At 38.8% G+C, this 57,671-nt stretch carries 47 protein-coding genes and 4 pseudogenes (2 of these 51 running past the window's edge); 8 read left to right on the top strand and 43 right to left on the bottom strand.

Going from position 1 to position 57,671, the window contains the following annotated elements:
* On the bottom strand, window positions 1-328 hold the 5' end (the start) of the coding sequence (locus HZ311_RS01105; protein WP_178946407.1) for a DeoR/GlpR family DNA-binding transcription regulator. It extends 425 nt beyond the left edge of the window; 328 of the gene's 753 nt are visible here — the first part of the coding sequence; its start codon is at window positions 326-328; its stop codon lies off the left edge, out of view.
* 254 nt (window positions 329-582) lie between these two features.
* The gene (locus HZ311_RS01110) at window positions 583-1,908 is read right to left on the bottom strand and encodes a hypothetical protein (RefSeq protein ID WP_023519801.1); all 1,326 of its coding nucleotides are present in this window, start codon (window positions 1,906-1,908) and stop codon (window positions 583-585) included.
* A gap of 126 nt (window positions 1,909-2,034) precedes the next feature.
* Between HZ311_RS01110 and HZ311_RS01115 the strand changes: the two genes are divergently transcribed.
* Entirely contained in the window at window positions 2,035-2,184 is a 150-nt protein-coding gene (locus tag HZ311_RS01115; RefSeq protein WP_010735255.1) for an SPJ_0845 family protein, read from the top strand.
* Between the two features lie 67 nt (window positions 2,185-2,251).
* Here HZ311_RS01115 and yihA read toward each other — a convergent pair whose 3' ends face one another.
* The 7 genes from yihA to HZ311_RS01150 all read right to left on the bottom strand — a co-directional run bounded on the left by yihA (window position 2,252) and on the right by HZ311_RS01150 (window position 9,045).
* A complete protein-coding gene (gene yihA, locus HZ311_RS01120; RefSeq protein WP_041684435.1) occupies window positions 2,252-2,839 on the bottom strand; it encodes a ribosome biogenesis GTP-binding protein YihA/YsxC in 588 nt (195 codons plus the stop codon).
* A 115-nt stretch (window positions 2,840-2,954) separates the two neighbouring features.
* Window positions 2,955-4,202 (bottom strand): ATP-dependent Clp protease ATP-binding subunit ClpX, encoded by a 1,248-nt coding sequence (clpX, locus tag HZ311_RS01125; protein ID WP_178946408.1) that lies wholly within the window; start codon window positions 4,200-4,202, stop codon window positions 2,955-2,957.
* A 187-nt stretch (window positions 4,203-4,389) separates the two neighbouring features.
* Window positions 4,390-5,676 carry a trigger factor gene (gene tig / locus HZ311_RS01130; protein ID WP_010735252.1) on the bottom strand — a complete coding sequence of 429 codons (1,287 nt, stop codon included), beginning with the start codon at window positions 5,674-5,676 and terminating at the stop codon, window positions 4,390-4,392.
* 151 nt (window positions 5,677-5,827) lie between these two features.
* Window positions 5,828-6,763, bottom strand: coding sequence for a hypothetical protein (locus HZ311_RS01135; protein WP_010735251.1), 936 nt, complete (start codon window positions 6,761-6,763; stop codon window positions 5,828-5,830).
* An 88-nt stretch (window positions 6,764-6,851) separates the two neighbouring features.
* The gene (locus tag HZ311_RS01140; protein ID WP_137073084.1) at window positions 6,852-7,529 is read right to left on the bottom strand and encodes an RDD family protein; all 678 of its coding nucleotides are present in this window, start codon (window positions 7,527-7,529) and stop codon (window positions 6,852-6,854) included.
* Between the two features lie 188 nt (window positions 7,530-7,717).
* The gene (sppA, locus tag HZ311_RS01145) at window positions 7,718-8,743 is read right to left on the bottom strand and encodes a signal peptide peptidase SppA (RefSeq protein ID WP_023519806.1); all 1,026 of its coding nucleotides are present in this window, start codon (window positions 8,741-8,743) and stop codon (window positions 7,718-7,720) included.
* Between the two features lie 11 nt (window positions 8,744-8,754).
* Window positions 8,755-9,045 (bottom strand): hypothetical protein, encoded by a 291-nt coding sequence (locus tag HZ311_RS01150; protein ID WP_010735248.1) that lies wholly within the window; start codon window positions 9,043-9,045, stop codon window positions 8,755-8,757.
* A gap of 391 nt (window positions 9,046-9,436) precedes the next feature.
* On the opposite strand from HZ311_RS01150, the gene glmS reads away from it, so the two are divergent.
* Window positions 9,437-11,245 (top strand): glutamine--fructose-6-phosphate transaminase (isomerizing), encoded by a 1,809-nt coding sequence (glmS, locus tag HZ311_RS01155; RefSeq protein ID WP_137072519.1) that lies wholly within the window; start codon window positions 9,437-9,439, stop codon window positions 11,243-11,245.
* A gap of 97 nt (window positions 11,246-11,342) precedes the next feature.
* On the opposite strand, the gene HZ311_RS01160 is transcribed toward glmS, so the two are convergent.
* On the bottom strand, window positions 11,343-12,101 hold the full coding sequence (locus HZ311_RS01160) for an ABC transporter permease (protein ID WP_023519808.1): 759 nt from the start codon (window positions 12,099-12,101) through the stop codon (window positions 11,343-11,345).
* Complete coding sequence (locus HZ311_RS01165; protein ID WP_137072521.1) at window positions 12,102-13,031, bottom strand: ATP-binding cassette domain-containing protein; 930 nt, start codon at window positions 13,029-13,031, stop codon at window positions 12,102-12,104.
* Window positions 13,032-13,125: 94 nt separating this feature from the next.
* Here HZ311_RS01165 and HZ311_RS01170 point away from each other — a divergent pair, with 94 nt between their 5' ends.
* Window positions 13,126-14,085, top strand: a complete 960-nt coding sequence (locus HZ311_RS01170) for an Rgg/GadR/MutR family transcriptional regulator (RefSeq protein ID WP_023519811.1) — start codon at window positions 13,126-13,128, stop codon at window positions 14,083-14,085.
* Between the two features lie 73 nt (window positions 14,086-14,158).
* On the opposite strand, the gene glmM is transcribed toward HZ311_RS01170, so the two are convergent.
* The 4 genes from glmM to nifJ all read right to left on the bottom strand — a co-directional run bounded on the left by glmM (window position 14,159) and on the right by nifJ (window position 21,442).
* Entirely contained in the window at window positions 14,159-15,514 is a 1,356-nt protein-coding gene (gene glmM / locus HZ311_RS01175) for a phosphoglucosamine mutase (protein WP_010735243.1), read from the bottom strand.
* Window positions 15,515-15,537: 23 nt separating this feature from the next.
* A complete protein-coding gene (locus tag HZ311_RS01180) occupies window positions 15,538-16,713 on the bottom strand; it encodes a CdaR family protein (RefSeq protein WP_137072525.1) in 1,176 nt (391 codons plus the stop codon).
* Complete coding sequence (gene cdaA / locus HZ311_RS01185; protein WP_010735241.1) at window positions 16,710-17,594, bottom strand: diadenylate cyclase CdaA; 885 nt, start codon at window positions 17,592-17,594, stop codon at window positions 16,710-16,712. Before cdaA ends, HZ311_RS01180 begins: the two co-directional genes overlap by 4 nt.
* Window positions 17,595-17,764: 170 nt before the next feature.
* The gene (gene nifJ, locus HZ311_RS01190; RefSeq protein WP_023519813.1) at window positions 17,765-21,442 is read right to left on the bottom strand and encodes a pyruvate:ferredoxin (flavodoxin) oxidoreductase; all 3,678 of its coding nucleotides are present in this window, start codon (window positions 21,440-21,442) and stop codon (window positions 17,765-17,767) included.
* A 291-nt stretch (window positions 21,443-21,733) separates the two neighbouring features.
* Between nifJ and HZ311_RS01195 the strand changes: the two genes are divergently transcribed.
* The gene (locus HZ311_RS01195) at window positions 21,734-22,249 is read left to right on the top strand and encodes a DsbA family protein (RefSeq protein ID WP_023519814.1); all 516 of its coding nucleotides are present in this window, start codon (window positions 21,734-21,736) and stop codon (window positions 22,247-22,249) included.
* Window positions 22,250-22,324: 75 nt separating this feature from the next.
* Here the strand turns inward: HZ311_RS01195 and HZ311_RS01200 are convergent, their stop codons facing one another.
* The 13 genes from HZ311_RS01200 to uvrB form a co-directional block, all read right to left on the bottom strand.
* Complete coding sequence (locus tag HZ311_RS01200; protein WP_153829763.1) at window positions 22,325-22,498, bottom strand: hypothetical protein; 174 nt, start codon at window positions 22,496-22,498, stop codon at window positions 22,325-22,327.
* A gap of 123 nt (window positions 22,499-22,621) precedes the next feature.
* Window positions 22,622-23,821: a hypothetical protein gene (locus tag HZ311_RS01205; RefSeq protein WP_148294492.1), complete on the bottom strand. Its 1,200-nt coding sequence runs from the start codon at window positions 23,819-23,821 to the stop codon at window positions 22,622-22,624.
* A 380-nt stretch (window positions 23,822-24,201) separates the two neighbouring features.
* Window positions 24,202-24,507, bottom strand: a complete 306-nt coding sequence (locus HZ311_RS01210) for a hypothetical protein (protein WP_023519816.1) — start codon at window positions 24,505-24,507, stop codon at window positions 24,202-24,204.
* Between the two features lie 15 nt (window positions 24,508-24,522).
* Complete coding sequence (locus HZ311_RS01215) at window positions 24,523-25,014, bottom strand: hypothetical protein (protein ID WP_137072529.1); 492 nt, start codon at window positions 25,012-25,014, stop codon at window positions 24,523-24,525.
* Between the two features lie 126 nt (window positions 25,015-25,140).
* Window positions 25,141-25,425 carry a helix-turn-helix domain-containing protein gene (locus tag HZ311_RS01220; protein WP_023519818.1) on the bottom strand — a complete coding sequence of 95 codons (285 nt, stop codon included), beginning with the start codon at window positions 25,423-25,425 and terminating at the stop codon, window positions 25,141-25,143.
* A 37-nt stretch (window positions 25,426-25,462) separates the two neighbouring features.
* Window positions 25,463-25,882 carry a hypothetical protein gene (locus HZ311_RS01225; protein ID WP_010735235.1) on the bottom strand — a complete coding sequence of 140 codons (420 nt, stop codon included), beginning with the start codon at window positions 25,880-25,882 and terminating at the stop codon, window positions 25,463-25,465.
* 202 nt (window positions 25,883-26,084) lie between these two features.
* On the bottom strand, window positions 26,085-27,020 hold the full coding sequence (gene whiA, locus HZ311_RS01230) for a DNA-binding protein WhiA (protein WP_010735234.1): 936 nt from the start codon (window positions 27,018-27,020) through the stop codon (window positions 26,085-26,087).
* Between the two features lie 36 nt (window positions 27,021-27,056).
* Complete coding sequence (locus HZ311_RS01235) at window positions 27,057-28,052, bottom strand: gluconeogenesis factor YvcK family protein (protein WP_010735233.1); 996 nt, start codon at window positions 28,050-28,052, stop codon at window positions 27,057-27,059.
* Window positions 28,049-28,933 carry an RNase adapter RapZ gene (gene rapZ, locus HZ311_RS01240; RefSeq protein WP_010735232.1) on the bottom strand — a complete coding sequence of 295 codons (885 nt, stop codon included), beginning with the start codon at window positions 28,931-28,933 and terminating at the stop codon, window positions 28,049-28,051. Before rapZ ends, HZ311_RS01235 begins: the two co-directional genes overlap by 4 nt.
* 375 nt (window positions 28,934-29,308) lie before the next feature.
* A complete protein-coding gene (locus tag HZ311_RS01245; RefSeq protein WP_010735231.1) occupies window positions 29,309-30,013 on the bottom strand; it encodes an amino acid racemase in 705 nt (234 codons plus the stop codon).
* Window positions 30,014-30,016: 3 nt separating this feature from the next.
* The gene (locus tag HZ311_RS01250; RefSeq protein ID WP_041684221.1) at window positions 30,017-31,282 is read right to left on the bottom strand and encodes a D-aspartate ligase; all 1,266 of its coding nucleotides are present in this window, start codon (window positions 31,280-31,282) and stop codon (window positions 30,017-30,019) included.
* Between the two features lie 262 nt (window positions 31,283-31,544).
* Window positions 31,545-34,364, bottom strand: a complete 2,820-nt coding sequence (gene uvrA / locus HZ311_RS01255; RefSeq protein WP_178946409.1) for an excinuclease ABC subunit UvrA — start codon at window positions 34,362-34,364, stop codon at window positions 31,545-31,547.
* A gap of 9 nt (window positions 34,365-34,373) precedes the next feature.
* Complete coding sequence (gene uvrB, locus HZ311_RS01260; RefSeq protein WP_178946410.1) at window positions 34,374-36,368, bottom strand: excinuclease ABC subunit UvrB; 1,995 nt, start codon at window positions 36,366-36,368, stop codon at window positions 34,374-34,376.
* Window positions 36,369-36,566: 198 nt separating this feature from the next.
* Between uvrB and HZ311_RS01265 the strand changes: the two genes are divergently transcribed.
* Both HZ311_RS01265 and HZ311_RS01270 read left to right on the top strand, forming a co-directional pair.
* Entirely contained in the window at window positions 36,567-38,156 is a 1,590-nt protein-coding gene (locus HZ311_RS01265; protein WP_309296177.1) for an amino acid ABC transporter substrate-binding protein/permease, read from the top strand.
* Window position 38,157: 1 nt separating this feature from the next.
* Window positions 38,158-38,895 carry an amino acid ABC transporter ATP-binding protein gene (locus HZ311_RS01270; protein ID WP_019723724.1) on the top strand — a complete coding sequence of 246 codons (738 nt, stop codon included), beginning with the start codon at window positions 38,158-38,160 and terminating at the stop codon, window positions 38,893-38,895.
* Window positions 38,896-38,955: 60 nt separating this feature from the next.
* On the opposite strand, the pseudogene HZ311_RS01275 reads toward HZ311_RS01270, so the two are convergent.
* From HZ311_RS01275 to lacG, 5 genes and pseudogenes are all read right to left on the bottom strand, one after another.
* Window positions 38,956-40,586 (bottom strand): annotated as a pseudogene (locus tag HZ311_RS01275) (glycosyl hydrolase 53 family protein).
* 20 nt (window positions 40,587-40,606) lie between these two features.
* Window positions 40,607-40,927: pseudogene (locus tag HZ311_RS16015) on the bottom strand (lactose/cellobiose PTS transporter subunit IIB); the annotation flags it as partial.
* Window positions 40,928-41,004: 77 nt separating this feature from the next.
* A pseudogene (locus tag HZ311_RS01280) lies at window positions 41,005-42,289 on the bottom strand (PTS transporter subunit EIIC); the annotation flags it as partial.
* 18 nt (window positions 42,290-42,307) lie between these two features.
* Window positions 42,308-42,619, bottom strand: coding sequence for a PTS lactose/cellobiose transporter subunit IIA (locus tag HZ311_RS01285; protein ID WP_010735223.1), 312 nt, complete (start codon window positions 42,617-42,619; stop codon window positions 42,308-42,310).
* 16 nt (window positions 42,620-42,635) lie between these two features.
* Window positions 42,636-44,036, bottom strand: coding sequence for a 6-phospho-beta-galactosidase (gene lacG / locus HZ311_RS01290; RefSeq protein ID WP_137072532.1), 1,401 nt, complete (start codon window positions 44,034-44,036; stop codon window positions 42,636-42,638).
* Window positions 44,037-44,262: 226 nt separating this feature from the next.
* On the opposite strand from lacG, the gene HZ311_RS01295 reads away from it, so the two are divergent.
* Together HZ311_RS01295 and HZ311_RS01300 are read left to right on the top strand one after the other, a co-directional pair.
* Complete coding sequence (locus HZ311_RS01295) at window positions 44,263-45,039, top strand: DeoR/GlpR family DNA-binding transcription regulator (RefSeq protein WP_023519826.1); 777 nt, start codon at window positions 44,263-44,265, stop codon at window positions 45,037-45,039.
* Between the two features lie 10 nt (window positions 45,040-45,049).
* Window positions 45,050-45,748, top strand: coding sequence for an HAD family hydrolase (locus HZ311_RS01300; protein WP_023519827.1), 699 nt, complete (start codon window positions 45,050-45,052; stop codon window positions 45,746-45,748).
* A 28-nt stretch (window positions 45,749-45,776) separates the two neighbouring features.
* Here the strand turns inward: HZ311_RS01300 and dnaJ are convergent, their stop codons facing one another.
* The 10 genes and pseudogenes from dnaJ to HZ311_RS01350 all read right to left on the bottom strand — a co-directional run.
* Entirely contained in the window at window positions 45,777-46,943 is a 1,167-nt protein-coding gene (dnaJ, locus tag HZ311_RS01305) for a molecular chaperone DnaJ (RefSeq protein WP_010735219.1), read from the bottom strand.
* A 354-nt stretch (window positions 46,944-47,297) separates the two neighbouring features.
* Window positions 47,298-49,127 carry a molecular chaperone DnaK gene (dnaK, locus tag HZ311_RS01310; RefSeq protein WP_023519828.1) on the bottom strand — a complete coding sequence of 610 codons (1,830 nt, stop codon included), beginning with the start codon at window positions 49,125-49,127 and terminating at the stop codon, window positions 47,298-47,300.
* Window positions 49,128-49,182: 55 nt separating this feature from the next.
* Window positions 49,183-49,731, bottom strand: coding sequence for a nucleotide exchange factor GrpE (gene grpE / locus HZ311_RS01315; protein ID WP_023519829.1), 549 nt, complete (start codon window positions 49,729-49,731; stop codon window positions 49,183-49,185).
* A gap of 79 nt (window positions 49,732-49,810) precedes the next feature.
* Entirely contained in the window at window positions 49,811-50,854 is a 1,044-nt protein-coding gene (gene hrcA, locus HZ311_RS01320; RefSeq protein ID WP_023519830.1) for a heat-inducible transcriptional repressor HrcA, read from the bottom strand.
* Window positions 50,855-51,086: 232 nt separating this feature from the next.
* Window positions 51,087-52,268 carry a radical SAM family heme chaperone HemW gene (gene hemW / locus HZ311_RS01325; protein ID WP_178946411.1) on the bottom strand — a complete coding sequence of 394 codons (1,182 nt, stop codon included), beginning with the start codon at window positions 52,266-52,268 and terminating at the stop codon, window positions 51,087-51,089.
* A gap of 89 nt (window positions 52,269-52,357) precedes the next feature.
* On the bottom strand, window positions 52,358-53,740 hold the full coding sequence (locus tag HZ311_RS01330) for a tyrosine-type recombinase/integrase (RefSeq protein ID WP_178946412.1): 1,383 nt from the start codon (window positions 53,738-53,740) through the stop codon (window positions 52,358-52,360).
* A 119-nt stretch (window positions 53,741-53,859) separates the two neighbouring features.
* Complete coding sequence (locus HZ311_RS01335) at window positions 53,860-55,857, bottom strand: hypothetical protein (RefSeq protein WP_178946413.1); 1,998 nt, start codon at window positions 55,855-55,857, stop codon at window positions 53,860-53,862.
* Between the two features lie 146 nt (window positions 55,858-56,003).
* Window positions 56,004-56,555: an EF0163 family protein gene (locus HZ311_RS01340; protein ID WP_178946414.1), complete on the bottom strand. Its 552-nt coding sequence runs from the start codon at window positions 56,553-56,555 to the stop codon at window positions 56,004-56,006.
* 14 nt (window positions 56,556-56,569) lie between these two features.
* Window positions 56,570-57,601, bottom strand: a pseudogene (locus HZ311_RS01345) (phage tail tip lysozyme).
* 35 nt (window positions 57,602-57,636) lie between these two features.
* Window positions 57,637-57,671: the final stretch of a hypothetical protein gene (locus HZ311_RS01350; RefSeq protein ID WP_178946415.1), read on the bottom strand. It continues 1,996 nt past the right edge of the window; only the last 35 of its 2,031 coding nucleotides appear in the window; the start codon falls outside the window, past its right edge — the gene reads right to left on this strand; the stop codon is at window positions 57,637-57,639.

Below are 57,671 nucleotides of genomic sequence, written 5' to 3' on the forward strand. Positions count from 1 at the left end.
AAGGAATCATCTCTAACGTGGTTGATCCTGCATCAAGATAAATGACTTCCTCATTGTTCACCAGTTCTGCTGCTAATTGTGCAATCATTTGCTTTTCATGAACGTTTTTGAGCGTTTTTTCACTCATGTTTTGTTCAAAACCTAAAAGATCCTCTTTTTTTGCTCCTCCATGGATACGTTGCAATAAACCTTCATCTTCTAACTCTTGGAGATCCCGTCTAATCGTTGATTCAGAAGCATCTAACAAGACTACTAACTCTTGGGATTTGACAATATTATGTTGTTCCAATAGTTGTAGGATTTTCTGTTTACGTTCTTCTGTAAGCATTTCCACGATCACCTCACGATAGATTCTAGCATATTTTTATTTAACATTCAACAATATTCATTCAAAAACATTCAAAAACGATAAAAATCTTGAATACACACGTAACTTCAATTACAAGTAAGAAAGCATCCACAAAATCATACTTCAATTTTTATGGATGCCTTCTGATATTTTAGATTTTAAACTACTTTACCATTTCACTTTTCCGATCATCTCAGTATGATCCGGCTTTTCTTGCAAATTATTGAAATCAGCTAATTTTTCTGCATCAATAGATTCCCAGACAATTCCGCTTGATCTAACAAGACGACCCGAAGACGTTTTTTTCCTTGAACTGCATCAAAGCTTAAACGTCCTCTTCTCTTGCGTATTCGTTTGAATTGGATCTCTGATAATCGATCGCGGATCTCCTCGATGGGAAAATCAGCTAAAAACTTGGTCGGCAAGTAAATGCGCAATGAGGTCAAATAGTCTTGGTACATTTCATCGGGGGCTTCAACATTCAAGTATTCATTAATATAATAACTATAAGCATCGATTCCCTTATCTAACATGAATGTTGGATCGATCACTTTATAACAGATCAACTGGCTATGGCTTTCATCGACCCAAGGAAAAAATGCTTGACGATTCAGGACACCTCTCGCTCTTTTTTCTTTGTAATCGTAAGTAGCAAAATCATAGCTTCTTGTTACGAAAAATGTTGCTTTCTTCTTTTCTGTTGGTTGCATCAAATGATTTTGATACTGGACCGCTTGCAAGGAGTCCTGAGTATAGGCATACTCGACAAATGGCTCTTTCAGTAAACCAACGCCGTTGTCCCACGACAAATGATCAAAGCCTAATTGATCTCGATAGTATTGTTGAAATTTTAAATTCGCTTCACTTTGCCAACGATATGGCTCGCGATACAACTGGATACCAATGACTTGATTCTCGTATTGGGTGATTTCCTCCACCTGTTGCATTTCCAAAAAAATCTCTTTAGGGATCAGTCGATAATAATATTGACTATAATACATTTCCCAACAAGAAGTAAAACAACGCCCTTCTACGATTAGATCATAACCGGGAAACTGGTTACAATCTACCTCAATCTGCCCATTTCGACCTTTGATTTTAGGCAACTTCTCGATGTTCTCGGCAGATTCAAAGGATAAACGCTTTTCGATTTCTTTCGTATTATGATATAAATATTCTTCGACACTTCTCATATAAGCAAAAATACCATTTTTTTGCATTTTTGTTTGAAGATAGTTTCGAATCACCGATTCATTTTTTTGAAATACCTGCCACAAAAACTGATAATCAATTTGGAGATGATGATAGCCAAATTCGAAACGGCAAGTGAGATCATTCTGATAAATTTCAAACCAACCGATCTCTTCATCAGAGATTTCTTCTAAGGCTTTTTTTAGTGCAATTAAGGTATATGATTCTTTCGAATGACGAGAGGATTGGAAAAAGTCAGGAGTAAGCAAGATACGAGTCAGCATGGACCAATCATAGGCTTCTTCTTTTTCGTTCGTACGATCTCTGGTCAACACGAGACGGAACATCATTTTTTCTTTCGACACCATATTTCTCACCTCTCTCAAATCTATTTATAATCAAATTATAACGAATAATAAAAAAAAACTAAAACTTTTCGTCTTATGCCACCGATTGAGGGGTAGCATGTTAAAATAAAGAAAGAGGTGATAAACATGGGATTGAAATTTGAGCGTACAGATAATTTCGACAAACTATTTGAATCTTTTGGCGTTGATCCGGAAAAGACCGTTGCTCCAAAAGAAGACATTGACCGCTTTTTAAAACCAAAAAGCGACCCAAAAAAAGACAAAAAAAAGAAATAAACAAAAAAGACTTGATATTTAGCTTTTGAAAGTTTGCCTTTCAACCTAAGTATCAAGTCTTTTTTGTTTACTCGCTGATCGCGTCTTCGATCGCTTTCCACGCTTCTTCTTTTCCTTGTTTAGTTACAGAAGAAAATAAAATGAATGTGTCATTGCGATCGAAATTCAATGCTTTTTTAATTTCGCTTTCGTGTTTGTTCCATTTTCCACGAGGGATCTTATCTGCTTTTGTCGCAACAACGATCACTGGGATATCATAGTATTTTAAGAATTCATACATTTGGATATCTTCTTGCGATGGTTTATGGCGAACATCCACCAGTGACACCACAGCTTTTAATTGTTCTCTCGATGTCAAATAAGTTTCGATCATCTGTCCCCATTTCGCACGCTCAGTTTTAGAAACTTTCGCGTAACCATAACCTGGAACATCGACAAAATGCAGCGCATTTTCGATCAGATAAAAATTCAGGGTTTGTGTTTTCCCTGGTTTACCTGATGTACGTGCGAGATTCTTTCGATCGATCAGCGTATTGATAAAGGAAGATTTCCCGACATTTGAGCGACCTGCTAAGGCAATCTCTGGTAGATCTGTTTCTGGATATTGTTTCGGTGCAACAGCACTGATCACAATATCCGCATGATGGATTTTCATATGCTCTCTCTCCTTCAAAGCGGCAAAGTGGCTCAATCCCTCTCCACTTTCTTCGACAGAATGAAAAGGAGTAGTCGAAAAAGCTGCTAAAACTTTCACGACTGCTCCTTTCATTTTATCCCGCTTTTTTTTCTGAGTCTTTGTAAATAACTATTGGTTTGCCGGTAAGTTCGGCAGCTTCTTTTGTAATGATCACTTTTTCGATCGTTTCATCAGAAGGAATATCAAACATGACATCCATCATGATTTCTTCGATAATCGAACGCAAACCACGTGCACCAGTATTACGCTCAATTGCTTTTTTCGCAATGGCTTTTAGTGCTTCTGGTTCAAATTCTAAAGCAGTGTCATCTAGTGAAAGTAATTTTTGGTATTGTTTCACTAACGCATTTTTCGGTTCCGTCAAGATACGAACTAAATCGTCGGTTGTTAGTTTTTCTAACGCAGCCATTACAGGTAAGCGTCCGATAAACTCTGGGATCAAGCCGAACTTCAATAAATCTTCAGGAATGATATGTTGCATGACACTTTCATTTTCTGAGAGTTTTTGGTTTTGCGTACCGAAACCAATCGTTTTCTCGCCCATACGATTTTTTACGATTGTTTCGATGCCATCAAACGCACCACCGACAATGAACAACACATTCGTCGTATCGATTTGGATGAATTCTTGATGAGGATGTTTGCGTCCACCTTGTGGCGGCACACTGGCAACTGTTCCTTCCAAGATTTTCAGTAAGGCTTGTTGTACACCTTCCCCTGATACATCGCGTGTGATCGATACATTTTCGCTTTTACGTGCAATTTTGTCGATCTCATCAATGTAGATGATTCCTTTTTCCGCACGTTCAACATTGTAATCAGCAGATTGCAAAAGTTTCAATAAGATATTTTCGACATCTTCACCTACATAACCCGCTTCTGTCAAACTTGTTGCATCAGCAATGGCAAATGGTACATTCAATGTTTTTGCTAATGTTTGCGCTAAGAATGTTTTACCTGAACCAGTTGGACCGATCAGGCAGATATTGCTTTTTTGCAATTCGACATCATCGCTGTCTTTTGCTTCTTGATTGACACGCTTATAGTGATTGTAAACAGCTACAGCCAATGAACGTTTTGCACGTTCTTGTCCAATCACATAATTATCCAATACTTCAAGAATCTCAGAAGGTTTCGGTACTTCAGTAAACTCTCGTACTGCTTCTTCATAGAATTCTTCATCAATGATTTCTTTACATAGGTCGATACATTCGTTACAGATGTAGACCCCCGGACCTGCTACGATTTTCTTTACTTCTTCTTGTGTTTTACCACAAAAAGAACAGCGTACAGTCTCATTACCACTTGGATTATCATACATGGTCTTCACCCCTTAACTTGCGTTGATTCGCAAGAAACTATCAAAGACTTTACAGTCTTTCCCTATCATACCATAATTTAAAAAAAAGCAAAAGTATCAAAGAAGTTTAAAACAAAACGAAAGAGTCTAGGCTTCATCTAAGCGCCTGGACTCTTTCATATAGATGCAGATCAACAATTCTATTCGCTTATTCTGCTTCTTTTGCTGTACTTGTAATCAATTCGATTGCTTTTTTCATGATCACATCATGTTTTAGCATATCTTCTGTCAATACACGTTTGATTTGGTCAATTGGCATATTGTAAGTTTCTGCTAATTCTTGGATCTCTGCAGTGATTTCTTCTTCTGTTGCATCTAAGTTTTCAGCAGCTGCTACAGCTTCGATCACAAGGTTTGTTTTTGTACGCATTTCTGCTTCTTCTTCAAACTGTTTGTGCAAGTCTTCTTCTGTTGAACCAGTTAATTGGTAGTACATTTCTGGTGAGATTCCTTGACGTTGCATGTTGTTTAAGAATTCGTCCATTGAACGGTGAACTTCATCATGGACCATAACATGTGGAAGATCAACGATTTCCGCATTTTCGACTGCCAATTTGATTGCTGCTTCATCTTTTGCATCTTCTGCAGCTTTTTCTTTCGTTTCAGTCAATTCTTTCATGTATTTTTCTTTTAATTCTGCTAATGTAGATACTTCATCGTCTACATCTTTTGCGAACTCATCATCTAGTTCAGGTACTTCTTTTGTTTTCACTTCGTGGATCGTTACTTTGAAGACTGCTTCTTTACCCGCAAGATCTTCTGCTTGATAATCTTCTGGGAATGTCACAGTAACATCTAAGTTTTCGCCTGATTTGTGGCCAACTAATTGGTCTTCAAAACCAGGAATGAATGAACCTGATCCTAATTCAAGTGAATGGTTTTCGCCTTTTCCGCCTTCGAATGCTTCATCGTTGATGAAACCTTCAAAATCGATGACAACAGTGTCGCCATTTTCAGCTGCAGCATCTTCTTTGATGACTAATTCAGCTTGCGCTTCTTGTTCACGTTTAATACGTTCTTCAACGTCTGCTTCTGTTACTTCGCGGTCTTGTTTTTCAACCACTAAGTCTTTGTAATCACCTAATTTTACTTCAGGTTTTACAGTTACTTCTGCTGTGATTGTCCAGTCTTGACCTTTTTCCATGCTTGCTACATCGATCTTAGGTTGAGAAACTGGATCGATTGCTGCTTCTTTAACAGCTGCTTCATATGCTTCAGGTAAGACAGCGTTCAATGCATCTTCGTACAATGCTTCTTCTCCGTACATACGGTTGAATACTTGACGAGATACTTTTCCTTTACGGAATCCAGGAACGTTCAAGTTTCCTTTTACTTTATTAAAGGCAGTTGTCAATCCTTTTTGGATTTGATCTTGCCCGATCGTAAATGTTAAAACACCATCATTTGTGCCTTTTTTTTCGAATGTTGCAGTCATTTATTTCCCTCCGAGTTTAGAAATTCATTTGATACATCAAAAACGTTTCATGCATACCTTTAAATAGTACACTAACCCTTCCAAATTGTAAACATATTGAACGAGGGGAATCCACGTTTTTCATGACTTTTTTATCTTTTCCTCTGTTTTTTTACGTATTGAATAATAATAGTTCTGTCATTATTTTATTTCTTTTTTCAGTGAATTCGTGTTGTTCAGATGCCAAAAGATCCTCACACGGCTGATTCGTATAGGTTGCTACTGTTTGTTTGAACCATTTGTCAAGATTTCCAATGTAGCTATCATAGATCGGATAAACGATCGCCGATTGCATCGCAAACTCTTCTTTCAAGTTCTCACTCATTAAGGCGTCTTCTCGTTCATATGCTTCCGCCATTTGTTTGATTCGTCGATAGGAAGTTTGCTCTTCTGGACGCACCATTTTCTTTGGTATCACTTCGATCAACTCTTCCTCGATCGTCAAGTATGCAACTGGTGCTGCTTCTTCGACTTGAACGAGCGACTCAAGCAACTTAGCCCTTACAAGAACATGGACCGTTTTTAAAACGATCAACTTTCTAGCGGTCTGGATAAATTCGTGGTAAGGCAGTTGCTCGATTTCTTGAATATAACTCAACTGGGTAGTTGGTTTTTCAAAAGGTAATTTTTCTACCAGTTGATAGATTTCACGAATCTTCTGTCTTCGCATCTGTCCGACTAATTCTTCTGATTGTTGGATTTTCAACAAAACTGCTTGCTCAAAATCATCGGGAAAATCAGCACTTGCAATCAATTTTCGTGCATATAAAAAATCTTTTGCTGTAATCAGTAGATCAAAGTAAAAAGTAGCCAATTCTTCATTCATCAAATACTGTTTTTCATGCAAAAGTGCTTGATGAAGTGCTTCTTCCCACATATCCAATTCTGATAGTGCCAACACGTATAACGTATTTGCTTCAAATGTTGCTTCAAGTTCATATGCACGTTCAAACAGCTCTTTTGCTTGACTGTATTGATGATCTGTTAATGCCTGTTGGCCAATACGCATCAAATTGTCGTATTTATCAGGAAAATCGATCGGTCTCACTTAGGTTCTTCCCTTCACTGTTTTATCATTTGTCTGACACGACTTATTGAATAATAACCATATTCAGCCATTTTCTCTACCTAAAGCATCAAGCATTCATCTCTTGATTAAATGCTTTGATCATATTGATGGTTACTACACTCGTATTTGAGAAATAATCACCGATGTGTTGTTTTTTCTTACTAAAGATAACTGGGAGATAGCCGATAAAAAGTAACGGAAATCTCAAAATGAAGCGACAAGCGCCCTCACGGACTAATACTGTACTCCATGAAAGTTCCTCTTCATCAAAACTGATCACTCGAATACCAAAAATCATTTTTCCAATCGTCTGTCCGTGATTCCATTTCGTCAATAAAATAAAATAAGCTAAATAGGCGATCAACGACAAACTACCATAGATACTCAAATAAGAATCAGAAACTTGAAGCCATCCTAGGTTCACTGCGATACCTAACGTTAAGCGAGTGATTGACCCAATACAAATCAAATCAACCAAAAACGCAGCAAAACGAACCCAAAAACCGGCAAAGAAATAATAAGGAAAACGATTGATACTTGGTTCCTCGGTTTTTTGTTCTGTATATTTTTTCCATTTTTTCTGATTTTCTTTGATCTTAGTTTCTGACAGTGGTTTTTCTTCAAAGGAACTTAGCACCTTTTGAGAAAATCCCGCATCTGGTCCTACAGCCGGTTGGTCATTTTTTGCTTGTGCTGCAAACTCAAGTTCTTCCGACGAGCTACTTGTGTTTTTGTCAGCTGTAATTTCGTCTTTAGGAGCAACTAAAGCGTCTACTGTATCCTGGTTTCTACTAGTAGGATCTACTAATTTATTTTCTTCTACCTTAAAAACTTGTTTAGATGATCCCTCTGTACGTTCAGCTACTTTCGGTTCCTCATTGGTTTTTGAGCGTTCTTCGGGTGTTGACGCGTTCGTTGATTTCTCATTCATGCTTACTCACCTCCATATAGATACATTGCTCTTGGAGATTCTGCTGTTCCTAGACTTTCAAGTAATGACAAGATCTGACTTGTTTCAGAAGCTTGCAACCCTTGTAATTCTGCTAATTTTGCACCAAACCAAGTATTGCCAAATCCAGTAGAACTAGTTGAGTATTCGACTAACTCAGCATCTTGTAGATCAAGATCTTCTCTCATCGCAGCTAAAGCATCTGTTGGATAGCCGATTTCGTCCACCAAACCTGCTTCTTTCGCTTGTACACCGTCGTAAATACGACCATCTGCGACTTTTTTCACTTCATCTTCTGATTTGTTTCTTCCTTCACTAACAACTTTAACAAAACGATTATAGGCGTTATCGATGTAAGCTTGCAACACTGCATGATCTTGCTCAGTTTCAGGTCGAGTAGCCGATCCCATATCTTTTAGTGCGCCACTTTTTACTGTTGTATCTTCGACACCGATTTTTTCAAGTAAGCCCGAATAGTTGAGTCCGGACATAATGACACCGATTGAACCAGTTACTGTTTCTTCCGTTGCAAAGATTTTATCTGCTTGTGCGGAAATATAGTAACCACCACTGGCAGCCATATTTTTCATGCTGACATACATCGGTAGATCACGTTCTGTTCGGACCTCGTTGAGTAAGTTGGCAATTTCTGCACTTTCATAAACTCCGCCACCCGGAGAATTGACTTCCAATAAAATCCCACTGACGCGTTCATCGGCTTCGATCGCTTCAATTTGTTTCAAGAAGTCTTCATGATTATAACTATCAGTAGCAAATAAACCAGAAGAGCCTCCACTAGCTATGGCACCATCAACGGACAATTTTGCAATCCTTCCCATGCCACTGCCTTCTTCAAGTACCACCGGTGACATTTCATCGTCCCCATATAACCAACTATTGATGTTCCCCATCTGCATCTCTTCTTGCGGTTGCGTCAAACTTGATGATACCAACGAAACAACCAATAAGCCGGCAGCAATCAGTACTGCTATCCAACGTTTCTTATTCATTTTACACGCTCCTAATATAGATTTCTAATCACGATCACCGTTTCAGAACCAGGTTTCGCATTCATCTTTTCTGCTTTTTCTTCAAGGGTGTAACCAGTAAACTGTTCGTGGGTCAATTCATCTTCAACGACAAACTGTTGCGCATGTTCGATTTCGAACGCATCAGGGGCGATTTCTTGGATACTGTCCCATCCGGTATCCAAAAAGATTTTAGTGTCATCCGTCACGTGTTCTGTTTTTTCAAATGCTGCAATTTGTTTTTTTAACATCCCCAACGTCATGATTTCTATCTTCTCTTCCATCTTTCATCCTCCTTCTATCTATAATTATTGTACCGAACTACAAGAAAAGATGATAGTCGAATTTGATATTTTTCTTTCGTCCATCCCAATTAGATATATACCAATTTATTTTTTTGTCTTTTTTATTGACAAACCTCACACATTAACGTTATGATTTTAGATGTTTCCAAACAAAATAATAACAGGAGGATAATTAGACCAATACGGAATAGCGCCAGGTCTGTTTTAACAGATGACGAGGAAAGGGTTGATCGAAGGATTCGGCGGATGGCCCTAGGGACTGCATCCTAAAAAGAAACATAAAAACTATCTGTGAAGGTAGAACAAAAAGTTTCTTACGCAGTTGGAAACGCTAATATCAAGTTTATAACAGAAAGTAGGATGTTTTTTTATGTGCGGAATTGTTGGAATGATTGGATTAGAGAACGTGACACCAGGGTTGATCAATGGTTTAGAAAAATTAGAATATCGCGGGTATGATTCGGCGGGTATCTTTGTCTCAAATGGAAAACAGGACCATTTAGTCAAAGCACGCGGTAGAATCCAAAACCTTAAAGATAAATTATCTCCAGAAACAACTGGTACAGCAGGTATCGGTCATACAAGATGGGCAACTCATGGGGAACCCGCTGAGAAAAATGCGCACCCCCACCACTCACAAAGCGGACGTTTTGTTTTAGTCCACAATGGGGTGATTGAAAATTTTGAAGAATTGAAACAACAATACGTAGCCACTGATGACTTCATCGGCGAAACAGATACGGAAATCGTTGTTCATTTGATTGAAAAATTCGTGGAAGAAACGCAAGATACACAAGAAGGATTTAGAAAAGCGCTAGAAGTCATCGAAGGTTCTTACGCTTTTGCCTTGATGGATCGCACAGCTCCTGAAACAATTTTCGTTGCCAAAAACAAAAGCCCTTTATTGATCGGTAAAGGCCAAGGATTCAATGTGATCGCAAGTGACGCGATGGCGATGCTTGCTTACACTAAAGAATTTATTGAAATCGAAGACCAAGAAATGGTGATCGTTCAAGCAGATGATATCACGATCCAAACAATGACTGGTACGATCATAGAACGTGATTCTTATGAAGCACAAGTAGATGCTTCTGACATTGAAAAAGGAACATACCCTTACTATATGTTGAAAGAAATCGACGAGCAGCCGATCATCATGCGTAAAATCGCGCAAACCTATGTGAATGAGGACAATGAAATTCCTTTAGATCACAAATTGATGGATGAACTGTTAGCAAGTGACCGTATTTACATCGTGGCATGCGGCACAAGTTATCATGCAGGATTAGCGAGCAAGCATTCATTCGAACAAATGACTGACATTCCAGTAGAAGTCCATTTGGCCAGTGAGTTTGGTTATACCATGCCTTTATTATCGAAAAAACCATTCTTTATCTTTTTAAGTCAAAGTGGCGAAACCGCTGATAGTCGTCAGGTGTTAGTCAAGATCAATCAATTAGGTCATCCTTCATTGACGATCACGAACGTTGCTGGTTCTACGTTATCAAGAGAAGCTGGCTTCACTCTGTTGCTACATGCAGGTCCGGAGATCGCTGTTGCTTCAACTAAAGCATATACTGCTCAAATCGCTGTACTAGCTTTACTTGCAAAAGCAGTCGGTGATCAAAAAGGCAATAAACGTTCATTGACATTTGATGTAGCGCATGAATTGAGTATGGTAGCGAATGCGATGGAAACAGTAATTACCCAAAAAGATGAACTCCAAGAACTAGCTGCGGAATTCTTGAATGACACGCGCAACGCTTTTTATATCGGTCGTAGCAACGATCACGATGTCGCTTTAGAAGCTGCTTTGAAACTAAAAGAAATCAGCTATATCCAAGCAGAAGGTTTTGCTGCCGGTGAATTGAAACACGGTACCATTGCACTGATTGAAGAAGGCACACCAGTAATTGGGATTATTAGTGAGGAAATCACAGGGGCTCATACACGTGGCAACTTAAAAGAAGTTGAAAGTCGTGGTGCAAAAACCTTAGTGATCGCGGCACATGGATTAGAAAAAGAAACGGATCAATTAGTGATTCCTGCTGTCCATCCATACCTTTCTCCTCTTGCCATGGTCATCCCGACGCAATTGCTTGCTTATTACGCTACCCTATTGCGTGGATTCGATGTAGACAAACCAAGAAACTTAGCTAAATCAGTCACGGTTGAATAATTGTCCGATTAAAAAATAAGTAATCAATAGCAAAAAATCCAGTGAGAAAAACGAAAAGTTTGTTTTCTCACTGGTTTTTTTATTGTAGTTCGATAAGTTATTTCCACCTCACACACTTATTAAAAGCCAATAATGCTAAGAAACTAAAAATCAAAATCAAACTAATACTCCATAAAAATGCTTGCTTTAATGTTGGATTTGGAAGACCTAGTAGCAACCCTCGAAGTGCTTGGATGATTGGTGTCATCGGTTGGTACTCAGCAAATAGTCTGATCGCTGTAGGCATATTTTCAGTCGGTGCGAATCCTGAACTTAAATAAGGTAAGATGGTAGTCAGGAGAGTAAATAAGCTTGCCATTTCTGATGATTTCGCTAATAACCCAAACAAGGCCGAAATCCAAGTAAAGGCAAGGATAAAACAAAGAATGAGCAACCAAACAAGTAGCCATTTTGCAAAGGTGGCGTTTGGATGAAAACCGATGAGCAATGCCACGGCTAATACGACAAAACTGCTCATCACACTTCTAAAGGCAGCTGCAAATACATGTCCATTTAGAAATGCTCCCCTTGAAAGATTTAGTGTTAGGAGTCGTTCAACCATACCAGAACGGACATCTTGGTTAATGACTAACCCGACGACAGAAGCACTTTGAGCAATACATTGGACTAACACTCCGGGCAAAACAAAATCAACATAAGATAGCTCACCTACTTCCATCGCTCCTCCAAGTACATAAACAAAAAGCAACATCAATATCACTGGGGTTAGTAGTCCACCGATAAATGTTTCCAGGCTACGAAAAGATAATTTAATATTAAGTTTAAATAATGTATTTGTTTCTATGATTGCTTTCAATTAGACCACTCCTTGTACTAATTTTAAAAAGATGTCTTCTAAAGATGCATTTTTCTGCTGGAAATTTGTGATCCTGATCGGTAATCGTTTTAACTCGTTCAGAAGATCAACTGAATCATTGAAATGATCCCCTACATTGACAGTCACAGAAAGTTTTTCTTCATTTTTTGTCAGTAGTCGTCGTTTAAAATGTGCAGAAAGTAGATTAAAATCCTCTATGGTCAATACATTGATCTCCATTTTCTGTTTGTCATATGTGCTTTTGATCATTTGTGGCGTAGCATTCACAATGATTTTACCTTCATGTAATATAGCCACTTTATCTGCAAGATACTCTGCTTCTTCCAAATATTGCGTAGTCAAAAAAATAGTCCGCCCTGATATTGCGGTTTCTTTGATCAATTGCCACGTTGCGATTCGGTTCTGGGGGTCCAAGCCTGTTGTCGGTTCATCGAGAAAAATCACTTGCGGATCACCGATAAAACTCATCGCTATATCTAAACGTCTTCGCATTCCACCTGAATAATTTTTAACTAGTTCTTGGCTGTATATTTGCAAATCAAACCGTTTCAATAAGTCACTGACAACCTTGTGCTTATCTTTCACATGACGAAGAGCTGCAATCATTTTCATATTCTCGTAACCTGTCAACATCTCATCAACTGCGGCAAACTGTCCAGTCAGACTAATAGCTTCTCGCACTTTAACTCCGTCTTTCAGTAGATCATGTTCATTGATTCGAACTTGCCCTCCATCAAAAGGAAGAATCGTAGTCAAAATTTTACAAAGTGTTGACTTTCCAGCCCCATTAGAGCCTAAAAGAACAAAAATTTCACCACGTTTAACCGTAAAATCTACGCCTTTTAATACTTGTTTTTTACCAAAATCTTTTTTTAGATCAATACTTTCGATTATTTTTTCTTTTTGCATGGCTTCTTCCTCGTTTCTATAAGATAATTCAACTATATATAAAATTAGAAGTATTATTTATTTTAGTTCAATATATTGAAAAGAAGGTGCGCGTATGAAAAGTTACGGAAAAACAATTAAAGAAATTCGCTTAAGTAAAGGGATTTTACTTAAAGGACTGGCGGATAAACAGCTATCGATGTCTCTTCTTTCTCAGTTTGAAAATGAGAAATCAACGATCTCATGCGAGAGATTCCATCACTTATTGTCAAAGTTAGAAGTAACATTTGATGAATTTATATTGATGCAAACTGAGAATACTTTTTCTGCTTCACAATTGGCGATTATCGAATATATGGAATATATGTATATCGAAACAATCCAAGACTGGATAAAGTTAGAAGAACAGTATGAAAAATTGTATATTTATTATCAAGAAAATTATTCTTTAGAATTGGATCATGTGTTACAATTATTTCGTTTTGATTTGGCAATGAAAAAGGAGATTATTCAAGATACGCCTGTCCTTGAAGCATATAAAAAACATAATCATTACTTAGAACCTGCCAAACACTATTTATTGAATACTGATACTTGGGGTATCTACGAGTTAAAATTATTCGCCCGTATCTCTATAGCAATTGAACCTTCTCTATTATTTCGTTGCTTGAAAATTGCGGTCAAGAAAAGTCAGCGTTTATCCAAAATACCGGGAAATAAAGATATTCTCTATCAAACCTTTACAACAATATTTTCGGTCTTTTGTTTCTTCGAAGAAGTAGCTTACGCTAAAGAAACATTCAAACTATGGAAAACATGGGTCTTTAAAGAAGAGCACATCGAACAAGCCATTTTTATTCCTTTTTATGAAGGTTGGATTGCTTTTTTAGAAAACGATGTGTCTCTTGCTGATCGAATGATGGAACAATCACTCCATCATTTAGAAACATTAGGCATGTCAAAGTCGTTAAAAGGTTACCGAATTTTCAAACAACTCATTCTAACCAATGAATTCCCCGGAATCATTGTAAATGATCCCCTATTTGGCGATTTTTTAGATATCAAAAATTACTAAAGAACGTGCATTTGATCAAAAGAAAAGAGAATCAACATCCTCTACTTGAGGGTTGATTCTCTCATCGTACGTTTTAATCGATTCCAATCTCAGCTTTGACAACTGCTGCGATTTTGTCAACATAATAGTTTACTTTTTCATCAGATGGTGCTTCTGCCATCACGCGTAGTAATGGTTCTGTTCCGGAAGGGCGAACTAAGATACGTCCTTCACCGGCCATTTCAGCTTCTGCTTCTTCAATGACTTGTTTGATTGCAGGAACTTCCATTGCACCGTTTTTGTTACTTACACGGATATTGACTAATTTTTGCGGATAGATCGTTACTTCTGCTGCTAATTCTGATAATTTTTTACCAGTTTGTTTCATGATATTCAACAATTGGATCCCAGAAAGCATACCATCTCCAGTTGTATTGAAATCTAAGAAGATCATATGACCAGACTGTTCGCCACCGAAGTTGTAGTCATTTTTACGCATTTCTTCGACCACATAGCGGTCGCCCACTTGTGTCACAACATCTTTCAAACCGATTTCTTCGACCGCTTTATGGAAGCCGAGGTTACTCATGACCGTTGTAACGATCGTATCTTTTTTCAGACGATTTTTAGCTGACAAATATTTCGCACAGATAAACATGATCTTATCGCCATCTACGATATTTCCTAATTCATCCACCGCAATGATACGGTCGCCGTCGCCGTCAAAGGCAAGACCGACGTCTGCTCCTTTTTCTACTACCATTTCTGCTAGACGCTCAGGATGCGTTGATCCGACACCGTCATTGATGTTCAAGCCATTCGGATTTGTTCCCATCGTGTAGAAATCAGTTTCCAAATCAGCAAACAAGCGATTGACAGATGTTGCTGTTGCACCATTTGCCGCATCTACACAGACCGTTAAGCCCGAAAGATCGCCGTTGATCGTCTGTACTAAGAATTGTGAATATTTCAGCAACCCTTCTGGGAACTCTTCGACTGTACCTAATCCCTCAGCAGAAGGTCGTGGTAATTCATCGACTTCCGCATCTAACAATGCTTCGATTTCTAATTCTTGGTCATCATCTAATTTAAATCCATCTGCACCAAAAAACTTGATGCCGTTATCTTGAGCTGGATTGTGTGAAGCAGAAATCATGACACCTGCGCTTGCTTTTTGCAAACGTGTCAAGTAAGCCACTCCTGGTGTAGAGATCACACCTAATTGAAAAACTTCGATCCCGACAGATAACAGACCAGAAACTAACGCTTCTTCAAGCATTTGACCTGAAATTCTTGTGTCACGTCCAACCAATACACGTGGACGTTTTCCATCTTTCTCATGTTGGCTCAGTACATAACCGCCGCAACGTCCTAATTTGAAGGCCAATTCCGGTGTTAGTTCTTTATTCGCTTCTCCACGGACACCGTCCGTTCCAAAATATTTACCCATAGCTGTAAATTTGCTCCTTTAACTTAATTTTCCGATGAATCCTCTTGACTATTCGGTTGACTACTTGATTGTGTTGTCTCACTTGATGATTCATTCGACCCTTCACTCGATGTTGACTGCGTCTCTTCAGACTGACGTGTCGTCGATGACGAAGAGTTCGCAGGTGTCGACCCTGCACCAGAAGTTGTACTTCCTCCCGAATTTCCGGAATTTCCCGAATTAGAACGGCTAGTGTTTTCCGTGCTTGTTTTCAGGACCGGTGTAATCTCAACATCGATTGAAGGTGGTGTGATACTAAGTCCACTCTCTACCGGAATATCAATATTTCTTGTCGTCCGGTGGACGATCCCAGAAATATCGATTGGTATCGTGATGCTATTTCCTAGTTGAGCCAGTTGACTCTCTGAACCAGTGACTTCTGCTTCAATGTCAGAGAAACTGAAATCGTAACTCTCCACATTATCTGCGGGGGTCCCTTGTGCTGTTCCATAAAGTCGAATCGTTTTCGTAGGCTTTGTTACCGTTGCTTTTGCAGTGACTTGCACTGGATCTGAAACAATACTTAAAGGTTCTCCTGCACTATTCAATGCTTGAACAGTGACTCTCGTATCGACCCCATCGTCCGTGATCATCGCAGGTTCGATCCTCGCTACGACCTGTTGGATCTCTTCCAGTGTCTGATCGCCAGTCGTGACCGTCACTTTTTTTGGTGATAATTCAAGGTCATTCAATTCGAATCCAGCTGGAGTTGATTCTGTTGTGAGTAAAGGCGTGACCTCAAATTCTTTTGTCACTTTTTTCTCGATAGTCACTGTGATCGTATCCGGCTCTAGTTTTGCTTTGACTGCACTGCTCAGATTTCTGATTTTCAATGGTACTTCATGTGTTCCTTCACCTAAACCAGTGAGATCTGCTGTCACCCGAAACATTCTTGTATCTTCAATTGCTTCGGCATTCAACTGAACACGATTGGCACTGGACAACTTCGCTGTGACCGTACTCTCATATCCATGGATATAATATTGATCCGTATCGTATAAAAGTTGTACTGACACATCAGAAACGTTTTGCGTATAGGCTTCATTTCCTGACAGCGTGTCTTGGACAGATTGTCCATTTGCATTAAAATACAGCACAATACTGAATAATAACGCAACAAACGCATATAAGATACTTTTACGCCTCTCTTTTGAGATCATTTGTGATCCCCTCCTTTAGTCATCACGTCTAAGAAGGTTTGGAGCGTATTTTTATTTTTGTTTTTTTCTTCGACGATCAAATTTTTACGCAAGATCGTCAAATATTCTTCTTGAGATAAGCCAGGCATCAATTGGTTATCCAACGTAATGCTGACATCTCCTGTTTCTTCTGAGACAACGATCGTAATCGCATCGCTCGCCTCACTGACTCCGACAGCCGCTCGGTGACGGGTTCCGAATTCTTTCGGAATCAACATACTTTCAGATAAAGGCAAGTAGGCACTGGCTACTGCAATTTTTCCATCTTTTACGATCACTGCACCATCATGCAGCGGTGTATTCGGAATAAAAATATTGATCAGTAATTCGCCAGTGATATCGGCATCTAAAGCAATCCCTGTTTCGATATATTCATCCAACCCGGTGTGGCGTTCGATCGTGATCAAGGCACCGATTTTACGTTTGGACATATATTGGATCGCTTTGTCGAAAGAAAGGATCATCTGTTCATCTTCTTGCTTCTCACTCTTCGATTGTTTGAAAAGTGAGCTACGACCGAGGTGTTCTAATCCACGCCGTATCTCTGGTTGAAAAATGACGATAGCCGCAATCACACCATACGTGATCACTTGATTCATCAACCAAGATAAGGTATGTAGACCAATAATCTCGGCTAAGATCCGAATAACAACAAAAATCCCTACCCCTTTTAGCAATTGGATTGCTTTTGTTCCTCGCAATAGTTGAATGAGTTTATAAACTAAATACCAAACAACCAATACATCGAGTATGTTCACCAAAAAATTCTGAGAAAACAAGTCACCGGAAAACATTTGTCGCCAATAGTCTAAATTAAAAAGTTCTCCGATTTGAAATGACATAGACAGCCTCTCTTCTCTTTTGAGATTTCCTCTTTAGTATATCATATGTTTCCTCAGAAGAGACTTATCTGCTTGGAATTTCCTAACAAAAACCAATTTTTTTCAAGAAATTTACATTTTCCATTTATTCACCAATAAGTTATTCTATTTCCTTGGATCGTTTCGTTTTATCATTCTTTGGTTTTTCTTCGTTCCGCTCTAGCGGCACGTCTGGCAGCACGTCTAGCTTCTGCTTCCGGATCAACCGTTCGTCCTTTTTTGACTCTCGGTTTTTCGATCTCTGGACTTTCAGTACCTTCTGTCGGTTCGATCTTCGCTTTGATTTTTTCTAATTGACCAGTCATCGCCGCATAGTTGTAAAACCGTTTTTTCGCATCTTGGATCGTTTTATTGAATAACTGCTCCGCTGCCTGCGGATGAATCGTTTCAAGCGATGAAAAACGGACTTGCTTGCGCATGAAGTCAGCCATCATGGTAAAATCAGGCTTTTTATAGTCTAGCGTCATCGGCGTTTTCTTCTTTTCGATCAATTCAGGATTATAGCGATACAACGACCAATAGCCTGAAGCTACTGCTTCTTTTGCTTCTTTGATCGATTCTTTCATTCCACCTAGTAACCCATGAGCAATACATGGCGTATACGCAATGATCAACGATGGTCCAGGGAATTTTTCTGCTTCTTCAAATGCTTTGATCGTTTGCATTTGATTCGCGCCTGAAGCGATCTGTGCTACATACACATTCCCATATGTCATCGCCATCATACCTAAATCTTTCTTCGAAGCATATTTCCCATTTGCTGAGAATTTAGCGATTGCTGAAGCAGGTGTAGCTTTCGAGACTTGTCCACCTGTATTGGAATAGACTTCGTTATCCATGACTAAAATGTTTACATCTGCGCCACTTGCCAAGACGTGATCGATTCCGCCAAAACCGATATCATACGCCCAGCCATCACCACCAATCATCCATTGACTATTTTTGACAAATAGATCTTTTTCTTGGTAGATCGTTTGTAATTCAGGAACAGCTTCAAGCTCATTTTCGATTGCCCCACGTAATTTAGCTGCCCGTTGTTGGGTTCCTTCGCTTTCAAACATATGCGCCAACCAATCTTCCATCAATTCACGTAGTTTTAAGGAGACTTTAGACATCACTTTTTTCATCGTTTCTGCTAAAGCTTCTCTTCTTGTTTGTGCGGCTAAAAGCATCCCATAACCAAATTCAGCATTGTCTTCTAATAATGAATTTGACCACGCAGGTCCTTGCCCACAATCATTTGTGGTAAATGGTGAAGCCGGCACTGCTCCGCCCCAAATAGATGAACAACCTGTCGCGTTGGCGATCATCATACGGTCACCGAACATCTGTGTCAATAGCTTCACGTAAGGCGTTTCCCCACAACCGGAACATGCCCCGGAAAATTCTAATAAAGGTTGATTGAACTGTGTTGATAGCACTGTATTTTTGCCTTTGATCGGATTTTCTTTTTGTCGCAAGGTCATCGCAAATGCCCAGTTGATTGCTTGTTTCTTTTGTTCTTCATAGGGCTTCATCACTAGTGCTTTACCTTTTGCTGGACAAGCTTCAACACATAGGCCACAACCAGTACAGTCTTCGACAGACACTTGGATGCGATACTTCAAACCATCTGGCCCACGCATTTCTCGAACAATGAACCCTTCCGGTGCTTCTTCTAGTTCTTCCTCATCGGCTAAGAATGGTCGAATCGCTGCATGAGGACAAACGAACGAACATTCATTACACATCGTACAGCGCTCACTGATCCATTCAGGTACTTCAAGTGCTACTCCGCGTTTTTCGTAAGCAGTGGTTCCTAAAGGCATATCGCCTCGTGTCATTCCGTTTTCTGCTAAGGTCCTCACTGAGAGCTGATTTCCTTCTTGAGCGTTGATTGGTTCAAGGATGTCTCTGATATAGCGATTTTGAGTATTTTTCTCCTTATCAGGAAGCGCCAATGTTGCCCATTCAGCCGGCACTTCGACTTTATGCAACAATTCCACTGTACGATCGATCGCCTTGATATTTTTTTCAACGATCGCTATTGATTTATGACCATAACTCTTCAAGGCTTCCTCTTTCAAAATCGGTAGGACTTCTTCGAAAGGTATGATATTCGCCAACTTGAAAAATGCTGTTTCCATCGCCGTATTGATCCGCCGACCTAGACCTACTTCTTGCGCCAAACGCATCGCATTGATCGTATAAAATTGGATCTCATTTTCAGCTAAATATCGTTTTAAATGGGTCGGTAGATGCGTAGCTAGTTGTTCGTCTGACCAAAGTGTATTCAATAAGAAAGTCCCCTTAGGTTTCAACCCTTTGACTAAATCATAGCTGTGAAGATAAGCAGGGGTATGACAAGCTACAAAATCGGCATGTTCGACTAAATAGGTCGAACGGATCGGTGTATCGCCAAAACGCAAATGTGAAACAGTCAGACCACCTGATTTTTTTGAATCATAGTAAAAATAGCCTTGTGCGTATTTGTTTGTATGGTCACCAATGATTTTGATCGCTGATTTATTTGCTCCAACTGTTCCATCAGATCCAAATCCCCAGAATTTCGCTTGGAAAGTATTCGCTTCAGTCAAATCAAGTGATGGGCCAACCTCCAAAGAACAGTAAGTTAAATCATCAATGATCCCGATCGTGAAACGTTTCTTCATATCCGTTTTTTCTTTTTTCAATTCATCATATACCGCTACAATCTGATCAGGGGTGACATCTTTTGAACCAATGCCATAACGTCCGCCGATCACTTTCAGATGACGTTCTGCATCATATAACGCACTTTGAACGTCTAATAATAAAGGTTCTCCCCCTGCTCCCGGCTCTTTACTGCGATCTAGAACAGCAATTGCCTTTACGGCATTCGGTAGTTTTTCAATCAATGTTTCAATTGGAAACGGACGATATAAGTGGATATTCAAGAAGCCGACTTTACGACCGTTTTGGTTCAAGTAATCAACTGTTTGTTGGATCGTTTGCGCAACTGATCCCATTGAAATAATGACTTCTTCTGCGTCAGCCGCTCCATAATAAGTGACCAGATCATAAGAAGTTCCTCGAAGTTCATTGATTTTATCCATATACTTTTTCACGATTTGGGGCAAACGATCATAGTATCGGTTGATCGTTTCTCGTTGTTGAAAGTGGATATCAGGGTTTTGATTCGTCCCACTGGTCTTCGGCCGATTAGGATTCATTCCACGTTCACGAAAGGCCTCCAATTTTTCTTGAGGAATCAAAGGAGCTAATTCATCATATTCCAACACTTCGATTTTTTGGATTTCATGACTCGTTCGAAAACCATCAAAAAAGTTGACAAAAGGGATTTCTCCTTCTAAGGAAGCTAGATGCGCAACTGGCGCTAAATCCATCACTTCTTGGACGCTGCTTTCCGCAAGCATCGCAAATCCTGTTTGGCGAGCGGCCATCACATCGCCATGATCACCAAAAATATTCAACGCATTCGTCGTCACTGCTCGACTAGCTACGTGAAAAACACTAGGTAAAAGTTCACCGGCTATCTTATACATATTTGGGATCATCAATAATAATCCTTGTGAAGCAGTGTACGTTGTTGTCAATGCTCCGGTTTTTAATGACCCATGTACGACACCAGCAGCACCAGCTTCTGATTGCATCTCTACGACTTTCACTGGTTGTCCGAAAATATTTTTTTTACCTGAAGCTGCCCATTGATCAACCAGTTCAGCCATTGTTGAACTAGGCGTAATTGGATAGATCGCTGCTAATTCTGTAAAGGCATATGAAATATATGCCGCAGCAGTATTCCCATCCATCGTCTTCATTTTCCGCATGTTTCATCACCTTTGCTCAATTTATCTAAATAATCTTTATTATTATACCGTAAACGAACAAAGAAAACCTCCTAATTTTGAAAGAAAAATCACATGCTAAAGATATGACAGAAATGCTTCGACCAGAATCGACAGGTAAAAAATAAAAAAATAGCTTTTCCCTTCTTACAACTTTTAGCTTTTTAATCTAGGAAATGAGAGATTAACGATTCACACACATTTATTTCTTTGAACAAATCATTGTCTTTTTTAGGGCAAAGTTATTACAATAGAATAAAGAGGTGTTAAAAAATGGATATTTCAATTATTGATGCAACAAAAACAAACAAAACTACTGGAATCATGTACGGAAACGAAGATGCACCAAAACAAATGATCGAATTTGTTAATCTTGCTTGTCCTTATTGTCGACAATGGTTTATCGAATCTTATGACATTTTAGAAGAGGCGGTTCAATCTGGAAGACTCTTACGAATCATCAAATTGTTCGACAAAGAAAAACCTAGTTTACAAAAAGGAAATGTGATGCATCATCATATCACTACGACGGATGGAAAAGTCGCATTAAAACAAATCAAAGCGATTTTCGATGCGCAAGATGAATGGAAACAACTTGATTTAGCCGGCATTGCCGAATATGCAACAGAAACACTTGGTTTAACCGAACAAGAAGACCAAGCAACTACTCAAGCAATCATCGATGAAGCAAATGCTGCTCACATCCAATTCGTCCCTACTGTAATCATCGATGAACATATCTTTGATGAATCGATTACACCAGAAGAATTGAGTGAATTGGTTAAATAATTCATCATTTGATCATTCCTTGATGTTCAAAATCAAAAATAGACCGAAAAGCGATTGGCTTTTTCGGTCTATTTTTTATCGTTGTAGTAACGAAGTATGCTTGGTTGAACGAAACTGTTGCGGCTTTTCTTGGAGGACCCGCTTGATATTCTCTACTTTTGCTTGTCGTTTGATTTCTTTTTCTATTTCCTTGAATTTTTTTAGTTTCTCCACATCATTTTTACGTTCACTGATTTTTTTTATGCTCATTTTATTATTGCGCTTCGAGATGACTCGAACTGACTCTATGCTTACCCCATGTTTCATGGCATTAGTGACCTTATCGAGATACCTAGCATCTGCAAGGATCGCTGATTTTTGTTCATCTGTAATTCAATACTTTTTGTTAGATAATCTTGTCAGTCTTTTCAATGATCGCCTTTTACTGATGACTAATGATTTTTTTACCGAAAGTAGCTGCGCAATTTGGCTGTTTGTTTTTCCTTCCCCAATCATCCGCTTAACATCTTGCGTTTGCTCCTCTGTCAAATAACTATTTGTCCGTTTTTTGATATTGGGATAGTTTACTAGATCCGCTTGAAACGTGATTTGATAGATATTGGTCAAATTAGTATTGAATTGCTTTGCGACAGCTTCTGTTTTCTCCCCGTTATTAAGCTTCGTTAAAAGCAGGTGATTTCTAATTGCACAAGTTTTATGGTGATCCAAGTTAAGAGAGAGACCAATTTCGGCCATTGATTTCCTTTTTTTTAATTCCTCCATAAATTTGGCACATGCTTCAACTGAAAACAACGTCAGTGGCTCAGTTTTATTCTCTTTCTTATCTTTTTTCATGGGCTGTTTTACTGCTCGATTATGATAAACGACTTTCCGAAGTGCAGTAGTTTTCATATTGAACTTTCTAGCTAAGATCCTTGCTTTGATTCCACCCTCGCGATAATACAAAATTCGCTGATTCCTAAGTTTTCTTAGTTCATCCACAGGTGTATAAAATCGCTTGCTGATTTCTACTAGTGGCTGCCTTTGCTCGAATGCTTGTTCAATATGACGCGTGCGTGTCCGAATCACAAATTTTTGGTTGATATTCAATTGCTGGGCAATGATTCTTGTTGGCTTTCCTTGTTCTAAGCTCGCGACAATTGCTTGTTCTTGTCGATTGATATTTTTTAGCCATTTCTTACTTTCTTTTGTGACATGACCTTGCAAGGCAAGTGGTTGGCTAATTTTCTGACGAATACGTAAAACATCTTCAACTGATAATCGAAAAGTAGTGGCAACATCTTCTGGATGAGTCATTTGTAATCGTCTTAAAATGGCTTGTTCTCGTATCTTTTCTACACTACTCTCTGCCAATCTCCACCTGTGTGCAACTTCTTTGATGGTCAATTTTTGAACTAACTTTTTCTCGATCATATGATTTCGAATAGTAAGTATCTGTTGATGCTCCATATGTAGCTTTTTAGCGAGATCATTCTTTGAAGCACCGTTTATTAGATGATGTTTGATATAGTTATTGCGTACCTCTCGAATTTGATCTAGCGACATATTCAATCGGTGAGCGATTATTTCCATACGCGTACCTTTTTTGATCTGTCGTATAATTTCTCTTTTTATAACGAATCTGACCTGCCAAAGAGTAAGGTGATGTTTTTTTATGATATATGCGTTCGTTTTGCGATGTCTTATTTCCGCTAATACGTCTTGTTTTTTTCGATTGCTTGCGTACGTATTTGAAATCTTCTTTTGGATGTCACTACCTGTTTTTCATAATCACTCATTTACAGTTTCCTCCTAACTTGTTTGTTTCATTCTCTCGTTATAGGAGTATTTCTTTGATCGATCTTTCTTTTTTTCAACATATGCTAAAAAGAGATCAAGGGAATGATTCTACTTCGTCTTGATCAAAAAGAGTGCTAATGCTCTTTAGAATACTGTCCATTACTCGTATCTATTTATTCACGTTGTGTCATCAATTTCGTTTTTGGCATTTTTTCTTTTTGAATAATTTGCTGGATATTGCGGATTTTCGCTTCTTCTTTCACCTTAGTAAGTAGTTCATCCATCTTTTGTAGTGCCTTCATTTTTGCTGTTTTTCGTCTTTCTTGGATTTCTCTCCCCTTGATTTCTTCAAACCTAGTAGCCAAAACGCGGATGGTCGACTCACTAACCCCTGATTTCGAAGAATTCACAAAAGGAGTCATGTAGTTTAGGTCTTGCATGATCTGCTTTTTTTGTTCTTTTGTGACTCGATGCTTCATCTTGATTGTTCCTTTTTATGATTTCATTTTTGTTTGCACACATCTGACCAGCGAGTCTTTGATTCCTAGTACTTCAGAGATTTCTCTGAGCGTCATCTTGCGATTGAGGCAGTTTCTAACTGTTTGCACTTGTTCAGGTGTCAAATAATCTAAAGTACGTCGTTTGATATTTGGAAATTCTGCCAGATTTGCTCGGAAAATAACTTCACGAACATTTTTGATATCCATTTTGAATTCTTCTGCGACCGCTTGAGTGGATTCTCCACTGTTCAATTTTGTTAATATCCCATGATTTCTCACTTTATAGATCAGGGGGACGATTACTCCTAATTCTTTTCCCAAAGCCTTCGTTATTTTTGTTTCTTTGATTCGTTTCAGAATTTCTTGTCTTGTCTCATCAGACACTACTGAAATATCAAATGTTTTTCGAGAGCTTGCTGTAGTATGATCAAGCTTACTAGAAGCATTATTCCGACACAAAATCGATCCAACTCTGGATAATGACACATTAAATCTTTTTGAAAGAAGACTACTCGTTTTCCCTTGATCGCTTTGTATCAATAGACGAACATCTCTTAGTCGATAGAGTTCCTCGATTCCAATGTGGAATCGCTGACTGATTTCTTGGCCAGTCTATCCAGCTTCGAATGATTTTTCGATTTCCCGATTACGGATATCAATGACTGCTCGTTGACTGATCATTAATTCTTGTGCTACAGCTTTTGTTGTTTTGCTTTCTTCAAGTAAACTTAGCATCTTCGCTTTGCGTTCCTCTAATTGATCCAAGAGATTTTTGTTCGCGGAAGACAACTCTTTTGTCTTACTATTTGATTCTAGCGAACGTTGCTTGATCAAAAATACTTGTTCCATTGATAAATTGAAATCTCTGGCAATTTCTTCAGGATGTTGTTCTTTCAATCGTTCGATAATCTGTTCATTTCTGATTGAACAAATTTTATTGACTGATAACTGTGAATCTTTTGCTACTTCTGTTAAACTCGATCCTTTTATTGCGAATCTGCAAGATTTGTTTTTCACTCATCTGAAATTCAGCTGCTAATGCTGCTATCTCTCCATTTTTTGCTAATGCGGTATAAATATAATCATTTCGATACTTACGAACTTGTGAGACTGTCAATTTCAACCGATAGGCAATTTTTTTTTGGCTTTTTTGCCCGATAATCTCTTGGATTGCCAGCTTTTTCTTGGTTGTATAGAGGCGCTCTCTGCTGATTTGATACTTGTTCATGATGTCTTTTTCCAACTGACCTGATATTAACTCACGATAAATGGCTTGATCACGCTTTTCTTTTAGGTCTCTTGTAGGATATAGTTCATCTATTTTACGTTTCTTACTTTTATGTGCTTCTTCCATAATGCAATCTCCTCCTCACTATCACTAATTTGCATTCATTATAAGTACCTAAACTTTAGATTCAGGCCCATTTTTAAGAAAAAGAAAAAAAGTGGTCTGACATCTATCCTCTTGCTTCGATGGACCCTAAAAGCAAAAGACAAATTAGTCAAACCACAATATGTTTATATTTCCATTAAATGAACAATAAATTCATTGTTCGTTAGGATGCTTGTTCCTTTAATTTTTCAGCAAATTCGTTGATTTTTCGAATCCGATGATTGATCCCTGATTTCGAGATCGCTCCGGATGGGATCATTTCTCCTAGTTCTTTTAAACTGACTTCAGGATGTTGCAAGCGTAATTCAGCAATCTCTTGTAACTTTTCCGGAAGTGCTTGTAAACCCACTCGTGCTTCGATCAATTCAATATTTTCAATCTGCTTTGATGCTGCATCAATGGTTTTGTTCAGGTTAGCCGTCTCACAATTGACTAACCGGTTCACTGAATTTCTCATATCACGCACGATCCGCACATCTTCAAAGCGCAACATCGAATTTGTTGCCCCAATCAGAGTCAAGAAATCAGCAATTTTTTCGGCCCCTTTTAAATAAGAGATATAGCCATTACGTCTTTCTAGTGTACGCGCGTGTAAACCATAGTAATTCAACATATTACAAATATCTTGGTTATGTTGTTCGTAGATCGAATAAATCTCTAAGTGATAACGACTTGTTTCCGGGTTATTGACTGAACCCGACGCCATAAATGCGCCACGTAAATATGAACGCATCTTTTGTGCATTTCCCATGATCTCATCGGAAACATGCCCATTGAACATCATGCCATCCATGATATCCAGATCCATCAATACATTTTTTGTTCCTTGTTTCAAGCGAACGATGTAGACATTATTCTTCTTTAATTTCATTTTCTTGCGTACGAGCAGTTCGCTTCGTACTTGATAATGATCTTTTAAAAGTGAGTAGATCCGTCGAGCAATTGCGGCGTTTTCTGTCTGTACATTCAAGATGAATTGCTGGTTGACGATTCCAAGTGAGCCATTCATTCGTAATAACGCGGCTAATTCCGCTTTTGCATGTTCTCGATGGACTTCCAAACCAGTCAATTCCTTCTTGACTTCAGCTGCAAATGACACGTTATCCACCTCCTTTTCACAAAATTTTTCCTTTAATTACTTTGAGCCAAAGACGATACGAAATAGTTCTTCAACTACCTTTTCACCATCATGGAAGACCCCGCCATTTTTCAACTCTAAAAAGTCTGTCGAAATGACCCGACAATTTTCTTCTCTTAAGCCATTAAAATCATGTGCTACTTGGACAAGGTATTCATCGTAGATTTCCGGGTCCATGTAATCTTTTGGTACTTTTTCTGTATTGACTAAAACAGTATCGATAAAGGGTTGGTCTAAATGTTGATGCAACACACGAATATGGTCTGCATCTGAAAAATGTTCTGTTTCCCCTTTTTGTGTCATGATATTACAAATGTACACGACCTCTGCTTTCGTTTGAAGCATGGCTTCACCAACTTCTGGTATGACTAAGTTAGGAAGAATACTCGTGAACAAGCTTCCCGGTCCTAAGACGACCATATCTGCTTCCATGATCGCAGAAACGACTTTGCGGCCTGCTTTGGCTTCACTTTCGTCTTCTGTATTACGCACGAATACCCGATCGATCGTTTTGCGGTCAAGAGCGATTTTAGATTCTCCGATCGCTGTCGTTCCATCTTTGAAGACCGCATGTAAAGTCAACGGCGTTTCAGAAGAGGGATAGATGTGACCATCCACGTGCATCATTCGAGACAATAGTTGCACTGCTTCATAAGTACTCCCTCTCATTTCAGCAACTGCCGCAATGATCAAGTTACCAATGGTATGATTGGCTAAAAATTGGTCTTCTTTTTTGAAACGGTACTGAAAGATATCTTCGTAAAATTGAGGCATATCAGATAGCGAGACTAACACATTTCTTAAATCTCCTGGAGGAGCCATCGCAATCGACTGGCGAATCTCACCGCTGCTACCGCCATCATCTGCGACAGTCACGATTGCCGTGATATCGGCTCCTTGATTACGTAGACTTTTCAAAATAACAGGTAAGCCAGTACCGCCTCCGACTACAACGATTTTGGGTTTTCGAATTCGGTAAGTTTTCATTTTCATGAGCGGTTCACCGTCTCTTTGCGCTTATCTTTGTCACGATGAGTTACATTGACTTTATATGTTTCACTAAGCGCTTGAGATAACCTTTCTGTTAAAGCAACTGAACGGTGTTGTCCACCCGTACAGCCAATTGCTACAGTCAAACTGCTTTTTCCTTCTTTGATATATCCTGGCATGACTGTCTTTAATAAATCAAGGAATTTCAAATAAAATAATTCTGTTTCGTCAAAGGACATGACGTAATCATAGACTGGTTTATCTTTCCCAGTCAATGGTCTTAAATCAGCGATATAATGAGGGTTCGGTAAAAAGCGAACATCCATTACAATATCTGAATCAATCGGTAATCCATATTTGAAACCAAACGAAACAAACTCGATGCGAAATCCTTGATCATCTTTTGTTTTAAATGTTTGATTGATTTTTTCACGTAGTTGTCGTGGAGTTAAAGTCGTCGTATCAATAATGACCGAAGCTTGTGCTTTGATGTCATTTAAAATCGCCCGTTCCTTACGAATACCTTCCGTTACTAGACCATCCATCGCCATCGGATGTGTTCTTCTGGTTTCTTTATAACGAGCAACCAACTCTTCATCAGAAGCATCTAAAAATAAGACAGAGGTATCGATGAAATTTGTGTTTTCGATCTCGATCAACATACTTTGGATCTCTTCAAAGAAAGAGCGTGAACGTAGATCCACACCAAGTGCCATTTTTGTGACTTTCCCCGATTCCTTGATCAGTTCCCAGAATTTCGGGATCAGTGTTGGGGGCATATTATCGATACAAAAGTACCCCATATCTTCAAAGCTTTGAATGGCCACAGTTTTACCTGCACCGCTCATTCCTGTAATGATTACTAGTTCTAAATTATCAGCCATCCGTATGGCCTCCTCTCTCGTTCTCCTATAAAATTATATCATCCCGGGCGTATCATTGCTAGTTTGAATTCGATTTCTTTTGATTTTATTCAAAGACTGTGAAACAAAAACAAATCACTTCAAAATAAGCACGAAAAGTGAGTGGGACATTAGTCCTCACGCACATTCTAAAACCGAATAAATGGCGAGAACAAAAGTACGCTCTTCGGAAATAAGGCGCCATCCACAAAAATTTGAAGAACAATTTTCGTGGATGGCGTCTTATTTCTCGAGGGGAAACATTTCTGTCTCTAACTCTTTTCGCGCTAATTTATAGGAGCTGAACCCCTGTGGATCAAACTCAGCCCACAACTATTATTACACTCAAAACGTATCTTACTTTCGAGCAGACAGTGCCATCTCGATTGTTCGATCAGCTAATATCGACTGCGCATCGATCACAGGATAAGGATTATCGGAGGCAACTTCTTGCATCAAAGACAATTCTGTACAGCCTAAGATGATCTTTTCACATGCCAATCGTTGAACGACTTCTTCTAAAATCTCAAAATAAAGTTCTTTGTTCAAGCGATCTGCTTCTTTGATTTCATGATAAATCAAGTAGTTCACTTTTTCTTGTAGTTCTTGGTCAGGAATCACCACGTCAAATCCTAACGCTTTGATTTCTTTTTCGTAAACGCCGGCAAGAATACTTCCTTGAGTTGCTAAAACAGCTACTTTACCCGTTGTTTTTTGACGGACAAGCTCTTTTGCCGCTTCTCGTGGCATATGCAAAATCGGAATCGTCGTCTCTGCTTGTAAGTCATCAAAAAAGTAATGAGCTGTATTACAAGTCAAAACAATGAAATTCGGTTGTAGTAAATTTTGTTTTTTGACATCCTCTACTAAATAAGAGACAGGATTTTCTTTTGTTTGATCCAAAATGTAGGCCGTTCGATCAGGAACTGTCGCATGATTGAACAATACATAGTTCAAATAATCCTGATCTTTGGCGGCTTTGACACGATGATTGATCAAGCGTACAAAGCTTTCCGTTGCCATCGTTCCCATCCCACCTAAGATGCTGAAAAAATTCTCCATGAACTAGCCTTCTTTCGAATGAAAGTATTTTTTAAATCTTGGAATATAGTTTCGGAACATATAAGTCATCAATACCCAGCGTTTAAGTGAATGATCTTTCTCATAAAACACAGTCGTTCCATAGCGTTTTTCTTTGATCAACTGCAAGGCACGTTGTTTTTGTTCGTTCTCTTTGGCATAAGTCAAAAAGACTTTTTTAGGCACGCCAAGCCATAGCTTCGCTTGGTCTGATTGGTTCGTTCCGTATGTCGTTTCCACGAATGGCACACCAAAGACACGGTCTTCTGTTAGAAAACGTGCTAAATTCAGACCATTAAGCGTAACAAAGAAACTACTTCTTCCTTGACGAAGATTGATCTCAAATAATTTATATTCCCCATCTCGTGGGTCATATTTCATGTCGAAGTTTGCAAAACCAGTGTACTCGATTTTTTCTAGAAATGCTTTGATCGTTTGGTAGATCTTCTCGTTATAGTCAGGCATGATCACCACATAGTTTCCGATAGACGCTGGTGTTGGGTCTTCAAGTAATGGATGTCCTAGACACATCATTCGTACTTGATGCTGGTCATCAACGTAGGCATTCAAAACACGCATATTGCTGTCATCCCCAGGAATAAAATCTTGTGCGATCATTTCGCTCGTATAACCTGCTTCATAGATCCGACCTAACATCAAATCAAATTCCTCGCGATTATCAATAATAAACGCTTTTTTTCGTCCCTCAAATTGGACAGATAAATATTCCACACTATTTGCCGGTTTTAGTGCTACAGGAAAATTGAAAGGTAACTCTTGTTCCAAGCGGCCATTGTTCAACATTTCTTTTCGAATGATCAATGTTTTGGGATAAGGTAACTGATATTCTTCACATATCTCATAAAAACTCACTTTATTCACTAATCGCTCGAAAAGTGAATAATCGATATAAGGACATATAAAAGTTTCAGACAGCTCCTCTTTATGCTGAGATATCAACTCGGCATATCCATCGCCACAAGCTATCAGTAAATATTTTTTATTTTTATCCGTATATTTTTCTTTTGCTAAACGTCTCATCGTCTCTATAAAAACCGGATCTTGATCAAATCCTGGAATCACTTCAACGTTTACGATTTTGCTATAGCGGGTAGGCGCTAATTGATTCGACGCATAGGATTGACAAACTGTGCCATATGCCTCGTGAAATGAACGGGCCATACCATAAACGTTCATATCGCTACCTAATAAAATAGGGATAAATTCATTTTTTTCATTACTGTTCATCATTATCTCTCACTAACTTAATAATCTCTTGTTTTTTCTTTTACAATTACACAAGGAATATCATACCATAAAGAAAAAAGCAATCAAAGGAATCTCCTCCGATTGCTCAATTCTTTTTTGAACGGATTGAACTTATAGGAAGTTTTTATCTATACCAATAAGTGTAGAAAGAACTACCATATAAAATATTCTAGAATATTCATGAAAAGAAAACAATACATATTGTATTCTTTTAATATTTTTTTAACTATCATCATCACTTTTATTATTTTCCCATGATTTTTTTCAAATAATGTCCTGTATAGCTTTCTTTGACTTTCACTAATTCCTCTGGTGTACCAGTCGCTAGGATCGTACCGCCACCTTCGCCACCTTCAGGTCCTAGGTCGATCAAATGATCCGCTGTTTTGATGACGTCTAAATTGTGTTCAATGACTAACACAGTATTTCCTGCATCAACCAATCGTTGCAAAACATGCAATAAACGAGCAATGTCATCAGTGTGAAGCCCTGTAGTCGGCTCATCTAAAATATAAAAATTCTTCCCATTAGAAATTTTGTGCAGTTCACTCGCAAGTTTCATTCGTTGCGCTTCTCCGCCGGACAATGTCGTTGCTGGTTGTCCCATCGTGACATACCCTAAACCAACATCAACGATCGTTTGTAGTTTTCGATGGATCTTAGGGATCGGTTGGAAAAACTCAACGGCATCTTCAACCGTCATCTCTAAGATATCCGCAATACTTTTTCCTTTGTAATGAACTTCTAATGTTTCTGAGTTATAACGTTTCCCATGACAGACTTCGCATGGGACATACACATCTGGTAAGAAATGCATTTCGATTTTGATGATCCCATCCCCGCGGCAAGCTTCACAGCGTCCACCTTTCACATTGAAACTGAAACGACCTTTTTTGTAGCCACGCATCTTCGCTTCATTAGTTTGAGCAAACAGATCACGGATATCATCAAAAACACTCGTATAAGTCGCCGGATTACTTCTTGGTGTCCGACCAATCGGGCTTTGATCGATATCAATGATTTTTTCGATTCCTTCATAACCAGTTATCGTTTTGAACTTTCCTGGTTTGGCTGAATTACGATTGATTTTTTGTGCTAATGCCTTCTTCAAGATACTGTTCACAAGCGTACTTTTCCCTGAACCAGAGACTCCAGTGACCGCCACGAACTCACCCAAAGGAAACTCGACGGACACGTTTTTCAAGTTGTTTTCTGTCGCACCTGTGATCTTGATCGCTTTCCCTGTACCTTTTCGTCTTGTTTCAGGAACAGGGATCGATTTTTTGCCAGACAGATATTGTCCGGTCAATGAATGTTTATCCTTCGCAACTTGAGCTGGGGTTCCAGCAGAAACGATCTCGCCACCTTGATGTCCCGCACCAGGCCCAACATCGATCAAATAATCAGCTGCACGCATCGTATCTTCATCATGTTCCACAACCACTAAGGTATTGCCAAGATCACGCATTTTCTTCAATGAACCGATCAAGCGATCATTGTCCCGTTGATGCAAGCCAATGGAAGGCTCATCTAAGATATAAAGAACTCCCGATAGATTTGAACCGATTTGTGTGGCTAAACGAATCCGTTGCGCTTCTCCGCCTGATAAAGTGCCCGAAGCACGACTAAGTGTCAAATAATCAAGACCCACATTTTCTAAGAATGACAAACGATCATTGACTTCTTTTAGAATCGGACGAGCGATGACTTTTTCTTGCTCTGATAAAGTTAGATTTTCAAAAAATTCAACGGCATGTTGGATCGACAACTCATTCGTCTGACCAATATTCGTACCATTGATCTGTACGGATAAAGCTTGTGGATTCAACCGGTAACCGTCACAAGTCTTACACGTCAATTCTGTCATGTAAAGACGCATTTGTTCTCTCGTAAAATCGCTGTTCGTATCATGGTAGCGACGTTTGATATTGGTCATCACCCCTTCAAATGACGTTTCAACATCTCTCACTCCTCCAAAATCATTTTCGTAGTGGAAATGGAAGGGCTCTGAGGTACCATTCAACACGATTTCTTGATGTTCAATAGGTAAGTCTTCAAATGGTGTATCCATATCGATGCCATAACTTTCGCACGCTTGAGCCAGCATTTGTGGATAATATTGCGAACTGATGGGATTCCAAGGGATGATTGCTCCTTCATTCAATGTTTTTGTTTTATCTGGGATCACTAGATCGATATCGACTTCTAATTTGACACCCAAACCATCACAATCCGGACATGCGCCAAATGGTGCATTGAAAGAAAATAAGCGCGGTTCTAATTCTCCCACTGTAAACCCACAGTACGGACACGCATAATGTTCGCTAAAGAGCATTTCTTCTTCCCCGATCACATCGATCAGTACATAGCCATCCGCTAAACGAAGCGCTGCTTCGATAGAATCGAATAAACGAGAGCGGACGCCTTCTTTGACCACGATTCGGTCAATCACGATCGCGATATCGTGTTTTTTATTTTTCTCTAATTCAGGTACTTCGCTAACGTCATAGGTTTCTCCGTCTACACGAACACGAACATACCCTTCTTTTTGGACACGTTCAAATACTTTTTTGTGTTGTCCTTTTTTCTTTACCACGATCGGTGCTAAAATTTGGATCTTCGTCCAATCAGACAGTTCTAGCACTTTGTCCACCATTTGTTCGACGGATTGACTGGTGATCTCGATATGGTCATTTGGACAGATCGGATGACCGACCCGAGCAAACAACAAACGTAAATAATCATTGATCTCTGTGACTGTCCCTACGGTAGAACGAGGGTTTTTACTGGTTGTTTTTTGATCGATCGAGATTGCTGGGCTAAGTCCATCAATACTATCGACATCCGGTTTATCCATTTGCCCCAAAAATTGACGGGCATACGCAGATAAACTTTCAACATATCGGCGTTGTCCCTCTGCGTATAATGTGTCAAAAGCAAGTGAACTTTTCCCTGAACCGGATAATCCGGTGACGACCACGAATTTATCACGTGGGATCGTCACATCGATATTCTTCAAATTGTGCGCTCTTGCGCCATGAATAATAATTTTATCGTTAGCCATGTTTACCCCCTACTCAGATGCTTTTAATTCAAGAATCATATCACGCACATTGGCTGCAGTCTCGAAATCCAATGCTTTCGCTGCATCTTTCATTTCTTTTTCTAGTTTCATCAATAGTGTTGCTTTTTCTTCTCTTGTCATCTCTTCATAAGAAACTTGTACCGTTTCTTTTGCATCATCTTCTGATTCTTTCGTAATCGAGATCAAGTCTCGGATTTCTTTGATGATCGTTTTCGGAACATTACCATGTTCCTCATTGTATTGTTGCTGGATACTACGACGTCTTGACGTTTCGTCCATGGCCAAACGCATAGAATCAGTGACTCTGTCCGCATACATGATGACTTTACCTTCTGAGTTACGTGCCGCACGTCCGATGGTTTGGACTAACGAACGTTCACTTCGTAAGAACCCTTCTTTATCGGCATCTAAAATAGCGACTAACGATACTTCAGGGACATCTAATCCTTCACGTAGTAAGTTGATACCAACTAATACATCGAACTCACCTAAACGAAGGTCGCGAATGATCTCTGTTCGTTCTAATGTTTTGATATCACTATGCAAGTATTTCACTTTGATCCCTAACTCTTTGAAGTAATCGGTCAAGTCTTCTGACATCTTTTTCGTCAACGTGGTCACGAACACCCGTTGATCTTTTTCGACCCGCTCATTGATCTCACCAACTAGATCATCGATTTGACCCATGATCGGTCGTACTTCGATGACTGGGTCTAATAATCCTGTTGGTCGAATGATTTGTTGGACCACTGTGTCTGTTTGTTCGTACTCATAAGGTCCAGGAGTAGCTGAAACATAGACGATCTGGTTGACATGTTTCTCAAATTCTTCTAGACGCAAAGGACGGTTATCTAGTGCAGATGGCAAGCGGAAGCCATAATCGACTAGCATTTGTTTTCTCGCACGGTCTCCGTTATACATTCCACGGATCTGTGGCATCGTCACATGAGATTCATCAATGACCATCAGCGCATCCTCAGGTAAGAAATCTAATAACGTATACGGCGGTTCGCCTTCTTTACGACCATCCATATGACGTGAATAGTTTTCGATCCCTGAAGTATAGCCCATCTCTAACATCATCTCGATGTCATAGTTCGTCCGTTGTTCTAAGCGTTGCGCCTCTAGTAATTTGTTCTCATTACGTAACACAGTCAAGCGTTGTTCCAGTTCTGCTTTGATATTTGCGACCGCATGTTCCATATGATCGTCATCGGTCACAAAGTGAGTGGCTGGGAAAATAGCGACGTGCTCTGTTTCGCCTAATACTTCACCTGTCAACGCATTCACCTCACGGATTCTTTCGACCTCATCACCAAAAAATTCCACGCGTAATGCTCGCTCATCACGTGAAGCCGGAAAGATCTCCACGACATCACCACGCACTCGAAAACGACCGCGCTGAAAATCAATATCGTTTCGCTCAAATTGGATGCTGACTAGATCTCGGATCAATTGATTACGGTCCATCTCCGCACCTTGTCTGATCGACACGACTTGTTTTTGATATTCGAATGGTGAACCTAATCCAAAAATACAAGAAACCGAAGCAATCACGATCACGTCATTTCGTTCTAACAATGAACTTGTGGCGGAATGACGCAATTTATCGATTTCATCGTTGACACTTGAATCTTTTTCAATGTACGTATCACTCGAAGGTACATAGGCTTCTGGTTGATAATAATCATAGTAAGAAACAAAATATTCGACCGCATTATTCGGAAAGAACTCTTTGAATTCCCCATATAATTGGCCAGCTAGTGTCTTATTATGTGCAATGATCAAAGTTGGTTTATTTACTTTTTCGATCAAATTAGATATCGTATAGGTTTTCCCTGTTCCGGTCGCACCTAATAAAATCTGCGCTTTTTTACCCTCATTTACACCTTCGACCAACTGCTTGATCGCTTCTGGTTGATCGCCGGCTGGTTGGTATTTTGACACCAACTCGAAATGACGGGAGGTATCTCTTTCAATCATTGTTCGTCCTCCTTTTCGTTCATTCCTTCTCTCATTTCATCAAAAAAAAGAAAAGGAAAGCAAAGGCATTCCTTGTTCTTCTATTATATCACGGCGAACATACTTTCGCCAATTGAAAGTTTCAGATCTTATAGTTCATCTCTTTCTTTTATTACATGTCACATTTTCTTACATACCATGTAATAAACTGCTACTTTTTTGAATTATTTTTTCTTGGAATCTTGTGTTAGGAATATCTTTTCGCCTATAATAGTTAAATATGGAAATTATCGAAATTTATATAGGAGGTTATTTATGAAAAAAAGAAACATGTTACAGACATTCCTTTTCATAATGACAGGACTTGTTACATTCGCTCTGCACACGCCTGTGCAAGCTGATGAGACGCAATCGACTACAGCAACTAGCGAGACGATGCAAAAAATAGAACCTAAAAAAGACGTTTATGTGATTGCAAGTGATTCGGCCTTCGCTCCATTCGAGTATCAAAATGCGGATGGCGAATATGTGGGGATCGATGTCAGCTTAATGGAAGCTATCTCAGAAATGCATGGGTTCAATATCCGCATGGACTTCCGCGGTTTCTCTGCTGCGTTACAAGCATTGGAATCTGGACAAGCAGATGGAATGATCGCGGGGATGACGATTACAGATGAACGTAAAAAAACGTTTGATTTTTCAGACCCTTATTTCCAAAGTGGTATCCAAATCGCAGTCAAAAAAGGTAATACTTCGATCAAGTCTTATGAAGACTTAGATGGAAAAACAGTCGGTGCGAAAGTCGGTACCGAAAGTGCAGATTTCTTGGTCGCTAACCAAGAGAAATATGGCTACGAAATCAAATATTTCGATGCTGCAGATCAACTATATGACAGTTTGAGAGTCGGAGCAATTGACGCAATGATGGATGACTATCCAGTAATCGGTTATGCGATCAAAAATGGTCAGGAATTAGAAACGCCGATCGAACGAGAAACTGGTGGCTCTTATGGTTTCGCAGTGAAAAAAGGAGAAAATCCTGAATTATTACAAATGTTCAACGAAGGATTAAAAGAATTAAAACGAACAGGTCAATATGATGAGATCATCAATCAATACATCTCTACAGACGAAAGTGCAGCAGCACCAGCTGTTGATGAATCGACATTGACTGGCTTGATCCAAAACAATTACAAAGCGCTATTGAAAGGCTTATGGCAAACGATCCTATTAACCTTGATTTCATTTGCACTAGCTTTAGTTGTCGGCGTAATCTTCGGTCTTTTCAGTGTTGCACCGATCCGCGCCTTACGAACAGTTGCCAGCATCTATGTAGATATCATTCGTGGAATCCCGATGATGGTACTTGCTTTCTTCATCTTTTTCGGTCTACCAAGTATCGTCGGCTTTACGATTCCTGACTTTATTGCAGGGATCATTACATTGACCTTGAACGCGAGTGCCTATATCGCTGAAATCGTACGTGGTGGGATCAATGCAGTTCCAACAGGACAAATGGAAGCTTCACGAAGTTTAGGTCTGTCTTATAACCGTACGATGCAAAAAATCATTTTACCACAAGCATTTAAAATCATGATTCCATCGTTTGTCAACCAATTCGTGATCTCATTGAAAGATACGACGATCATTTCAGCGATCGGTGTGGTCGAGTTGTTACAAACTGGACGAATCATCGTTGCTCGGACCACTCAAAGTACGTATGTTTACTTGATCATCGCAGTAATGTACTTGATCTTGATCACTGCATTGACGAAATTCGCGAAAGTTTTAGAAAAGAAGGTGAAATAAGATGACAGAAAAAATCTTAGTCGAACATCTTGTAAAAAAATATGGAGACAACACTGTCTTGAACGACATCAACGTGTCGATCAATGAAGGCGATGTTGTTTGTGTGATCGGACCTTCTGGTTCAGGTAAAAGTACTTTTTTACGTTGTTTGAACCGTTTAGAAGATCCGACATCCGGTGATATCATCATTGATGGTGCTCATTTGATGGATAAAAACACAGATATCAACTTAGTAAGACAACATATTGGCATGGTATTCCAGCATTTCAATCTTTTCCCACATCTTTCTGTGTTGGAAAACATCGTTTTAGCACCGATGGATCTAAAGAAACTCTCTCGTGAGGAAGCAGAGAAAAAAGCAATCAAATTGTTAGAAACAGTTGGTTTAGAAGACAAAAAAGATATGTACCCAGATAACTTATCTGGTGGACAAAAACAACGGGTTGCTATCGCTCGTGCATTAGCTATGAATCCCGATATCATGCTCTTTGATGAACCTACTTCAGCCTTGGACCCAGAAATGGTCGGCGATGTATTGAATGTCATGAAAAAATTAGCGAAACAAGGAATGACTATGGTCATCGTGACACATGAAATGGGCTTTGCTAAAGAAGTCGCTAACCGTGTCATGTTTATAGATGGCGGCAACTTCCTTGAAGATGGCACACCACAACAAATCTTTGAAAATCCGCAAAATGAGCGAACGAAAGATTTCTTGGATAAAGTATTAGATATCTGATCGACTAAAAAAGGCCTCTAAGAACGTCTGGAAAAACCAAGCGTCCTTAGGGGCTTTTTACTATTGATTTTTAACGAATGTTACATGATCCACCGATACCCATCCTTGCGCTTTTGCATCAACATAAATGCCAATCTCACTCGTGCCTGAAGTAACCGGGATATCTTTGATCGTTACCTTCGTCCACTCGCCACTTTTAGTGATCGAAGCCTTCAGTTCTTTCCCACCATGATTTTTGACATACACCTGACTAGTGGTCAAATCGCCGCCTGCCATAGTATAAGCAGTTAATGTGTAGGTTCCCTTGCTTAATCCATTAACCGTTTGATATATCGACATTTGATACGCTTGATCATCCCAAAAGGTTGCTTTATACGTTTCGGAAAACCCACCAGTTTCAGTTTTCAATGTATCGATTGCTGCGCCATTGCCTCGCCACACCGACCAATTGGACGGTGCGTTCGTGAAACCGTCATTTTCAAAACTAGGATTTTTCAGAAGATTTTGCTGTCTCCCGGCTTCTTGAAACGCCTTTAAGCTGGAAAGTGCTTGCCCATTGAAATCAAACATCGCTTGGTTGTCCCACTCATTTCCTGTTTGAGATTGTACGCCTAGATAGTTCATTCCAGCAGCTGTTGCCCAAGAGACATTACCGTTATACCATAGAGGTTCCCAGTAGAAGAATCCGTTTCCTTTCTCATTTGGCACGGTTTGGATACGGGTCACCAAATCATTCAAATATTCTCTTTGTCCTGCTGGTGTTGCCGCATAGCCTCCTGCAATTTCCTGTTCAGGTCCAAAAGCATTGGGCATACTATCCGCACTGGCAGTTGTGTGTCCATACGCAGTCTCTACCACATTGACTTCTTTATCATATCTGGCACTGATCGTGTTCATTGTTGTTTGTAAGGCATTCATCGAGCCATGCCAATAAGGATAATAGGACAGGCCGATCAAATCGTAATCCACCCCACGTTTTGTAATCTCATCAAACCACCAAGTAAATACATCTGTATCTCCACCATCAGCTAAATGTAGCATGATCGGCGTGTCGACTGGTTGTGTTTCTTTTACTCCCCGAATCCCAGACTTCAAGAAAGTGGCTAATCGATCAAACTCGCCACCACCTTCCCCCATGATTTCCCATGTGGCCAAAGCATGCCGCTATTCAATTCATTACCTATCTGGACCATATCAGGATATACGCCATTGTTTTTCATTTCTGTCAATACACTTTTCGTATAACCGTATAAGGCTGCATCAAGTTGCTCAAAGCTATAGTTTCCCCATGCTTTCGGTAGGTTTTGTTTGCCAGGGTCCACCCAGAAATCACTATAATGAAAATCAAGTAACACTTTCAATCCTAGGTTTTTCGCACGTTTCGCCAAAGCAATCGTTGTTTTCAAATCATTCGTGCCTGCACCATATGAATTCCCTTGATCATCATAAGGATCTTGCCATAATCGCAAACGAACATAGTTGACGCCATTGTTCTTTAGAATCTGTAATGCATCTTTTTTCACACCATTTTCGTAATATCCTGCACCAGATTTTTCCATATCTGCTAATATCGAGATATCTGCTCCTCGTATCAATTCCTTTGCCTCCACTTGCTTTGTGCCTAATACTACACTGACTAATGAAACAAATAATCCGACAACCAACACTCGCCAACCTTTTACTTTGTTCATTTAACGATCTCTCCTTTGATTTAAAATTGATCTAAAACAAACCGAACAGCTTTCTCAGGATCTCTTGTCAAACCAATGTATTCTGCACCTTTTGTGGCAACCAATTTAATCCCTAAACGATCTGTGTCTTCCTTGATATCCTCATAGTAAGATTGGACTTGCGGCGCCAAGACGATCATATCAAAGTCTTCCATCATCTCGTAATGAGAACCATAAGCACCTGCTAAAGCACTGATTGGTGCATCAAATTCTTTTGCTCCTTCTTTTAAGGCATTTGCAAGCATAGCACTTGTACCTGCACCTGCACATAAAACTAATACATTGATTTCTTTTCCTGAATCACCTAAAGAACTCGCTTCTGTTGCCAATACTTCATTCGCCGGAATCGTCACAGTCACTTTTGTTTCGTTTTCTTGCATGGCTACTTGTTCTGCTTGTCGTGCTTCTTGCTCGACTAACGTTGCATCATACGCCTTACAGAATGGGAAGTAGATTGCAAAGTCGACGAGAATCAAGACGGCTGCTAATACAAACGCCAAAACCCCCATGCCGGTTCCCAAAACTAGTCCAATCGGCGCTGGCGTTGCCCATGGTAAGACATACATGAAACTATTCATTCCAAACACATCAACAAAAAACTTGAACAAGCAAACGTTTACAATCGGTGTCAATAAAAACGGAACAAAGAAATACGGATTCAAAATCATCGGTGCCGCAAACAACAACGGCTCATTCACAGCAAAGCTGACTGGAATAACTGAAGCTTTACCAACGGCTTTTAACTGTTTGGATTTTGCAAACAGCAAAAAGATAAACGGCACGACTAAAGTCGCACCTGTTCCACCCATCGTTCCGACAAAATTTCCTAAACCAACAGTCAATACATGTGAAGCTTGTTCCCCAGAATTAAACAGTTGTAAATTGGTTTCGACATTCGCATAAATGATCGCTGCAATCGCTGGTTCAACAATCGATGGGCCATGCACACCAACAAACCAGAAAAATGCCATAGCACCCCAGATCACGGCTATCCCCAAATAGCCATCTGCTGCTGTAAATAGTGGTTGTAATAAAGTGATGATGGCTTCTGCAAAAGAGATGCCAAAAAGACTACGTGCAGCTAAGTCGACCAACACGGCGGCAAAGACCGAAAATGAAAATGGAAAAATATCGCGGAACGTTTGAGAAATCGTTCCTGGCACTTCTTTTGGCATCTTGATCGTAATATCTTTTCGTACACAAAACTTATAAATATTTACAGTAATAAATGCAGCGATGAACGAAGCAAGTAATCCTTTCGTCCCCATATATTCCGTTGAAAAACCACCTTCGATCGGTGAGACACTCAACAATAAGAAACTAACTAAAGAAGCAAGCATCACCGATGTGGTATTGATGATTTTATTTTTCGGCATTCTCCGATTCATCGATTCAGCTAAACAACGTGCAGTAGTTGTAGAAACTAATATGCCCACGACCCCCATCGAATAATTGTAGATTTTCCATAACCAGGTCGATACTCCTTCTGGCCATTGAAAACCAAAAATCTCAGGAACTGCCGCAATCAAAATAAAGATACTTGAAAATAAAATTGCAGGCATAGCCGTCAAGAATCCATCTCTGACCGCACCTAAGTATATATTACGTGAGATTTTTTCAAAGATCGGTTTGCCTTTTTCAATTTGCTTGATGATCCCATTCATGCTTTTCACTCCTAGTGATTATTTGTTTTTATATAACTCAATAAAATCTTGGATCAAATCTCTTAGCAATAAAGTAGTCATCAAGTGATCTTGTCCATGGATAAAAATAAATCCCATATCCATATCTTTTCCTGAAGCTTCTTCTGCTAAGATCTTCGTTTGTGAATTATGGGCTAATGTCAAATTCTCATCTGCATCCTTCAAGGCTTCTTCCACACGATCAAATTTCCCTTGACGTACTTCTCTTAATAATGTGAGTAACGTACTACGTGCATCCCCTGAATAAGCCACGATCTCAAAACCTAACATTTGCAATTCTTCTTTATTCATCTTCCATTCCTCCAACTTAAATGATTGTTTTTGTTTCACTGACGAATTTGTACCAATAGGCGGACTCTTTAGGGTAACGTTTTTGTGTTTCGAAATCGACATAGAAGAGTCCGTATCGTTTATTGTAACCATTTGACCAAGAGAACAAATCCATTAACGACCATAGGAAATAGCCTTTCACGTTGACTCCAGCAGATATAGCTTGGCTCAATGATTCTAAATAAACTTTCAAATATTCGATCCGTGGTTGGTCCATGATCACACCATCATCGAACTGATCTTTGAATCCCATCCCATTTTCAGTGATGTAGATTTTATTGTAGTGGGGATAATCTTCCTTGATACGTAACAATAGATCATATAACCCTTCTGGATAGATCAACCAGTCCCAATCCGTTCGAGGGATCCCTTCTTTATAGATCCGTTCCCCAATTCCTTTTACTTTATAAATAGAAGTTCCTTTGTCCCCTGTGCCATTATGATGGATCGCATTCTCTCCATGATACGCTTTGACAAAGTGGCATTGATAATGGTTGATCCCCAAGTAATCATTACGATGTGAGGCACGCTTCATCTCCGCCAGATCCTCTTCAGGAAACTCATAACTTGCGTCGTTCGCTTCACAAATCTCAGCAAGTGCTGACAATGTTTCATCAGAGTAATATCCTAAGTAAGTGGCATCTAAGAGAAAACGGATCGACAACGCATCATCTAAGAATGCTGCATGTTGATCTTCCAAAGCGTCCGATGCAGGATATTTCGTTTCTAAGGAATGAACCACACCAATTTCACCGGCGTATCCCTCGTCCTTGAACAAGTTCACCACTCTTGCGTGCGCATACATCATGTTATGCAAACAAGCAATGATTTTGGTAAAATCATAGGTGATTCCTGGTGGGAAAATCCCTAATAAATATTGATTCGTTGCCACTGGATAAATCTCGTTGAAGGTACTCCAGTAACGCACTTCTTTAAATTCTTTAAAGCAAAATTTTGCATATGCAACAAATGCTTCTATATTGTCTCTATTTAAAAAATCACCTTGATCAAATAAAACTTTCGGAGTATCAAAATGATGGAGCGTCACAAAAGGAAGTACACCATGTTTCTCACAAGCTGCAAAGACCTTATGGTAAAATGCCACACCCTCTTCATTGACTTTCCCAGTTCCATCAGGAAAAATACGACTCCACGCAATGGATAAACGTAACCCATTCACACCAAACTTCTCACATAATTCAATATCTTTTTCATATTGATGATAGAAATCACTTGCCGGATCAGGACTGAATCTTCCTTGTTTCTCTAAAAACTCGTCCCAAGCAACTTCACCTTTTCCGCCTTCTTTTGTTGCACCTTCTACTTGGTATGCCGCTGTTGCTCCGCCAAAAATAAAATCTTCTGGTAATTTCAGCATCTCTTCCCCTACCTTCTTGTCTACTAATTTATATGACAACACGAATTGTAATCGCATCCAAAACATTTGTCAACAAAAACAAACAAATTCAATCAAAAAATTGCATTTATTTAAAATAAAAGTGGCAATTGTTTGTTTAGGTTGATTATTTTTGTTTGCACATGTTTGTTTTTGTTGACCTCCATTCTATTCTATGGTAGATTATTTGTGAATTGGGAGTGATTAGATGTTAAAAAGAGAGCGCTTACTAACAATTAGTGAGATGGTGAATAAAAAAGGAATTTTAACGGTCAGTGAGATCATCGAACAATTGAATGTCTCTGATATGACCGTTCGTCGAGATTTGGATGAGCTAGAAAAGTCAGGAAAATTATTGCGTATCCATGGCGGGGCTCAAAGTCTTACCTATACCCTCGACCAAGAATTATCACATACAGAAAAATCAGTCATGCAAATCAAAGAAAAGCAACAGATTGCAGCAACTGCTGCACAGTTGATCAATGAAGGCGATACAGTCTTTTTGGGCCCAGGAACGACGATCGAGTTATTAGCTTCTCACTTGATCCACAGAAAATTGCGGATCATTACGAATAATTATGCCGTTTTTGAAGTGTTAGCCCAAGCAGAAGTTCCCGAAATTTTGTTGATCGGTGGCGATTTTCGAAAAAACACTGGTGCATTTGTCGGCCCCATCACCAACGATAACCTCAGAAAACTGAAGTTCACCAAATCTTTTATCAGCGCTAACGGTGTGCATAATGAAGCAATCTCAACCTATAGTACTGAAGAAGGCGAAGCCCAACAAATTGCATTGAACCATTCGAAAAATAAATACTTATTAGTGGATCACCAAAAATTTAATCGCGATGACTTTTATATCTTTTATCAATTACATGATTTCGATTTATTGATTACTGATCCACACATCAAGTCACATGTGAAAGATCATTATTCGCAATATGTCCAAATAAAATTAGCGGAATCGCTAGAAAATGAACTTTAGGAGTGAACGTATGAAAGGAATTATTTTTGATTTTAACGGGACGATGTTCCAAGACTCCCATTTACATGAAGCGGCTTGGGTCCAAATGATCCATCATTATTCTAAAAAAGAGCTTTCTGATGAAGACATTGTTAAAAATATCCATGGACGTACCAATAGCGAGATATTGAATTATTTTATCTCACCTACTTTATCTAAGGAAGAAGTCGAGAAACTATCAAACGAGAAAGAGGCATATTATCGCACTCTTTGCTTAGAAAAACCGGATGATTTAGTGCTTACGCAGGGATTGATCGGTACTTTGGATATATTGAAAGAGGAGGATATCCCGATCACCATCGCTACAGCGACAGTCAAAGAAAACGTTGAATTTTATTTCGAGATTTTCGATTTAGCGCGATGGTTTGAATTTGACCAAGTCGTTTACGATGATAATACTTTTCCAGGTAAACCACAACCTGATATCTTTATCAAAGCTGCCCAAAAATTGGCTCTTGAACCAAAAGACTGCTTGGTCATTGAAGATGCTTATTCTGGACTTTTAGCAGCCAAGCGTGCAAATATCGGTACGATCATCGCCATTGATCCATTTGGAAAAAATCGCCAGTTATTCTCCGATCAAGAACTAAGAAAAGATGGTGTGATAGAGAATTTTGATGATTTCTATCTCAATTTCTTCTCCACTGCAACTTCATCAAAAAAAAGATAGACGTATGATCGTCTATCTTTTTTTGTATTTATTTACGTTTTTTTCCGCCAAACGCATCTTTTACTTTATCAAAAAAACCATCTTCTTGTTGCTCTTGAACATGCATGCCGCCTGCTTTAGCAAACGCACGTAAAGCTTCACGCTGTTCCTCATTGAGGTTTTTAGGTGTGATCAATTTCACACGTACATGTTGGTCCCCTGTAGAACCACCACGTAAACGCGGCGCTCCTTTGCCACGTAAACGGAAGTTCGTTCCCGTTTGCGTACCAGCAGGGATTTTCAATTTGACATCCCCATGAACAGTTGGCACTTGTACTTCATCGCCTAATGCCGCTTGCACGAAGCTTAATGGTAACTCATAATAGATCTCTGAGCCATCGCGATCGAAGATATCACTTTCTTCTACTCGGAAGACCACATATAGATCTCCGAATGGGCCTCCATTTTCGCCTGCTTCACCTTGTCCTGCTAAGCGCATTTGTTGTCCTTCTTCCACACCGGCTGGTACATTCACTTTGACCGTATGTGCTTTCTTCTCATGACCAGAGCCATGACAAGTTGGACATGGTTCTTTGATCTCTTTCCCAGTGCCTCGACACACATCACAAGTTTGGCGGCTCATCACACGACCAAGTGGCGTTTGACGTTCCACATTGATCGTTCCAGAACCATGACATTTATGACAAGTCGTCGGTTGTGTTCCTGGTTTTGCACCATTTCCGCTACACGTGTGACATATTTCTTCACGGTTGTATTTGATTTCTTTTTCTACCCCAAAGATTGCTTCTTCGAAGGATAAATTGACTGTATATTGTAGATCTGATCCTTGACGAGGGGCATTTGGATCAACAGATCTTCCACCACCGCCAAAAAACGAATCAAAAATATCTTCAAATCCACCAAAGCCAGCTCCACCACCGGAGAAGCCGCCAAAGCCACCAAAGCCGCCGCCACCTGCGCCATAATTAGGATCAGTTCCGGCATGTCCGTATTGATCGTAAGCCGCACGTTTTTGTGGATCACTTAAAATCTCATAAGCCTCGGAAACTTCTTTGAATTTTTCATCAGCATCAGGCTCTTTATTGATATCTGGATGGTATTTCTTTGATAACTTTCGATAAGCTTTTTTTATTTCGTCTTCTGAAGCTCCCTTTGACAGCCCCAAGACTTCGTAATAATCACGTTTTGTTGCCATAGGCTTTCCTCCTATTGGTTCTCTTCATTTCCACGTCGTTTGTTATCATATCACACTTTGATCGAAACAAAAACCGGAAATTTCGAAGTATCGACTAAAGAAGAAAAAATCGATCATTGATTTCTATGGCATGAAGAAAAGAAAATATTTCTCTTCTTGATCCAAAGAAAAATCATAATTGATGACTTGTTTCTTTACACTAGCGATGCTTCTAAACTCTATAAAATAAAGTGATACAAGATTATTCCCTCGGAAATAAGCCGAAGAATCGCGAAAATATGAGAAGCTATTTTCGAATTCTTCGGCTTATTCTAAGCGGGACTTGATCTCTTTAAGTGAAACTAAATGAACTGATTATTTTTTGTCGTCATCGACTTCTTCAAAATCAGCATCTACGACATCATCCGCTCCGCCTTGGGCAGCTTCAGGATTTTCTTGAGCTTGTTGTTGTGCCGCTTGTTCATATAATTTAACTGTCAAGTTTTGCACGATTTCGTTCAACGCATCACGTTTTGTTTTCATTTCTTCGATGTTATTTGCTTCTACTGCAGCTTTCAACTCGTCACGAGCTGCCTCAGCTTTTTTCACTTCTTCTTCGTCAACTTTACCTTCTAATTCTTTCAAGGTTTTATCAACTGAGAATAGCAATGCATCGACATCGTTACGTAGATCCACTTCTTCTTTACGTGCTTTATCTGCTTCTGCATTAGATTCAGCATCTTTCACCATGCGTTCGATTTCTTCGTCTGTTAGACCTGAAGAAGATTTGATCGTGATTTTTTGTTCTTTTTGTGTACCTAGATCTTTAGCAGATACATTTACGATACCATTTTTATCAATATCGAATGTTACTTCGATTTGAGGGATACCGCGTGGTGCAGCTGGAATATCTGTCAATTGGAAGCGACCTAATGTTTTATTGTCCGCAGCCATTGGGCGTTCCCCTTGTAATACATGGATATCTACCGCAGGTTGGTTATCCGCAGCTGTTGAGAATACTTGTGATTTACTTGTTGGGATTGTTGTATTACGATCGATCAATTTTGTAAATACGCCACCCATCGTTTCGATACCTAATGATAATGGTGTTACGTCTAGTAAAACAACGTCTTTTACATCACCAGTGATCACGCCACCTTGGATTGCCGCACCCATCGCTACAACTTCATCTGGGTTTACTGATTTGTTTGGTTCTTTTCCTGTTTCTTTTCTTACAGCTTCAACAACCGCAGGAATACGCGTTGAACCACCGACTAAAATCACTTCATCGATTTCTGATTGTGACAAACCAGCATCTTTCAATGCTTGACGTACAGGAACTTTCGTACGTTCCACTAAGTCAGCTGTCAATTCATCAAATTTTGCACGAGTCAATGTCATTTCTAAGTGCAATGGACCAGCATCGCCAGCTGTGATAAATGGCAAGCTGATTTGAGTGCTTGAAACACCTGAAAGATCTTTTTTCGCTTTTTCAGCAGCGTCTTTCAAACGTTGTAAAGCCATTTTATCTTGACCTAAGTCAATGCCATTTTCTTTTTTGAATTCAGCAACCATATAATCAATGATTTTGTTATCAAAGTCATCTCCACCTAAATGGTTGTCTCCAGCAGTAGATAATACGTCGAATACGCCATCGCCTAATTCAAGGATCGATACGTCGAATGTACCACCACCAAGGTCAAATACTAAGATTTTTTCATCGCGATCTGTTTTGTCTAAACCATAAGCTAGCGCTGCCGCAGTCGGTTCATTGACGATACGCTCTACTTCTAAACCTGCAATTTTACCAGCATCTTTAGTTGCTTGACGTTGTGCGTCGTTGAAGTATGCAGGAACAGTGATAACTGCTTTTTCTACTTTTTCGCCTAAATAATCTTCTGCGAATCCTTTGATGTATTGTAAGATCATTGCAGAGATTTCTTGTGGTGTATATGATTTACCTTCAACATCCACTTTATAACCAGCTTCACCAATATGGCGTTTGATGGAAGAAATCGTATTAGGGTTTGTTACTGCTTGACGTTTTGCTACTTCCCCTACTTGGATCTCACCATTTTTAAATGACACAACAGAAGGTGTTGTACGGTTTCCTTCTGGGTTTGCAATGATTTTTGCTTCATTTCCTTCTAATACAGCTACTGCTGAGTTTGTAGTACCTAAGTCAATTCCGATAATTTTACTCATAATCAACGTCTCCTTATCTTATTACTAAGTTGTTTGTTTCTATTCCATCATGACTTTATTGCGCAACGATAACCATTGTCGGTCTCAATACGCGGTCATGTAATTTATAGCCTTCTTGTAACACTTCAACGATCGTATCAGCAGGTAATTCATCTGTTGCTGGCACGGTCTGAACTGCTTGATGCAATGTCGGATCAAAAGGTTCACCTTTTGCAGGGATTTTTTCGATGCCCTCTTCCTTCAATGCATGTTTCAAACTTTCAAGAACCATCTCGATACCTTTTTTCAAACTTGCACCTTGCTCATCAGATACTTCTGTTGCTAAAGCACGTTCTAAGTTGTCGATCGAAGGTAATAATTTTTTGGCTAAATCTTGTGAACGATATTTTTGCAATTGCTCTCGTTCGTTTTTACCACGATTTGCCATATTAGCGATTTCTGCTCTCGCACGCAAAAACTTGTCTTCCATTTCATCAAATTCAGCTTGGAGATTTGCAAGTTCATTTGCTTCTTCTTCCACTTCTGAAACTTCTACTTCTTCCGTTTCTGGATCTAGCTGCGTATCATTCAATTCCTGATCTAATTCTTCATGGTTTTCTTTCATGATGCAGTCTTCCTTTCATTATTCAGTCAGATGCTTGATCGCTCAAATCGAAAAAACGATCAGTCACTTTTGTGATTGTTTAAAAATCCGAGCGATCAAGTGTGCGATAATAATCAGCGAGTTTGTGCGCCAATTCTTTTCGATAGACATCGACAAGGCCTAACATTTTGGAATATGGCATACTAGTTGGTCCTAGCAATGCAATGGTTCCACGTCCATGGCCGACAATTTCATAACTTGCTTGGATCATACTCATATTTTGCAATAGGTCATTGCCTATTTCCGAACCGATTTTGATATGTATCTTGCTATCCATCGGTACGATCATCTGTGTCAGTTCATAGGAATCCGTCATAAATGAAAACATTGACTTGAACTGATCCACATCTTGCAACGGCTCATAATCCAATAAGTTCATTTGGCCACTCACATAAACTTTATCTTCAAACGCATGACTCAATACCGTATCAAAGAGATTTGACATCCCTTCCGTTGTTTGAAAATATTTATGCAAGATCATTGGGATCTCCGTGCGTAATTTGTTGTATACCGTCACTAACGGATCTCCTACCAAACGGTCATTGACAATACGAACCATTTTTTCTAAGTCCTGACTACCTAAGTTTTCAGGAAGAGTAAAAACCTGACTTTCAACGTTCCCATTATCAGTCACCACGATCGCAATCACCTGACGACTGTTCAATGGCACGATGCGAAAACCGGTCAAACGGCGATCTTTAATCTCGGGTCCTAACGAAAAAGTAGTGTAACTAGTCAACTCAGATAAAATCTCAGCTGATTGTTTGATGATTTCGTTGATTTCATGGAATTCCTTGTTTAAAGACTGTCGAATTTGGTGCAAATCATCATTTGCTACACGAGCAGGTCGTAACAGATGATCCACATAATAACGATAACCTAGCGCAGACGGTATACGTCCAGAAGAAGAATGTGTCTTTAAAAGTAGACCTTCATCCTCTAAAGCTTTCATATCATTACGGATCGTCGCTGGACTTGCCTCGACTCCTTCCGCCATTAACGTTTTGGAACCAACGGGCACCCCACTACTCGTATAGTTTTGGATGATCAGACGTAAAATATCACTTTGTCGCTGTGTTAACATCTTTCTCACCTCTCATTAGCACTCTTAGCTTCTAAGTGCTAACCCACTTATAAATATAGCAAGAAGACTAAAAAGTGTCAAGGAAAAGAACCCACTTTTTTAGCACTCTGCCACCGAGAGTGCTAATCAATTGTCAACTTGCTTAAAACACCGTCATATCAGTCTTTTAATCATAAAAAAATTGATCAAATCGTTTTTTTATTTCGTTGTTATAAAAAATTTAAACAATCATTCAGTCGTTTATCAAGTCCTTATCCAATAAAAACCGTTCGAAGACATTATTTCCCAAAAAAGTTCCTTTTTGTGTCAAATATACTCGGTCTTCTTCATTCACTAACAACTCTTCTGCTACTAACTCATCCAGGACAGATTGATACAACGATTCAATCGATCGACCATAACGCTGTAAAAAGTGTTGCCTCTCAATGCCCACCTTTTTTCTTAAACCAAGAAACATCTCTTCCTCAATTTGATTTTTACGAGATAACTCTTCACGTTCTAATACCGGTAGCTCACCTTCACGTAACGGACGCAAATAATGTTGGATCGGACCTTTATTTCGATATCGCGTATGATCCAAATAGCCACTTGCCCCTGCGCCAAAACCGAAATAGTGATCATTATTCCAATACATCAAATTGTGTTGCGATTCATGACCAGCTAAACCAAAGTTACTGATCTCATATTGATGACGTTGGTGTTTTTCCATCGCCGCAATCGTTTCTTCAAACATCCGTGTCTCCGTCTCTTGATCTGGCAATTGCAGCCGACCTTGTCGAACCCAATTCATAAACATCGTTTTATTCTCTAAAATCAATGAATAAAGAGAATAATGAGGTAAGTCTAAGGCTAATGCCCGCTCCAAAGTATCAAGATAGCCTTCTAACGTCTGCCCAGGTAACGCATAGATCAAATCAATGCTGACATTTGAAAAATTTTCCGCCTCTAAAAATCGCATTGTTTCATAGACATCTTCCGCCGTATGTTTTCGACCAATTTTCTTTAATAAGCGATTATCAAAGGTCTGGACCCCCATCGATAAACGATTGACCCCATAATTCTTCATTACTTGTAGCTTTTCCCTGGTCAAATCACCAGGATTCGCTTCCACCGTAAACTCTTTTCCTTCATTAAAAGGTAAGATCTCTCTGGCACCAGACAATAGTCGATCGAGCTGCTTAGCCGATAAAGAAGTCGGCGTTCCACCACCAACATACAGCGTCTCCAATTCATTCACCGGACGACGCTCTATCATGATCGCCATTTCCTTTAGTAGCATTTCGACATACTCATCCACTGGTTGACCTTCTAGAAACACTTTATTGAAGTCACAGTAATAACAAATATGTTCGCAAAATGGGATATGGATATACGCAGAAACCTTATGTTCTACGGATTTGTTTGTTTCTTTCATTGTTTTTTCTTTCTCCTTACGTCAAAAGTCGTACCGCTTTTCGACCACTCTTATATACGCATACTAAACGTATTTAACAAACAAATCCACTAAAAAATCCAAGAATCGACTTCTTGGATCACTTTTTCTTTCGTTGCGCTGGACACTTGGTTGTAAATTTCCAGTGTTGTTTTCATATTGGAATGACCAACACGATCCATGATGGCTTTGATTGGGACGCCAGCTTCAGCCAAGAGAGAAATATGTGTGTAGCGAAAAGTATGAGTAGTAACGTGCTTATTAAACGCAGGATATTTTTCTCTTAAGATATCTTTCACACATTTCACTGGTTTTTTATTGCTACCACGTCCATTCATAAACTCATTAAATGAATGATAAACGACTGGCGTACCATTTTGTGTTTGGAAAATCGTAGTTGAGAAAAGAAATTGTTCAGAAGCCCTCACTTTTTTGTGATAAGAAGTCTGGTTCTTTCGCTGATACGTCTTTATAAAAGTTCCTTTTTCTCTTTGTTTCATCTCTTTTTGTCTCGCTTCATTTAGTTGAATCCTATTTCTAATAATCGCAAGCGAACGATCATCCAAATCGATTTCTCGAATGGAGGAAATAGTCTTTGGCGGATTGCGTATGTATTGCTCAATCGTTCTACAAGCTGCCACTACGCCTTCATCAATCACTAACTTCTTTGACTGAAAATCCACTTTCTCAATTGTCAACGCACTTAATTCACCAATCCTTAAGCCGTTTCGAATCAAAAATTCCGCCATGTCTAAGTACAGTTTTCCCATCTTATTGATTTCATGATTACTTTCATATTTCTCATCGATTACTTGGAAAAGAGTACGGATCTCCTCTTTCTCTAGAAACTTCTTTTTTCTGCGTTGAATCGCTAATATTTTTCGGTCATTGGGGATTCTCAAAATAACCTTATTCAAATCGAATAAGACTAAATCATGCCGATAACCATAAGCGAGAATTTGTTTAAGTAAAGAACGAATCTTTTCTAATGTTGCTTTTTCTAGAAGCGTTTTGCTTTGTTTTGAGCGGATCGCTAAGATATCTGCCCAAGCCCCTTCCACGAACAAAGGAGTCAGTTGTTGCAGTCGCAGATTATTAGCAAAATGTGGTTGAAGGTATCGGCGAAGAATTTCTTTTTGATAATGGACGGTTGTTTGACGTACCGTGGGCGACCAAGCTTTTAACCAAAGTGACGATAATTCACCAAACGTTTCACAATAGTTCGCATCAGCAAACATCGAATATTTTTTGAACTCTTTTCCAATCTGTTCCTTCAGATAGCGTAATGCTTGTTTTTCACTTTTAAATCCTTTTGCTTTCCAGTTAACACTTTTCTTTCGCGTCTTTTCTTTGACTGGATCATAATAAACTTGAAATGTACGTAAATATTTCTTCTTATCAACCGTAGTATATGAACTTCGAAGATACTGTTTGAACTCTGACGGCCGCAGCAACTCTCCCTCCTTTCACAAAAAAACGTATAAGTAACAGGTTCCCCTTTTACTTATACGTCTATAATATTTTTTTCGTAATTAATTTAGATCACTTAAGAGAATAAAAACGTTCGCTCAAATTAAGCATCTATACCTAACACCAGTTCTTCATTTATTTTTACAATGTAAAAAACTAAAATAATTAATATATAGAAATAATCTTCTTCATCTCCCTTAATAATAGATCCATGAGAATATTTATTTCTCAATCCGAGTGCGTTATCAAACATAGAATTATTTAGGATGTAATTTAGATAGTCAACTTCAGGTTTAGCAAAAAGTGTAGTTTCATTAACTAATAAATCTTCCTTTAACATCTCATCTATTTCTTTTTGTAGTTCGTTTAATTCCTTTTTCCTACTTAACTTTTGAATTCCATGATGATAGTGAATAACACCATATTTATAAAGAACTGAAAATATTAAAACCCTAATTACTTGTTTTTCTGTCATATATATTTCTTCATCCTGATTTACAGAGATAATTCTATTATTAACTAAAAAATCAATATGCAATTGTTGATAATTACGGTACATACATTTTTTTATCTTATTCTCATTAATTAGCTGTACAAAACTATGTGCATTAAATTCTTTATCAATATATATTAAATCTGATTGATCCGAGAATAACAAATGTAAGATTTTTTGTATATTTTGTTTTTTTTCATTTATATAGATATATTTTTTATCTAACAAACTTTTTAGAGAACTGAGAACTGGTGTTGATTCTAACTCAAATAACTCTCTATCTATTTCCTTCTCCTCAGTATATAATTTCCATTGCTTCCTTATTTGTTCTTCTAAAGTCACTAAATTTTTAATTTGAATGTTTAGTTTTTGTGTTTCATCAGCAAAATCTAAAGGTAGCCAATCTACATTAAAATTTTCCTTACTGTAAGCTGAAAAGAAAAAAACTAGTAAATCTTCTATTCTTGAACCAGTAATCTCCTTTATTCTTTCTTGAAATACTTTGAATGTTAGTAAAATCAAATAATTCTTATTAATAAAGTAAGGGGTAAGTTCATAAGATTTTTTTGTATAAACCCCTGAGAAAACTCTACTAAAAGTTGAACTTTCCCAATTAGGAAAACTGGGTAAATTAAAAATCCAGTTATCTGTAAAAAAATACTCAAAATACATCATGTACTCTAGTAGATTCTCTGGATAATTTTCTTTTTCTAGATATTTCAAGTCAACTAAAGTCTTAAAACCTAGTTCAGATTTGTCATAATTTTCTTTATCAATGTATACTCCAAAACTATACCCAATCCCTCTATTTATTGAAGTACTCTCTTCGCTGAACAGCTCTTCTTCCATTTCTTTGCTTCTTTTTCTAGCTTTTAGTTGTAGTTTTGCATCAATAGATAATTCTTTCAATCCCATAATTCCATCGCCTATTAACCGCGTATAGTTCAAATTCACGAATTCATATCCAATATATAGTTCACAGAATCTATACATTTCATCTTTAGTAATATTACTTGGAATAAAATAACCGGGCCTGTCTGAAGTATAATTGCTTAAAAGCAATTCAAAATTACTAGGGTCTTTCAAAAAATATTTTTTTATTATTAGAGGAAATTCATTCATAAAATATTGACTTTTTAAAAAGTGAGAAATTGGGATTGAATAGTTTTGTATACATCCATCGAAATCATCCTCACTAATTTTTTCATTTAACTTATATTTTTCAAAACATTCTAAAAAATCGTCTATAAATAAAATCTGACTATATTTGTCTAACTCTATTCTTTCTGATTTTTTTATTATATTTTTTTCCACTTCTTCTGGAGAAAAGAAGTATTCAAAACTCTGTAATATATCATCTTTAGATAATTTATTAAAAAAAATAGATATTGACTTATTAATTGCACTCACAGCTTTTTTTACATCTTCTTCGGTTAAAGAACTAGGATAAACTTTATATTTTAAAAATTTCAAAACATTGTAAATTTCTAAAATATCTAATAAGTTATCCACTTCTACTTCCCCAGAATTTTCTATAATATTTTTTATTCTTTCAAAATGGGAAGAGGTTGATAAATCTGATAAACCATAAAACTTAACTCGTTCCATCATATTTCTCCTTTAAAAAGTTCAAAGTTAGTTTTTTATTTAAAGTTTATCACAGTACCGATTACTTCATGTAACAATTTTTTGAGAATAAATGAATTGTAACTACGAATATTAACCTATCACAACTTAAAGTATAGGTTTTTATTTTAATACTCCCTCTTCAACGTATTATAGGTCATTTCTGCAATCCTCCCATCTTCTACCTTTGCCACTAATAGGACGCGGACGGTAGAGCCGTTTTGCTGACATTCCAACAATACGGCTGCTTCTTCTTCCTCATTTTGAAAAATGGAGATGATTTTTCCGGAACTTTCTAACATGATTCCTGTTTCAACATCGATTCCGTTTAGCTGGATACATTCTTCCGTCATCAGTTCTTTTAATTTTCGGTTGCGGTGATCGATACTTGAGAAATTGGCATAGGCTTCTCCATAAGCAGTTAACAGCTCCAAATTATCTACGACTATATTTTTCTTGTCTGAATCGCTTGGTTCTGTTTCTTGCGTTTCTTCTTTTGATTCTGTGGTAGCTGTTGTTTCTTCAGGAATAGCTTCTTGTTTCTTGGTATTTCCAGTCTCTACGATCTGCATAGGCTTTGATTCTTCCACAGTCGAAGTCGTTTCTTGCTGTGTTTCCCTACACGCAGACAAAAACACTGATAATAAAGTAATCATTGATAACATTACTTTTCGTCTCATTTTTTTCTTCCTTTCTATTTTTTTCGTACGATACTTGCCACAGTGGTAAATTCTCTCCCCCATTGTCGGCTGTATCTCGCACAGATTTGTCCTTGTTCCGCATTTTGCTCATAGGTAGTAAATGCGCCGTTTCCTTCGACACTGGCAATAATTCCAGTATGTCCATAAATCCCTGGTGCAATCGGATTGCCTGCATACCAGTTGATTACATCTCCCGCTTTGATATCTGAAGGCTTTGGATCAAAAATGACTTCCCAGCCGTAACTTTCCCAATCATAATCACTGCCAATCAATTCCGCATACATAAATCCTGAGCCCATCAGTGTGGGACCACCTAATTTCTCAACATAATAAGCGGTCAGTCCATAACATTGTCCATCATAGATCTCTTGACCTAAAACAGCTTCTAAAATATCGATTTTCCCTCCACCGATATTGGCAGAACCGTCACCTAAAGAACCTGTCGTTAAACGTTTATACCAATTATTGGCACTTGTTTTCCGCTTGACTTGCTCAATAGGATCATCTTTCGTACCAGCACGTTCCCAATATTTCAGGATATCGACTGCCAAAGAATTGATATCTGTTCCTTGCGACATTCGTTTCAATAATTCACTGTCAGAACCATCATGATACCAAGCAAAATCTAATTGAAACGAAACGGCGCGCCAGTCTTTCTTTTCTTCTTCCGCTTTGGTCAACAGATTGACACGTCGTCCAGAATCCCATTGTGCTAACCCCATGGCATAGCCGCCGATAGAAGGATTGAATGCCCAAACAGAATTAAATGCTAAGTCACTTTGGATACGAGAAGGAATCAACCCACTTTCATGTTCCATGTTTCCAATCCAGGCAGCCGCAAATTCTCTTGTTCCTCCTTTTTCTAGAACAAAGTTAAAAACTTCCAGCGCTACTTGTTCCTAGGGCGTTGCTGGGTCAAAATGTGCAGAGTCGCCTGTTTCTCCAGAAAAGATACTTAAAAATAATAGGAAGGGTACTAGGAATAGAAAAGCACCTCCCAAAAGTACATACGTAAGTTTTTTCATTTTTCACCTCATTTCCACAAAAAAGAAGACTGATTTTATAACCAGTCTTCTATCTCTTCTTCCTGTTCCT

The sequence above is a fragment of the Enterococcus mundtii genome (assembly GCF_013394305.1).
GTDB lineage: Bacteria > Bacillota > Bacilli > Lactobacillales > Enterococcaceae > Enterococcus_B > Enterococcus_B pernyi.

Bases quoted from the DNA above. Each gene is read 5' to 3' on its own strand.
- HZ311_RS01110 (WP_023519801.1), bottom strand. From the start codon at position 1,908: ATGGTGTCGAAAGAAAAAATGATGTTCCGTCTCGTGTTGACCAGAGAT.
- HZ311_RS01115 (WP_010735255.1), top strand. From the start codon at position 2,035: ATGGGATTGAAATTTGAGCGTACAGATAATTTCGACAAACTATTTGAA.
- yihA (WP_041684435.1), bottom strand. From the start codon at position 2,839: ATGAAAATCCATCATGCGGATATTGTGATCAGTGCTGTTGCACCGAAA.
- clpX (WP_178946408.1), bottom strand. From the start codon at position 4,202: ATGTATGATAATCCAAGTGGTAATGAGACTGTACGCTGTTCTTTTTGT.
- tig (WP_010735252.1), bottom strand. From the start codon at position 5,676: ATGACTGCAACATTCGAAAAAAAAGGCACAAATGATGGTGTTTTAACA.
- sppA (WP_023519806.1), bottom strand. From the start codon at position 8,743: ATGAATAAGAAACGTTGGATAGCAGTACTGATTGCTGCCGGCTTATTG.
- HZ311_RS01150 (WP_010735248.1), bottom strand. From the start codon at position 9,045: ATGGAAGAGAAGATAGAAATCATGACGTTGGGGATGTTAAAAAAACAA.
- glmS (WP_137072519.1), top strand. From the start codon at position 9,437: ATGTGCGGAATTGTTGGAATGATTGGATTAGAGAACGTGACACCAGGG.
- HZ311_RS01165 (WP_137072521.1), bottom strand. From the start codon at position 13,031: ATGCAAAAAGAAAAAATAATCGAAAGTATTGATCTAAAAAAAGATTTT.
- HZ311_RS01170 (WP_023519811.1), top strand. From the start codon at position 13,126: ATGAAAAGTTACGGAAAAACAATTAAAGAAATTCGCTTAAGTAAAGGG.
- glmM (WP_010735243.1), bottom strand. From the start codon at position 15,514: ATGGGTAAATATTTTGGAACGGACGGTGTCCGTGGAGAAGCGAATAAA.
- HZ311_RS01180 (WP_137072525.1), bottom strand. From the start codon at position 16,713: ATGATCTCAAAAGAGAGGCGTAAAAGTATCTTATATGCGTTTGTTGCG.
- cdaA (WP_010735241.1), bottom strand. From the start codon at position 17,594: ATGTCATTTCAAATCGGAGAACTTTTTAATTTAGACTATTGGCGACAA.
- nifJ (WP_023519813.1), bottom strand. From the start codon at position 21,442: ATGCGGAAAATGAAGACGATGGATGGGAATACTGCTGCGGCATATATT.
- HZ311_RS01195 (WP_023519814.1), top strand. From the start codon at position 21,734: ATGGATATTTCAATTATTGATGCAACAAAAACAAACAAAACTACTGGA.
- HZ311_RS01200 (WP_153829763.1), bottom strand. From the start codon at position 22,498: ATGAGCATAAAAAAAATCAGTGAACGTAAAAATGATGTGGAGAAACTA.
- HZ311_RS01205 (WP_148294492.1), bottom strand. From the start codon at position 23,821: ATGGAAATAATCGCTCACCGATTGAATATGTCGCTAGATCAAATTCGA.
- HZ311_RS01210 (WP_023519816.1), bottom strand. From the start codon at position 24,507: ATGAAGCATCGAGTCACAAAAGAACAAAAAAAGCAGATCATGCAAGAC.
- HZ311_RS01225 (WP_010735235.1), bottom strand. From the start codon at position 25,882: ATGGAAGAAGCACATAAAAGTAAGAAACGTAAAATAGATGAACTATAT.
- HZ311_RS01235 (WP_010735233.1), bottom strand. From the start codon at position 28,052: ATGAAAATGAAAACTTACCGAATTCGAAAACCCAAAATCGTTGTAGTC.
- rapZ (WP_010735232.1), bottom strand. From the start codon at position 28,933: ATGGCTGATAATTTAGAACTAGTAATCATTACAGGAATGAGCGGTGCA.
- HZ311_RS01245 (WP_010735231.1), bottom strand. From the start codon at position 30,013: ATGGAGAATTTTTTCAGCATCTTAGGTGGGATGGGAACGATGGCAACG.
- HZ311_RS01250 (WP_041684221.1), bottom strand. From the start codon at position 31,282: ATGATGAACAGTAATGAAAAAAATGAATTTATCCCTATTTTATTAGGT.
- uvrA (WP_178946409.1), bottom strand. From the start codon at position 34,364: ATGGCTAACGATAAAATTATTATTCATGGCGCAAGAGCGCACAATTTG.
- uvrB (WP_178946410.1), bottom strand. From the start codon at position 36,368: ATGATTGAAAGAGATACCTCCCGTCATTTCGAGTTGGTGTCAAAATAC.
- HZ311_RS01270 (WP_019723724.1), top strand. From the start codon at position 38,158: ATGACAGAAAAAATCTTAGTCGAACATCTTGTAAAAAAATATGGAGAC.
- HZ311_RS01285 (WP_010735223.1), bottom strand. From the start codon at position 42,619: ATGAATAAAGAAGAATTGCAAATGTTAGGTTTTGAGATCGTGGCTTAT.
- lacG (WP_137072532.1), bottom strand. From the start codon at position 44,036: ATGCTGAAATTACCAGAAGATTTTATTTTTGGCGGAGCAACAGCGGCA.
- HZ311_RS01295 (WP_023519826.1), top strand. From the start codon at position 44,263: ATGTTAAAAAGAGAGCGCTTACTAACAATTAGTGAGATGGTGAATAAA.
- HZ311_RS01300 (WP_023519827.1), top strand. From the start codon at position 45,050: ATGAAAGGAATTATTTTTGATTTTAACGGGACGATGTTCCAAGACTCC.
- dnaJ (WP_010735219.1), bottom strand. From the start codon at position 46,943: ATGGCAACAAAACGTGATTATTACGAAGTCTTGGGGCTGTCAAAGGGA.
- dnaK (WP_023519828.1), bottom strand. From the start codon at position 49,127: ATGAGTAAAATTATCGGAATTGACTTAGGTACTACAAACTCAGCAGTA.
- grpE (WP_023519829.1), bottom strand. From the start codon at position 49,731: ATGAAAGAAAACCATGAAGAATTAGATCAGGAATTGAATGATACGCAG.
- hrcA (WP_023519830.1), bottom strand. From the start codon at position 50,854: ATGTTAACACAGCGACAAAGTGATATTTTACGTCTGATCATCCAAAAC.
- hemW (WP_178946411.1), bottom strand. From the start codon at position 52,268: ATGAAAGAAACAAACAAATCCGTAGAACATAAGGTTTCTGCGTATATC.
- HZ311_RS01335 (WP_178946413.1), bottom strand. From the start codon at position 55,857: ATGGAACGAGTTAAGTTTTATGGTTTATCAGATTTATCAACCTCTTCC.
- HZ311_RS01340 (WP_178946414.1), bottom strand. From the start codon at position 56,555: ATGAGACGAAAAGTAATGTTATCAATGATTACTTTATTATCAGTGTTT.